Consider the following 50758-nt stretch of genomic DNA (forward strand, 5'->3'; position numbering starts at 1 on the left):
GCGGCTGCGGCTGGCCCGGGCGCGGGCCGCGGCGCAGCCGGGCGCGGGCGGCCGCGCTCCCCCCGCTGCCCGCGCGTCGCGCTCCCCCGCCGCCGTTACCGGTACTCGACACCGACGGGGCCTCCGGCTCTGGTCGGGATCGGCGGCGCCGGCTGGGGGCGGCTCACCGATGGTGACGAATAGTGCCGAAAAGTGACATACCCAGCACAACCCAGGCTATCCCGGCTTCCGCGTCGGCTTTTCCGATTGACCTACCCGGCGTATTGCGCGTCGCGGCCGCGACTGTTCCGCCTCCCGGGTCCGCGGTACGGACGGGCGGCGGAAGACGGCGGAGGGGCGCGCGCCAGGGAGCGGTGCGACGGTCACGGGCCAGGGGCCGGTGCGACGGTCAGGGGGCGGTGTGCGCCGCGTCGAGCAGCCGGGCGACGTCCGGGAGGACGGCCCGGTCGTGGTCCAGCCAGTCGACGTCGTCCAGCTCCTGCGGGCCGAGCCAGCGCAGCTCGTCGTGGTCCTCCAGCGGCCGGGGGTCGCCCGAGAGCAGCTCGGCCCCCCAGATGTGCAGCTCCAGGCCCGGCCGGACCAGCCACGCACCGGGCAGCCGCTCCACCGCCCGTGCCCGGACGCCCAGCTCCTCCAGCAGCTCCCGCTCCAGGGCCTGCTCCTCGGTCTCGCCGGGCTCGGCCTTGCCGCCCGGGAACTCCCAGCGCCCCGCCACCTCGGCCGGTGCGCTACGACGGGCGGCCAGCACCCGGCCACGGTGGACGAGGGCGCCGCCGACGACGATCCGGTTCTCCATGGCCCCGACCTTAGAACCCCCGGGCGCCCCGCCCTCCACCCAGTACAGCTGCTTGTGGCCGCGCGCCTCGAACTCGGCGGCCAGCCGCTCGGCCCCGGCCCGCTCCAGCCCGCCGGCGACCAGGAAGCGGTTGCCGTTGTCGTCCTGCCGCATCACCCGAAAGGTGTCCATGCCTGCGAGCGTAGGGGGTATCCGACGGGTGGCCGCGGGAACGCCCCCGGCCCGCGTGGGGGTCGGGCCGGGGGCGGCGTCCACCGGACGCTACGCCCGGCCCGCTACCGGCAGGTACGGGCCCTGTTAACGGCCGGTAAGACGTGACCGCCGGCGCCGGCCCCGCACCGGGGCCGGCGGGCCGGACAGGGCAGGCCCGGACAGGTGGTCAGGTCTGGATCTCGCCGACCTGCTCGCCGGTCGAGAGGCCGAGGCTGCGGCGGATCTCGACGGTCAGCTTGGCCGACCTGGTCACCAGCGTCTTCGCCCGCCGCACCTCGCGTTCGAGCGCGGTGTCGTCGGCCGACCTGGCCGCGGTGTCCCAGGCCGTGGCGGCCTCCCGCTGGGCGGCCGCCAGCTCGGCCACCTTGGCCTTGGCGCCCTCCGGCCAGAGTGTCGACCCCTTGGAGAGGTCCTCGGCCTCCTTGCGGGAGGCGTCCGCCATCTGCCGGGCCCACGCCGAGTACGCGGAGTGAGACTCGGCGATCTCGGTCTGCGGCTCGTTCCAGTACGCGTTGTTGAAGGCCCGGGCGGCCTCCAGGTAGGCGAGCTGGGCAGGGTTCAGGACGGCGCGGTCGGTCCGGACGCTGCCGCGGTGCTGGGCGTCGCGGTCCTCGTAGGTGCAGGTGACGTAGCGCTCGCCGGACTTCCAGTTGGCGCGGCTCGGGTAGAGGTAGACCTCGTCCATGCCGTCCGGCACGGCCCAGTAGTCGAGGGCGTACTCGTCGAGCACCGGGCCGCAGAGCGTGGCGGCGCGGTCGCGGACGTGGGTCTCGCCCGGGTAGGCCGGACCGTCGCTCTCCGGGATCCGGGCGGTGCCGGCCACCTCGCCGTGGTGCGGGAGCATGCACGGCACCTTCATCACCCAGAAGACCGTCTGGTCGACCTCCGAGGGGTCGGAGCCGGCCTGGTCCCCCGGCGGGTTGTAGCAGTCGCCGGACTTGAGCGAGGACCAGAGCACGGAGCCCGCCGGCGCCTTCGGGGTGCGGGCCGGCCGGTCGGCGGCGTCGTCGCGCGCCTCGACGCCGGCGACGAGCACGGCGATGACGCCGAACAGGACGGCGAGCGCCCCGAGCGAGCCGAGGACCAAGCCGGTCACGGCCATGCCGCGGCCGCGCTCGTTGCGCTTGTGGATCTGGACCAGCGCGACGATGCCGAAGGCGATGGCCAGCGGCCACATGCAGAACAGGCCGGTGACCAGCGAGGCGACGGCGAAGCCGTTGGTGGCCTCGGAGGCCGGCAGGTAGGGGTGTCCGGGCTGGAAACCGGACATCGAGCCGGGCGGGACGGCGGCCCAGCCCGTACCGGTGGGCGGAGGCCCGACGGGCGGCCCGAAGGCCGGGGGCACCGGGGGCACCGGGGCGCCGGCGGGCGCACCGGTCGCGATGGGGCCGGGGACGGCCCAGGGGTCGACGGGCTCGGCGAGCGGGACGGGCGGGGCGTCCGGGACCGGCGGGGCGTCCGCCGCGGGCGTGTCCCCGGCCGGGGCGGCGTCCGGGGCCGACGGGGCCGGGACCGGCGGCTCGGCGTCCGTTGCGGCCGGCTTGGTCAGCTCCACGCGGTCGGCCGGAGCAGCCTCCGGTGCGGGAGCGTCCGGTGCGGGGACGTCCGGTGCGGGGGCGTCCGCGGCCGGGACCCCCGTCACCGGAACGTCCGCCACCGGGCCACCGGCCGCGGGAACCTCCGTCACGGGAACGTCCAACGCGGGAACGTCCAACGCGGGAACGTCCAACGCGGGAACGTCCGACGCGGGACCATCCAACGCAGGAACGTCCGACGCGGGAACGGGCGGCGCGGGAACGGGCGCGTCGGGCTCGGGCTTGGACACGTGGACTCCCCCGCCCGCCGGTCACGGGCATCAGCTCTGCGGTTCGACTCGAACGTTCCGCAGGCGGAGCACACTGCTGCGATGGGAACGGACGCGCGACTTTACCCGATCTTGCCGAACACCCTCCCGTTCTTTTCCCTGCCCGCCGGCCCCTGCCTACCCGCGCGCCAGCACCTCCCCGTGCAGCATCGCGAACCAGCCGTCCTCCGCCTTCGCCCACTCCCGCCAGCCGCCCGCGATCCGCTCCAGCTCCGCCCGGTCCGCCAGCCCCTTCGCCACCGCCGTCCCGGCCGTGCTGGAGGCCACCGTCCGGTCGGCCCACATGCCGCCCCACCACTCCCGGCGCTCGGGCGTCGCGAACGTCCAAGTGCTGGACGAGGCGGTGACCTCGGTGAAGCCCGCTTCCCCGGCCCAGGACATCAGCCGCCGCCCGGCATCCGGCTCGCCGCCGTTGGCACGGGCGATCCGCCGGTACAGGTCCAGCCAGCGGTCCAGTTCGGGCACCTCCGGGTACCAGGTCATGCTCGCGTAGTCGACGTCCCGGGCCGCGACCACGCCACCCGGCGCCGTCACCCGGCGCATCTCCCGCAGCGCGGCCACCGGATCGCCCACGTGCTGCAGCACCTGGTGGGCGTGGACCACGTCGAACTCCCCGTCCGCGTAGGGCAGTCCGTGCACGTCGGCGACCTCGAAGACCACGTTGGACAGGCCCCGCGCGGCGGCGTGGCGGGCCGCCGCCTCCAGCACCTCGGCCGAGGTGTCCACGGCCACCACCCGCCCGGTGGGGCCGACCAGTTCGGCCAGGTCGGCGGTGATGGTGCCGGGGCCGCAGCCGACGTCCAGCACGGCCTGCCCGGGTCGCAGGTGGGGCACCAGGTAGGCGGCCGAGTCGGCGGCGGTGCGGGAGCGGTGCGAGCGCAGCACCGACTCCTGGTGGCCGTGCGTGTAGGCGGTGGCGGGCTGCGGTCCGGTCATGGCGTCCCCCTGAGGCGGTCTCGGTTCTCCGACGCCTCCGACGCTACTCCTCGTCCCGCATGACGAGAAGATTCGTCTCATATTTCGATCACTCCGAAATGCGCGGAAGCCCCCGGCCGGCCTGCGGTCGGGGACTTCCGCGCCGCTCCTGCGCCTAGTTGACGGTGAACCAGGTGGTGCGGGACTTCTTCCACTCCGGGTGGGTGAGGTCCTTGGCCGCGGTGCCGTCGCCGTACAGGTCGGCCGAGCCGTCGTCGGTGATCAGCTGCACCCGGGCGCCGGGGGCGGTGAGGTCCGGGACGTCCGGCACGGCCTCCCACCCGCCGGCGTCGCTGGTCGGCAGGTCCAGCACCTTGACCGGCTGCGAACCGGGCCGCCCGTCCCAGCGGTAGAGCGCGTACGGGTCGGAGTTGTCGTCCGCCGCCCAGGAGCCGGCCACGATCAGGTACTGGCCGAGCGCGTTGCGGCGCAGGTCGCGGACCGAGAGCCCGCCGAGGTCCAGCTCGATCGGGGCGCCGAACGCGGCGTGCACCGAACCGCCCGGCAGCGACGAGAAGTTGGTGACCGGCACGATCAGCGCCCGGCCGCCGGTGACCGCCGGGGCGAGCGGCGCGCGGAAGCCCACGTACGCGGTGGTGGAGCTGCCCGGCGCGAACTCCAGGCCCTCGACGTTGAACCCGTCGATCTGCTTGGGCACCTGGCCGTCCGCCGCGCCGGCCGCGAAGCCGTAGCGGTTGCCGTTGGCGCGGTCCCAGGCGATCAGGTCGTCGCGCAGGCCGGTGTACTTGCCGGCCGGCGTGAGCTGCGTGTCCGCGCCCGAGCCGCTGACGGTGGTGGCGAAGACGGTGTGCCGGTCGGGCTTGACCACGCCGTCCTTGCTGTTGCCCAGCGAACCGGTCCAGTAGACGGTGTTCCCGACCCGGGTGGCGCCCTCGATGTCGATCTCCTTGGAGACGCCGAGCGCCGAGCCGAAGTCCCAGGTGCGGACGGGCGCGCCCGAGGCGTTCCGGTCGTACAGCCGCAGCACGTTGGACTCGTCGTCGGCCACGAGGATGTGGCCGCCGCCCGCGTCCACCGCCGCCGAGGCATCGCTGGAGCCGGTCAGGTAGCGGCTCTCGGCCGCGAACCGGACGGCGGGCGAGGCCGCGTAGTGCAGCGTCTTCGTCGCGGTCCTGCCGCCCAGACCGGTGACCTTGACGGTGAGGTCGGTGTAGCCGACGCCCCGCGCGGCGACCGCGAGGGTGCGGGTGCCCGCGGTGCCCGTGACGGTGACGTCGCCGGTCCGGGCGACCGAGCTGCGGGTGGTCGCCGAGGCGGCCACCGTCAGCGCGGAGGCCGCCGCGCCGCTCTGCGAGACGGTGACGGTGACGGTCGGGTCACCGGTGGCGCCGACCGCGCCGGAGAGGTACCCGGCCGAGAGGGTGATCACGGGGGTTCCGTACGTCACGGCGGCGGCGGAGCCGGCGGGCAGCGCGAGGACCGGCAGTGCGGCGACGGCGACGGCGACGGCGACGGCCGGCGGCAGCAGACCGCGGGAGAGACGGGACACGGGGACGGCCCTTCGACGTGGGGGCGGTGCGAGGTCCGGACCAGGGTGGAGCCCCCCGGCGAACGCCGCCCCTCCGGGACCGGGCCACCGGACGAACAGCAGCCCTCGCGCGTCCGGCGCACACGGCCGGGCCGTACGGTGGACGGGCACCCGAGAGAACGGTTCCCACCATGCCCGGCCGCCGCCCCTTCGTCCTGTTGAGTGCCGCGATGTCACTCGACGGGCACCTCGACGACGCCTCCCCCGAGCGGCTGCTGCTCTCCAACCCGGCCGACTTCGACCGGGTGGACGAGGAGCGCGCCGCCAGCGACGCGATCCTGGTGGGCGGCAACACGCTGCGCGCGGACAACCCCCGGCTGCTGGTCAACGACCCCGCCCGGCGGGCCGCCCGGCTCGCCGCCGGCCGGCCCGAGTACCCGCTGAAGGTCACGCTCAGCGCGAGCGGCGCCCTCGACCGGTCGCTGCGCTTCTGGCACACCGGCGGCGACCGGCTCGCCTACTCCACGGACGCGGGCGCCGCCGCGCTGCGGCCCGCCCTGGACGGGCTGGCCGAGGTGGTGGCACTGGGTGCGGCGGTCGGGTTGGAGGCGGTGCTGGACGACCTCGGCGCCCGCGGGGTGCGCCGGCTGATGGTCGAGGGCGGCGGCAGCGTGCACACCCAGTTCCTCGCCCAGGGGCTGGCCGACGAACTCCAGCTGGCCGTCGCCCCGCTGCTGGTCGGTCAGGCGGACGCGCCCCGCTTCGTCCACCCGGCGGCCTTCCCCGGCGGCCCGGCCCGCCGGATGCGGCTGCTGGAGGCACGTACGGTGGGCGACGTCGTCCTGCTCAGGTACGCCCCGAAGGAGCCCGCCCCGTGACCACCGACCCGTCCGACCTCCGCTTCCTGCGGCGGGCCGTCGAGCTCTCCCGCCGCTGCCCGCCGTCCACGACCGCGTTCTCGGTCGGCGCGGTGATCGTCGGCGCGGACGGCGAGGTGCTCGCCGAGGGCTGGAGCCGGGAGACCGACCCGCACGACCACGCCGAGGAGGCGGCCCTGGCCAAGCTCCCGGCCGGCGACCCCCGGCTGCACGGCGCAACCGTCTACAGCTCGCTGGAGCCCTGCGGCCAGCGCGCCTCGCGGCCGCACCCCTGCGCCCGGCTGCTGGTCGCCGCGGGCGTCCCGCGCGTGGTGGTCGCCTGGAGCGAGCCGGCCACCTTCGTCGCCGAGACCCAGGGGACGGCGCTGCTGGAGGCGGCCGGGGTCGAGGTGGTGGAGCTGCCGGAGCTGGCCGCGCAGGCCCGCGCGGTCAACGCCCACCTGCTGGGCTGATCTTTTGTATCCTGACTGAACAATCGACTCGCACTCTCTGGGCCCCGCCCGCGAGGAGCCGCCCCATGCCCGCCGCCACCCCCGCGCTCGCCACCGCCTCCGGCCCCGCCACCCCCGGCCTGCCGATGACCACCCGCGCCCTCCTGCTGGACATGGACGGCACCCTGGTCAACTCCGACGCCGTCGTCGAACGCTGCTGGCGCCGCTGGGCCCGGGAGCACGGCCTCGACCCGGTCGAGGTGCTCCGCATCGCCCACGGCCGCCAGGGCCACACCACCATGGCCGTCCTGCTGCCCGGGCGCCCGGCCGACGTCAACCTCGCCGAGAACCGCCGCATGCTCGCCGAGGAGCGGGCCGACACCGAGGGCGTCGTACCCGTCCCCGGCGCCGCCGCGTTCCTCGCCGCGCTGGCCGGCCTCCCGCACGCCCTGGTCACCTCCGCCGACGAGCCGCTCGCCGAGGTCCGGATGGCCGCCGCCGGCCTCCCGCTCCCGCCGGTCCTGATCACCGCCGAATCGGTCGGCGCGGGCAAGCCCGACCCCGAGGGCTTCCTGAAGGGCGCGGCCGCCCTCGGCCTCTCCCCCGCCGACTGCCTCGCCTTCGAGGACTCCGAGGCCGGCATCGCCGCCGCCAAGGCCGCCGGCATCCCCGTCGTCGGCATCGGCCCCCGCGCCGCCGCCCACCACCCGACCGCACACGCCGCCACCCTGGAGGGCGTGACCGTCACGGCCGCCGGCGACGGCACCCTGACCGTCCGCATCGCCTGACGCCCGCCCGCGGGGCCGGCGCCCGGGCGCCGGCCCTGCGGAGCCCGGGTGCCGTCATCAGGCGCCCGGCATGCGGGAGTTCAAGCGCCCGGCCGACGGGAGCCCGGGGACGGGCCCCTAGCGACGGGTGCGGGTGGCGAGCCAGCCGGCCATCGCCCGGACACCGACGCCGATGGCCCGCTCGTCCGGGGCGAACGTCTCGTAGTGCGGGTAGCTCGTCTCGATCCCGCTGCCCGGCGTGCGGACCCCGAGGAAGGTGTAGGTCCCCGGGATGCGCTCCATGAACAGCGCGTAGTCCTCCCCGTTGAACGGGAAGGCGGCGTGGTTCACCGTCACCCCGCCGGAGCCGAGCGTCCGGCGCAGGTGCCGGGCCAGGGCGTTGGCGTCGTCCTCGGGGCAGACCAGGGCCGGGAACGGATCCCGCGGATACGTGACCACCGCCCCCGCGTACGACTGCGCCAGCTGGCGGATCCTCTCCCGGATCTCGACGTTGCGCTCCTGCGGCCAGCAGCGGAACTTCACGTCGAGCCTGACCCGGCCCTCGGCATCCGGGTCGTTGACCCTGCCCCCGGTCACCACGAACCGGGCCAGCGGCCCGTCCGGGGTCTGCACGTCCGCGACCATCTTCTCCAGGTCCGCGGGCCCCTGCGGCAGGGCGACCGTGCTGAGCCGGCCGATCTCGGCCTTCAGCCGGCCCGCCGCCGCGGTCGCGTCCGGCCCGGCCAGCGTGACGGCGGCCCAGTCCTGGCCCGGCAGCCCGCTGCCCGGCGTCACGGCGAACTGCCCCACCGGGTACGGCCCGCAGTGCAGGGCGTGGATCTCCTCGGCGCCGGTGGTCTCCAGCACCCCGTCGTCGATCATCGCCCGGGCGCCCACCAGGCCTTCCTCGCCCGGCTGGAAGAAGAACACGACCGTGCCGCTCAACCGGTGCCGCAGCTGCGCCAGCGTCTGGGCGACGCCGACGCCCACCGTGGTGTGGAGGTCGTGCCCGCAGGCGTGCGCCGGCGGCTGGTTCGGCGCCGGAGGACCCGGCACCTTGGGCACGATCCCGTCACCGGGCACCGCGTCCATGTCGGCCCGGTACGCCACCGTCCGCCCGGGGCGCGAGCCCCTCAGCACCGCGACCACCCCGGTGCCGGGCACCTCCTTGCCGTCCTTCACCGTGCGGCCCACCCCGGTGGTCACGTCGAGGCCCGCGGCGCGCAGCCGCGCGGCCACCGCGGCCGCGGTGTACGTCTCCGTCCCCGTCGTCTCCGGGTGCTGGTGGAGGTCGCGCCGCAGCGCGATCAGGTCGCCGTCGAGCCGGGCGGCGACGGCGTCGACCGCGGCCTGGTCGATCGGGTTGCGCCGACGCTCCGAGTCCGCCGCGGCGGCGGTGCCGGACGCCAGGACGGCGCCGACCCCGGCCGCCGCGGTGCCGCCCAGGAGTGTGCGGCGGCTCAGGGCAGGCCTGTTCGGACGAGTCATGAAATTCCCCCTGTGATCGCGCGGAGTACGCGCCCGCGCATCGCTGCGACGGGCGGCGGAGATACGGACGGCCACCGGCCGGGGTGACGACGCCGGCGTGGTCACGGCCGTGCGCCCGCCCCCGAGTCGATGATCGACAGCCAGCGACATGGTCACACGGATTGATCAACTCGCCTACGGTGCAGGAGAAGTAAGAGACGACATTCCGATTTCCACCCGCCACCGGGGCGGCCGGCGGCCGGCGACACCCGCGCCCCGGCCACCCGCTCCGGCCTGGATCATCAGGGCCACCCCTGACGGAACCATGACCCCGCATCAGGGGGAAACCAGGCCCGCGGCGCCCCCTTCCATGATCCTCGGGCGGCCCCCGGTGCCCTACGTTGGTGCCGTACCGACAACGACCACGGGGGGTCCCAGATGAACCGCAAGTCCGCGGCACTCGCAGCGCTCATAGCCGCCGCCGTCCTCGTCCCCGCCGCCGCACCGGCCGTCGCCGCGCCGCTCGGCGGCTCCGCCGTCGCGCAGGGCCGCCCCGCCGACCGGGCCGCCGACCGGGCCGAGCTCCAGCAGGCACTCGACGCGGCGGTGGCCGGCGGGGCTCCCGGCGCGATCGCCGAGGTCCGGGACGAGCGCGGCACCTGGCAGGGCGTCAGCGGCTACGCCGACCTGGCCGGCCGGCAGCGCCCGCAGGCCTCGGACAGGTTCCGCGCCGGCAGCGTGACCAAGAGCTTCACCTCCACCGTGGTGCTCCAGCTGGTGGCCGAGGGCCGGATCGGGCTGGACGACCCGATCGAGCGCCACCTTCCCGGCCTGCTGCCGAACGGCGACCACATCACCGTCCGCCAGCTGCTCAACCACACCGCCGGGCTCACCGACTTCATCGAGCTGCTGCTGGCCGATCCCGGCGCCGTGCAGGCCGCCCAGCACACCACCTACACCCCGGAGCAGCTGATCGGCCTGGCCGTGCAGCACGGCCCGAAGTTCGCGCCGGGCACTTCCTGGGGCTACTCCAACACCAACTACTTCGTCCTCGGCCTGCTGGTCGAGCACACCACCGGCCGCCCCCTGAGCCAGGAGATCACCCGGCGGATCCTGCACCCGCTGCACCTGAGGAACACGTCGCTGCCCGGCTCCGACCGGCTCCCCGGCCCGCAGCTGCACGGCTACGAGTGGCTCGCCGGACCGGGCGCCGCGCCGGTCGACCTCACCACCTTCAACCCCTCCGTCTACTGGGCGGCCGGCGGGATCGTCTCCACCGCCTCCGACCTGAACCGGTTCTACCGGGCCCTGTTCGGCGGCGAGCTGCTGCCGCCGGAGCAGCTGCGCGCGATGCAGGAGATGCAGCAGACCGACCGGGACGACCACCGCACCTACGGGCTCGGCCTGGAGGCCCGCCCCGCCTGCGCGGACGGCAGCCGCGTGGTCGGCCACACCGGCAGCGTCGCCGGCTACACGACCTTCAGCTTCACCTCGAAGGACGGACGCCGGCAGCTCACCCTGGCCGTCAACGCCAGCGTCACCCTTCCCGCGGCGGCCGGCGACGCGATGAACCGCCTCGTCACCACCGCCCTCTGCGACCGCTGAGCCGACCGCACCCTCCGCACCGCACCCTCCGCACGAGGCCGGCGGGCCGGGACGGCAGCACCTGCTCCGTCCCGGCCCGTCCGCCGTTCGTCCCGTGGGCGGGGAGTCCCCGTCAGCCCAGCCGGCCGAGCGCCGCCCGCAGGCGGCGGGCGTCCCGCAGCCGCTGCTCGTACGTCGCCCCCAGGGCGAGCAGCAGGAGTCCGACGGCGGCCAGCGGCACCCAGCGCGGCACCAGGCCGAGCACCTGGACGACCGTGGGCGCCAACTCGTGCACTCCGACGAGCAGCAGCACCGCACCGCCCAGCAGCAGCGGGCCCTGCAACCGGTGCCTGACCCCCAGCACGGTCACCAGGGCGGCCGCGCCGCCCAGCAGCAGCGGACGCAGCCAGTTCCCGTCGGCCCAGACCGCGACCAGGCTGGGCGCCAGTCCGAGCACCAGCCCCGGACCGTACGCCGCCCAGGAGTTGGCACCGGCATCACGCCGGCGCCGGAGCACGCCGAGCACCAGGGCCGCCGCCGACACCGTCAGACTGTAGGCCTCGGGCGTCCGCACGTCCCAGAGCGCCAGCCGCAGCCAGGAGGCGGCGATCAGCAGGACGACCGCCGTGACGGTGGCCGCCCGACGGCGGTCGGCACGCAGCGCGACCCCGAGCCCGGCCACCCCGGCCACGGTCAGCACGAGGGCGAGCCGCTCGGGGTGGCCGGCTGTCAGCGTGCAGGCGACGGCCGCCAGGAGGTAGCCGGTGCCCTCGACCGCCCGGGAGACCTGTCGCGGTGAGATCCGGGCCGCGACCGGGGCCGAGCCGACGGCGACCGCGAGCAGGGCGAGCACGATGTCGGGGAGCGCGAGCCCCGCCGTCGCCCCGGCGGCCACCGCCTCGCCGCCCAGCGCCAGCACGGCGCAGACCGCCGTGACGTCGGCCCGCAGCCCGCCTGCCGTAGTGGCGCGCGCCGCCCCCGCCGCCGGGGTGCGGGCCGTGATCCATGCCGAGATGCGGGCCGAGATCCTGGTCGATGCCAGGGTCACCGTCAGGGCCGTGGCGAGGACGGCGCCGAGGGCGAGCACGAGGATCGTGGCCGGGCGGTCGGCGAGCGCCCAGAGCAGGGCGAGGGCGGCGGCCACCACCAGCGCGGCCGGTCCGGCCGGCCTGGCCGGGCGGAGCACCGCACACCCGGCGGCGGCGACGGCCAGCGCGGCAGCGGTGCCGGCCGCCGCGCCGTACGGCAGCCCGAACGCCACCGGCAGCAGGGCCAGCCCGGGGACGGCGGCCACCGCGAGGACCGGGTCCGTCCAGGCCGGCGGCCCCTCCGGCCGGGCCGTGGCCCCGGGCGCCCCGGGCCGCTCGGACTTCGCGGGCTGCACGGGGTGCTCAGGCTTGACGGACCGCTCAGGGTGCTCGGGCCGCTCGGACTGCACGGACTGCTCGGGCCTCACGGGCCGGAGGACCTCGGCGTCGAGCGCCCGGAGGGCGGCGAGGGTCCCGATCAGCAGCCAGTAGCCGGTCAGCCCGGCCGCCGGGACCTTCCAGGCCCAGGCGGGTGCGGCCGGGGCCGGGGTTGCCCAGGCCCCGGCGAGGTGCGCGAGCGGCTCGAAGAGGGCGGGCACCAGCCGGGTGAGCGGCAGGAACGAGCCGGCCAGCAGGACCAGCCCCGCCGCCCGGAACAGTCCGGTCGGGACGACGCCCGGGGTGCCCGCTCCCGGCCCACCGGACGGACGCCCGCCCCGCGGGGAGAGCGCCGCGCCCGCGCCGACGGCGAGCAGCGCGGCCGGCACCATGTAGCCGACCGCACACCAGTCGGCCGGCAGGAGCGCGCCGAGCGGTCCCCCCGCGGCCGCCAGGACGGCCGCCCCGGCCACAGCGGCCGCCAGCCCCCGGGCGCCGACGGTCAGCCCGGCGATCCCGGGCCCCGGGTACGGCCGCGCCACGGCCAGCGCCACCAGCGCGAGTACGCCGAGCGGAAGCCAGGCCCAGACCGGCGCCATCGTCCCGCCGTCCACGGCGGCCGCCGTCCGGCGCACCACGGCCACCAGCGACGCCTCCACGGCGAGCGCGCCGCCCGCCAGGCCCCACAACGCGGCGATCGCGCCGGCCGGCGGCAACAGCCCGTCGAGACGGAGCCGGCCGCGCAGCCCGTCGCGGGCGGACGCCCAGCGGAGCACCCCGTAGTCCGCGGCCGTCGTGGCGGCCAGCGCGGTGGCGTTGCCGAGGAGACCGCCCAGCCCGACCGCGTGGACGGCGAGCAGCGCGGGCAGCCGGCCGAGCAGGAAGCCCGCCACCAGCGGCGCCCGCATCCGCGTCGCACCGCCGTACACCGCCGAACCGGCGGCGACCAGGGCGGTGCACGCCGCCCAGTAGCCGGGCGCCCCGACGGCGCCCGCGCCGGCCAGGCCCCCGGCGCGCATGGCGTAGCAGTCCAGCAGCACCAGGACGAGTCCGATGGTGGCGAAGGTCTCCGCGGTGGCCGCGAGTCCCCTGCGGCGCAGCGGGAGCGGCGCGGCGAGGGCGCATCCGGTCAGCGCGAACAGAACGGCGGCGCGGCCGCCGATCCCCAGGTGGCCCCAGCTGACGACGGTGAACACCAGCGCGGCGACCACCACGAGGGCGCCGCCGAGCACCAGCAGCGCAGTCTGCGCGGACCGCCCGGAGACCTCGGCCTGCCGCCCGCCCTGCGGGCCGGCCCACACCGACCCGGACCCCGGCACGGGCGCCGGGTCCGGGGCGTACCTGAGCGCGCGGAGTGCGACGAGCAGTTCCTCCCGCTGGGCCAGCAACTGCCCCCGACGCTCCTCGACCGCCGCCAGGCCCTGCTCGACCCGCCAGAGCCGCGCCGCGACGTCACCGCGCAGCGGCAACCGGCACGAGAGGCACCGCGCAGGCGGCCGCTCGCCGAGCTCGGCCCCGCAGTCGGGGCAGCGGGACGCCCCGCCGGGCTCCCAGGGGCGTGACGACCCGTCACCGGGCGGTGCGGGGCGGTCCGAAGGCTGGCTCTCCATGCCACGGAGTCTGCCGAGCGGCACCCGCCGCGCACATGAGTACACGTACTCATCTGCCCCGCCGCCCGGCCCGGGGGCGCTCCGAGTTCGGGCCCGCACGGAAAGAGGCCGGGGCCCGCCCCGGAAGGGGCGGGCCCCGGCCCACCTGCACACCTGACAGGTCGATCCGACCCGGCGCGGCCGGACGCTCACACGTTGAAGCGGAACTCCACCACGTCGCCGTCCTGCATGACGTACTCCTTGCCCTCGATGCGGGCCTTGCCCTTCGAGCGGGCCTCGGCGATGGAGCCGGTCTCGACCAGGTCGGCGAAGGAGATGACCTCGGCCTTGATGAAGCCCTTCTGGAAGTCGGTGTGGATCACACCGGCCGCCTCGGGGGCGGTGGCGCCCTTCTTGATGGTCCAGGCGCGGGTTTCCTTCGGACCGGCCGTGAGGTAGGTCTGCAGGCCGAGGGTGTTGAAGCCGACGCGGGCGAGGGTGGCGAGACCGGGCTCGTCCTGGCCCATCGACTGGAGCAGCTCCAGGGCCTCGGCGTCGTCCAGCTCGATCAGCTCGGACTCGATCTTGGCGTTGAGGAAGATCGCCTCGGCCGGGGCGACCAGCTCGCGCTGGGCGTTCTTGAAGTCCTCGTCGCCCAGCTCGTCCTCGTCCACGTTGAAGACGTAGAGGAAGGGCTTGGCGGTCAGCAGGTGCAGCTCGCGAATCGGGGCGGTGTCGAAGCCGGCCTCGAAGAGGGTCTTGCCGGTCTCCAGGACCGCCTGGGCGGCCTCGGCGGCGGCCAGGACGGGGGCGGTGTCCTTCTTCAGGCGCGCCTCCTTCTGGAGCCGGGGCAGCACCTTCTCGATGGTCTGGAGGTCGGCCAGGATCAGCTCGGTGTGGATGGTCTCGATGTCGTCCTTGGGCGACACCTTGCCGTCCACGTGCACCACGTCCGGGTCGGTGAAGGCGCGCACGACCTGGCAGATCGCGTCCGACTCGCGGATGTTGGCGAGGAACTTGTTGCCCAGGCCCTCGCCCTCGCTGGCGCCGCGCACGATGCCCGCGATGTCGACGAAGTCGACGGTGGCCGGGAGGATGCGCTGCGAGCCGAAGATCTCGGCCAGCTTGGCCAGCCGCTCGTCCGGGACGCCGACGACGCCGACGTTCGGCTCGATGGTGGCGAACGGGTAGTTGGCCGCCAGCACGTCGTTCTTGGTCAGGGCGTTGAACAGGGTCGACTTGCCGACGTTCGGCAGGCCGACGATTCCGATCGTGAGCGACATGAAGCGCAGTCCCGTGGGCTTGGAGGAGTTGGGTCGGCACCGTGCGGGCCGATCGCCCAGTCTACGGGCAGCCGGTCAGACGTCGGCGTCCGCCGGTAGCGGCTCCAGGAACTCCAGGCGGTTGCCGAGGCCGTCACTGGAGTGGAAGCGGCGGTGGCCGGGCAGGTTGTCGTCCCAGACGACCTCGTGACCACGGGCGGCCAGCCGCTCGGCGAGCGCGTCCAGCGCCTGCACCTGGATGCCCGGGTGCCCCTTGCGGGAGGGCCGGAACTCCGGCACCACGCCCAGGTGCACCTCGACCCCGCCGCCGCGGAACCAGCAGCCGCCGCGGGCGGCCAGCACCGGGGGCTTGGCCAGCTCCGTCATGCCGAGCACGCCGTGCCAGACAGCGCGGCAGTCGTCCTCCGCGCCGGCCGGGATGTCGAGCTGGACGTGGTGCAGCCGTTCGAAGGCGAATTCCCTGGTCACGCGTCCCCCTGAAGTGGTCGGGCAATGATCACACCAGTACTCCGTTCGAAGACACGGTTCAAGGCCCGGGGGGCCATTACACAGTGTGGCGATGATCGGACCGTACGTTGGGCGGGTGGAGCAGAGCATCCGAACCCAGCCGCCAGGGCCCAGACGCCGTCCGCCGAACGGCGCGGCCGGGGCCGCCGTCCCCGGGCCCGGGCGGGCCCCCGAGACCACCGGGGCGGCCGGAGACCCCGCGGCCCCCGCCTCCCGGCTACGCCCCGTGGCCGGCACGCCCGACCGCGCCCGCCCCGGCGGGGCCCGGTCCCGGCTGCGCCTGTCGTTCGGTCCGCACCCCGGCGACCGGACCGGGGAACGGGCGGGCGGGCGCACCGACGGACAGGGGGCCGAACGCACCGGCGCCCGCGGTGACGGCCGCCCGAACGGCCGCCTCTACGGGCGCCGGCGCACCGGACGGCCGACCCGGCTGACCGCGGTCGGCACCGGCGTGGCCGCCCTGGTCGCCACCGTCGCGGTGGCCGGCCTGGACCGGCTGGTCTTCGGCGGGCTCGGGGTGCTGTTCGGCATCGGCTACCTGGTGGTCTGCTTCCAGCTGGCCGTCCGGGTCCGCTTCGCCGACCTGCTGGCCGCGCCGATCAGCGGGCCCATCGCCTTCGCCGTCTCGCTGCTGATGCTCGGCCCGGTCGCCTCCTCGGGGGTGACCGCGCACGTGGTGGCGCTGGCGACGGGCCTGGCCCTGCGGGCGGGCTGGCTGTTCTCCGGCACCGGTCTGGCGGCCGTGATCGTCCTCGCCCGGTTCGTGGCCCAGCGCCGGATCCACCGGGCCCGCTGACGGGGGCGCCCGACCGCCACCCCCGTCAGCACGACCGGCCGGGCGGTGCGAAGGGTCAGGCGCAGGCGCGCGCCGCCGCCATGGCCGCCCCGACGATCCCCGCGTCGTTGCGCAGCTCCGCGGGGACGACCCTGGCCCCGCGCTCGCGCAGCAGCGGCATGAACTTCTCGTGCTTGCGGCTCACCCCTCCGCCGATCACGATCAGCTGCGGCGAGAACAGCATCTCCACCAGGTCGAGGTACTCGTCGACCCGGCCCGCCCACTGCTCCCAGTTCAGCCCGTGCCGCTCCTTGGCCGCCGAGGAGGCACGCCGCTCGGCGTCCTTGCCGCGCAGTTCCAGGTGGCCCAGTTCGGTGTTGGGCACCAGCACGCCGTCCACGAAGAGGGCGCTGCCGATCCCGGTGCCGAAGGTGAGGACCAGCACCACGCCCGCCTGGTCGCGCCCGGCGCCGTGGGTGAGCTCGGCGTAGCCGGCCGCGTCGGCGTCGTTGAGGACGGTGGCCGGCAGGTCGAGCGCCTCGCGGAACAGGCCGGCGGCGTCCAGGCCGATCCAGCCCTTGTCGACGTTGGCCGCGGTTCTGGTCTGCCCGTTCACCACCACACCGGGGAAGGTCAGCCCGACCGGGCCCCGGTGGCCGAACTGCCTGACCACCTCCCGGACCGCGGCGACCACGGCCTCCGGTGCGGACGGCCGCGGGGTGAGGACCTTGTGCCGCTCCTGGGCGAGCACGCCCCGGCCGAGGTCGACGGGGGCGCCCTTGATGCCCGAACCGCCGATGTCCACACCGAATACCGCCGTCATGACGACCGCCCTCCGCCGCAACCCGAAGCCGTTCGCGCACGGGCCGGGGTTTTCCACAGCCTGTGCACACCTGGGCACAAAACTACGAGAGCCCACCCGGCCGCGCACAGCGGAGAGCCCGGCACCCACAGGGCGCCGGGCTCTCCGGAGGGTCGGGTCTACAGCTTGCCGGCGGCCTCGGACCGCAGGTCGCGGCGGAGCTCCTTGGGCAGCGAGAAGGTCAGGTGTTCCTCGGCGGTCTTGACGGTCGACACGTCGCCGTAGCCGCGGGCGGCCAGCCAGTCCAGGACGCCCTCGACCAGGATCTCCGGCACCGAGGCGCCGCTGGTGAGGCCGACCGTGGTGACGCCCTCCAGCCAGGACTCCTGGATCTCCTCGGCGAAGTCCACCAGGTGGGCGGCCTTGGCGCCGTACTCCAGGCCGACCTCGACCAGGCGGACGGAGTTGGAGGAGTTCTTCGAGCCGACCACGATCAGCAGGTCCGTCTCGGGCGCCATCTGCTTGACGGCGACCTGGCGGTTCTGGGTGGCGTAGCAGATGTCGTCGCTGGGCGGGCTGACCAGCAGCGGGAAGCGCTTCTTCAGCTCGCCGACGGTGGCCATGGTCTCGTCCACCGAGAGCGTGGTCTGGGAGAGCCAGACGACCTTGGACTCGTCGCGGACCTCCACGTTGGCGACGTCCTCGGCGCCGTCCACCAGGTGGATCCGGTCCGGGGCCTCGCCCATGGTGCCGACGACCTCCTCGTGGCCCTCGTGGCCCACCAGCAGGATGTCGAAGCCCTCGTCGGCGAAGCGGACGGCCTCCTTGTGCACCTTGGTGACCAGCGGGCAGGTGGCGTCGATGGTGGCGAGCTTGCCGGCCTTGGCCTCGTCGTGGACGGACGGCGCGACGCCGTGCGCGGAGAACACCACGATCGAACCCTCCGGCACCTCCTCCGTCTCGTCGACGAAGATCGCGCCCTGCTTCTCCAGGGTCTGCACCACGTACTTGTTGTGGACGATCTGCTTGCGGACGTAGATCGGCGCCCCGTACTGCTCCAGGGCCTTCTCCACGGCGATCACGGCGCGGTCGACGCCCGCGCAGTAGCCCCGGGGGGCGGCGAGCAGGACACGGCGCTGCGCGGTGTTGGACATGGCTCCATCGTACGGGCGGAGGCGAGCCGCGCCGACGGGCGCCGCGTTCGGACCGGAAACGGCCGCCGATGCTCAAATGTGGAGGTTATGAGCGAGCGAGTCGAAACGGGCGGCCTGCGGCGCAGCCTGGGTGTCCGCGACCTGATGGTGTACGGGCTGCTGTTCATCGCCCCGATGGCACCGGTCGGCGTGTTCGGCGTGCTGGACGCCAAGAGCCACGGCGCGGTGGCCGCGGTCTACCTGGTGGCGACCGTCGCGATGGGCTTCACCGCCTTCTCGTACGCCCAGATGGTGCGGGCGGTGCCGCAGACCGGCTCGGTGTTCGCGTACGCGCGGGCCGGCCTGGGCGAGGCGCCCGGGTTCATCGCCGGCTGGATGGTGATGCTCGACTACCTGCTGATCCCGGCGGTGGCGTACCTGTTCTCCGGCATCGCGCTGCACTCGCTGGTGCCGGACGTGTCCCGCTGGGTGTGGACGGCGCTGGCCGTCGTGGTGACCACCGCGCTCAACCTGGCCGGGGTGCGGACGGCGGCGGTGGCCGGCCTCGCCGTGCTGGTGATGGAGGTCGCGGTGCTCGCGGTGTTCCTGGTGGCGGCCACGGTGGTGCTGGTCCGGGACGGCGCGCAGCGCGGCTGGGACACGCCGCTCACCGCGGTCGGCGGCTTCTCGCTGACCGCGGTGGTCTCCGCGGTCTCGGTGGCGGTGCTCTCCTACCTGGGCTTCGACGCGATCGCGACCTTCGTGGAGGAGGCGGTCGGCGCCTCGGCGGCGGTGGCCCGGGCCCTGCTCTGGTGCCTGGTGCTGGCCGGCGTCCTGTTCGTGGCGCAGACCTACCTGGCGGCGCTGCTGGAGCCGGCCACCCCGCAGCAGCTGGCCGCGGACCCGGCCGCCCAGGGCTCGGCCTTCTACGACACGGTGGAGAGCGGTGTCGGGCACTGGCTGCACGTCCTGGTCGCCACGAGCAAGGCGGTCGGCGCGGCGTTCGCGGCCCTGGCCGGGCAGGCGGCGGCCGGGCGGCTGGTCTACGCGATGGGCCGGGACGGGCGGCTGCCGCGGGCCCTCGGCACGGTGGACCCGGCCACCGCGGTGCCGCGCCGGGCGCTGCTGGTGGCGGCGGTGATCACGATGGGGGCGGCGGTCTGGGCGGCCAACCGGGACGACGGCCTGGACCAGCTGACCTCGGTGGTGAACGTCGGCGCGCTGACCGGCTTCGCCCTGCTGCAGGCCTCGGTCATCGGCTGGTACGCGGTGAAGCACGGCTCGCGGGACTGGCTGCGGCACGTGGTGGTGCCGGTGCTGGGCATCGCGGTGATCGGGGCGGTGGTCTACGAGGCCTCCCGGACGGCGCAGATCACGGGCGCCGTCTGGCTGGGCGTGGGGCTCCTCGTCCTCGTCGTGCAGGGCACCTCCGCCGTGGGAATCCGCCGGTAGGGCGACGGCGCCGGGGAGCGCGGCCGCGGGTCTGGCGGTGTCGGCGCGCGCCGCTAGCCTCGTACGCATGGCCAACACCAGCTCCCCCGAAGCCCCGCTCCCGGTCGGCAAGGTCTCCGCCCTGATCGGCGGCTGGATCGACCGGCTCGGCGCGGTCTGGGTGGAGGGGCAGATCACCCAGCTGAGCCGGCGTCCGGGCGCGGGCGTGGTGTTCCTGACGCTGCGCGACCCGCAGGCCGACGTCTCGCTGACGGTCACGTGCTTCCGCTCGGTCTTCGACCAGGTCGCGGACGTGGTGCAGGAGGGCTCGCGGGTCGTCGTGCACGCCAAGCCGGAGTGGTACGCGGCACGCGGCCAGCTCTCGCTGCGGGCGGCGGAGATCCGGCTGGTCGGGCTGGGCGAGCTGCTGGCCCGGCTGGAGCAGCTGAAGCGGCGGCTCGCCGGGGAGGGCCTGTTCGCGGCCGACCGGAAGCGGCCGCTGCCGTTCCTGCCGCAGTGCGTCGGGCTGGTCACCGGGCGCGGCTCGGCGGCCGAGCGGGACGTCCTGGAGAACGCCCGGCGGCGCTGGCCCGCCGTCCGCTTCGAGGTGCGCAACGTGCCCGTGCAGGGCGTCAGCGCGGTCGAGCGGGTGAGCGCGGCGGTGCGGGAGCTGGACGAGCACCCCGAGGTCGACGTGATCATCGTGGCCCGCGGCGGCGGCAGCGTCGAGGACCTGCTGCCGTTCTCGGACGAGGGGCTGGTGCGGCTGGTCGCGGCGGCCCGGACGCCGGTGGTCAGCGCGATCGGCCACGAGCCCGACCAGCCGCTGCTGGACTTCGTCGCCGACCTGCGCGCCTCCACCCCGACCGACGCCGCCAAACGGGTGGTCCCGGACGTCGGCGAGGAGCTGGCCAAGGTCCGGAACCTGCGGGACCGGGCCCGGCGGCACGTCCTCGGCCGGGTCGACCGGGAACAGCACGGGCTGGACGGCGTCCGCAGCCGCCCGGCGCTCGCCGTGCCGCACCGGATGCTGGACGGGCGCGGCCAGGAGGTGGCGGCCCTGCTGGAGCGGGCCCGGCGCACCCTCGGGCACCGGCTGGACCACGCGCAGAGCGACCTCGGGCACACCCTGGCCCGGGTGGTCGCGCTCTCCCCGTCGGCCACCCTGGAGCGCGGCTACGCGGTGCTCCAGCGGGCCGACGGCACCGTGGTGACCGACCCGGCACAGGTGGCGGCCGGCGACGCGCTGCACGCCCGGGTGGCGGGCGGCGGCTTCGGCGTGACGGTGGCCGGGGCTCAGGACCCGGACCGGTAGGAGCTCCGGCACGCGGTGGGAGCGCCGGCGGCCGAGCTTCCCGCCGCCCTTGCCGGGGTGCGGGGCGATCCGCCCGGCGGGCGGCCGGCTGTTGGTGCCAGCCCCTACGCTGGCTCCCGTGGCTCCTCCACCCCGTGGACGGGGCGGCTTCCCACCCGGCTCCGGAGAGCCTCGTGACGGCCGGGCCCTGACCGCGGCCCGAGGGCGGGGTCATGGCCTGACGCGCCGTTCCACGGCCCCGGGGGCGAACGATGCTTTTCCTCGCGACCTGAAGGCGCGGCCCACCGTAAGGAGAGAAATGGCAGATCAGCAGGAGGAACAGGCCGTTCCCGCAACGCCGGACGACGCGCTGGGGTACGAGCACGCCCGGGACGCGCTGCTGGAGGTGGTCCGGCAGCTGGAGAACGGCGGCACGTCGCTGGAGGAGTCGCTGGCGCTCTGGGAGCGCGGTGAGCAGCTGGCGAAGGTCTGCCAGCGCTGGCTGGACGGCGCCCGGGCCCGGCTGGACGCCGCGCTGGCGGCCGAGGAGGACGGGCCCGCCGGCGAGTAGAGCGGGCCGGCGGGCGCCGGACGGGCGGGTCGGGCGCCGGACGAGTGGTGCACATCACATTTCCGCAGGGAACAGTTGAATGTTCACACATGTTGGGAACCTGTGATCGGCCCCGGCCGGTCGTCCAGACGAACCCCGTCCCGAATGACGCATGAGGTGCAGACAAGCATGACCACCGACGCCCTGGTACTCGACGCCGCCGCTCAGGACCTGCTCTTCCGCGAGGCCCGCACCGCCAACACCTTCACCGACGAGCCGGTCTCCGACGAGCAGATCCAGGCCATCTACGACCTGGTCAAGTTCGGCCCGACCGCCTTCAACCAGCAGCCGCTGCGCGTCGTCCTGGTCCGCTCCGCCGAGGGCCGCGAGCGCCTCGTGCAGCACATGGCGGACGGCAACAAGGCCAAGACCGCCGCCGCCCCGCTGGTCGCCATCCTGGCCGTGGACAACGAGTTCCACGAGGAGCTGCCGACCCAGCTGCCGCACTTCCCGCAGGCCAAGGACATGTTCTTCACCGAGCGCCCGGTCCGCGAGGCCTCCGCGTCGATGAACGGCGCCCTCCAGGCCGGCTACTTCATCATCGGCGTGCGCGCCGCCGGCCTGGCCGCCGGCCCGATGACCGGCTACGACGCCGCCGCCATCAACAAGGAGTTCTTCGGCGACGGCGAGCACTCGGTGCTGGCCGTGGTCAACATCGGCAAGCCGGGCGAGGACGCCTGGTTCCCGCGTTCGCCGCGCCTGGCCTACGACGAGGTCGTCACCACCGTCTGATGCGGTGACGCGTGCAGAAGGGCCCCGCACCGGTTCCGTCCGGTGCGGGGCCCTTCTCGTACGTCCGGGGCTACTTGAGGGCCTGCGCCAGCTCGGCCAGCTCCTCGTAGGAGGCGGTGCCGGTGAGCACCGTGGTGGCGCCGCCGGACTGGATCGTGAGGGCGCGCTCCTTGGGGCCCCGGAGGCGCTCCCAGGACTGCCCGGCCACCTCGGAGGTGCCGTCCGGCTTGCCGCCGGCCACCGTCGCGTCGAGCAGGATGTCGCGGGCGACGTCACTCTGCTCGATGGCCGCGTACTGGCCGGCCGGGGTCACGAAGCCCAGGTGCCAGGCATTGCCCTTGCCCTTGCCCAGCGACGCCGGGTCGTAGGTCACCGAGGTGGCCCGCCACTTGTCGGAGAGGCCCTCCGGGACGAGCAGGGTGTACGGCGCGGCGCGCTTCGCCGAGGCCGCGGCCACCCGGTACTCCTTCGTGTGGACCCCGTCACCGCTCGCGTCGTGCGGCAGGAACAGGTACCCGATCCAGACCACGGCGCCGACCGCCAGCATCGACAGGACCATGTCCCGTACCGTCTGCCGGCCCCTCATGCCTCTGCTCTCTCCAGCCACCCCCACATGGTGACTCATCCGGTCCCGGCCACCGACACCCGGGGTGGCCACGTACGGGTGAACGGGGGCAAAGCCGATGTTTCCGGCAGGGGCGGCGACCCGCGCCACAGACAGTCATCTCGTGGGCAGATACGATCGCAGGACCCTCACCACGGCGTTCGACCTGGCAGTAGTCGGGCGCTCACTGGCCGTCGCGTACAGAGAGGTAACGACGATGACCACGCAGTACCCGCACAACCTCCCCAGCGCCCTGGAGGTCGCGCCCGAGGCTCCCGACCGGAACCTCGCGCTCGAACTCGTCCGGGTCACCGAGGCCGCCGCCATGGCGGCCGGCCGCTGGGTCGGCCGTGGCGACAAGAACGGCGCCGACGGCGCCGCCGTCAAGGCCATGCGCACGCTCGTCTCCACCGTCTCCATGAACGGTGTCGTCGTCATCGGCGAGGGCGAGAAGGACGAAGCCCCGATGCTCTACAACGGCGAGCGGGTCGGCGACGGCACGGGCGCCGAGTGCGACGTCGCGGTGGACCCGGTCGACGGGACCACCCTGACCGCCAAGGGCATGAACAACGCCGTCGCGGTGCTCGCCGTGGCCGACCGCGGCACCATGTTCGACCCCAGCGCGGTCTTCTACATGGACAAGCTCGTCGCCGGCCCGGAGGCCGCCGAGTTCGTCGACATCACCGCCCCGGCCGCCGTGAACATCCGCCGCGTCGCCAAGGCCAAGGGCAGCGCCGTGGAGGACGTCACCGTCGTCATCCTGGACCGCCCGCGCCACGAGGGCCTGGTCAAGGAGATCCGCGAGGCCGGCGCCCGGATCAAGTTCATCTCCGACGGCGACGTCGCCGGCGCCATCATGGCCGCCCGCGAGGGCACCGGCGTCGACCTGCTGATGGGCGTCGGCGGCACCCCCGAGGGCATCATCGCCGCCTGCGCGATGAAGTGCATGGGCGGCGTCATCCAGGGCCGCCTCTGGCCCAAGGACGAGGCCGAGCGCCAGAAGGCCCTCGACGCCGGCCACGACCTGGACCGCGTCCTCACCACCGACGACCTGGTCAGCGGCGAGAACGTGTTCTTCGTCGCCACCGGCATCACCGACGGCGAGCTGCTGCGCGGCGTCCACTACCGCCAGGAGACCGCCACCACCAGCTCGCTGGTCATGCGCTCCAAGAGCGGCACGATCCGGGAGATCCACTCCACCCACAAGCTGTCCAAGCTGCGGGCCTACAGCGCGATCGACTTCGACCGCGCCAACTGACCCCGGACGCACCCGCGACGGCCGCGCCCGCGGCCTCGGCGAAATCCCCCTTCGCCGAGGCCGCGGGCGTTCGTGCACGCGGACGTTGGCACACGCAGGTGCTGGTGCGGGTGGGTGCAGGCAGTGGCGGGTGCTGCTGCGGGCGGGTACCGGTACGGATATTGAGGTGCGGCGGGGGCCGACCCGTACCGGGGCAGAGCTGCGCGGGCGCCGGCATGCGGGGGCAGCGGCGCGCGCGGGCGCCGAGTGGCTGCGGGCGCCGAGGTGATTGCGGACCCCCGCTCAACGGCCGGTGCCCAGCGCCCCGCGCCCGGCCCGCCCGAACCTGCCCGACGTGCCCGGCCCGTTCAGCCCGCTCGGCCCGTTCAGCCCGCTATCCGGCGCGGGCGGGCCGCCTCCCGCAGCTCCGTCTCCCGGCGCCGCCTGCGGGCCAGCACCACCCGGCGCTCGGCCGCCGTCAGTCCGCCCCACACGCCGTACGGCTCCGGCTGCGCGAGCGCGTGCTCCCGGCACTCCAGCAGCACCGGGCAGCGCGCACAGACCTGCTTCGCCTGTTCCTCGCGCGAAAGCCGGGCCGCCGTGGGCTCCTTGGAAGGCGCGAAGAACAGCCCCACCTCGTCCCTCCGGCAGGCCGCGCCGGTGTGCCAGGGATCGTCGTCGCCCTGCGGCTGGGCGCCGGGCCGGCGCTCCAGCACCTGCGCGGCGGCAAGGGGCGATGTGGGGCGGGACTCGATCGGATGCAGCACGGCCGTACTCCTGACGAGGCTCTCGGACACGGGGAATTTCGCACCCCTGCCCGGCTGCGAGCCCCCGCTCTTCACCCCCCGAGCCGGCCTCAGGCCGCCTCCGGTGCACAGCCGTAACAAGAAGCGATGTGCGAGAGGAACTACCCCGCCGGACCGCGATTCATGCACACTGCACGCAATCGACTACAGAGTGCACCCGGCGCAACGACGAGTGCCCGGGCGGGAGTTGCTCCCACCCGGGCACACTTCCGGCCTCCGGGGCCGGCCCGGCCTACTCGGTGCCGAGCTGCTTGCGCACCCATTCCTTGAGCTTCTTGCCCTTGCGCGGCCGCGCCTCGCAACCGCCGAACACCGCCATGCCCTTGACCCGGACGACCGGCGCGTACGGGTCGGCGGCGATCCGCTCCTTGACGTCGAAACCGCCGAAGATGCCGACACCGCCGCCGATCAGGCTGACGTTCTCCGGCACCCTGATCTCGACCCCGCCGAAGATCGACACCACGTCGATGACCACCTCCGGCGACTCGAAGACGGCATCGGTCAGGTCGATCTCGATCCCGCCGAACGCCGCCACCGCCCGCAGCTGCGAGCCGACCCGCCAGCGGCCCTTGCGGGCGGCGGCCCCGAAGATCGCGACCATGGTCGGCGCCTCGTGCCGGGCCGGCAGCCGCACCGGACCGTCCGGGCGCCCGCCCGGCTCACCCAGCGGGGTCTTCTCGAAGGAGATCGACCGGTGCGCCGGCAGGTCCCTGGTCAGCGGCGCGAGGTCGCCCAGCGTCTTGGCCCCGTACGCGGCCCCGATCCGCTCGGAGTGCTCCTCCGCGTCCAGCCGGCCCTCGGCGTAGGCGTCGCGCAGCAGCTCCGCCACCCGCTCGCGGTCGGCGTCCGAGGCCCTCATCTCGGCCTCCGGCACCGGGGCGTGGTCGGCACGGGCGGGCCGCTTCGCCTCCGGCTTGGTCATCGGTACGGGCGGCTGCCCCTGGTCGTCCCTCGACGGCGTGTTGTCCACGGGGCCAAGCCTAGCCACCGGGGCGGCCCCCACACACGTGTCCGAGTGACGCCGGTCACGCAGGCCGACCTGTCCGCGTGCGACGTTTCGCCGGGTCCTACCCTTGAGGGTGCTTCGCCGACGCAGCCGGACACACTGGAAACCTAAGGACCGCCCCCATGGCTCCCACGCCAGACTTCGAGTACAGCGACCTCCTCCCCCTGGGCGCTGACCCGACCCCGTACCGCAAGCTGACCTCCGAGGGTGTCTCCACCTTCGAGGCCGGCGGTCGAACCTTCCTCCAGGTCGAGCCCGAGGCCCTGCGGCTGCTCACCGCCGAGGCGATGCACGACATCTCGCACTACCTCCGGCCCGCCCACCTCGCCCAGCTGCGCCGCATCCTGGACGACCCGGAGGCCAGCCCCAACGACCGCTTCGTCGCGCTGGACCTGCTGAAGAACGTCAACATCTCGGCCGGCGGCATCCTGCCGATGTGCCAGGACACCGGCACCGCGATCGTCATGGGCAAGCGCGGCCAGAACGTGCTGACGCAGGGCGGCGACGAGACCTCCATCGCGCACGGCGTGTACGACGCGTACACCAAGCTGAACCTGCGCTACTCGCAGATGGCCCCGGTCACCATGTGGGACGAGAAGAACACCGGCAACAACCTGCCGGCCCAGATCGAGCTGTACGCGACCGACGGCGACGCCTACAAGTTCCTCTTCATGGCCAAGGGCGGCGGCTCCGCCAACAAGTCGTACCTGTACCAGGAGACCAAGGCCATCCTGAACGAGGCGAGCATGCTCTCGTTCCTGGAGCAGAAGATCCGCTCGCTCGGCACCGCCGCCTGCCCGCCGTACCACCTGGCGATCGTGATCGGCGGCACCAGCGCCGAGTTCGCGCTGAAGACCGCCAAGTACGCCTCCGCGCACTACCTGGACCACCTGCCGACCGAGGGCAACGCCAAGACCGGGCACGGGTTCCGCGACCTGGAGCTGGAGGCCAAGGTCACCGAGCTCACCCAGAAGATCGGCATCGGCGCGCAGTTCGGCGGCAAGTACTTCTGCCACGACGTGCGCGTCGTCCGCCTGCCGCGCCACGGCGCATCGCTGCCGGTCGCGATGGCCGTCTCCTGCTCCGCCGACCGCCAGGCCCTGGGCAAGATCACTGCCGAGGGCGTCTTCCTGGAGCAGCTGGAGACCGACCCGGCGAAGTACCTGCCGGACACCACCGACGAGCACCTCGACGACGACGTGGTGCGCGTCGACCTCAACCAGCCGATGTCCTCGATCCGCGCCGAGCTGTCCAAGTACCCGGTCAAGACCCGGCTTTCGCTCACCGGCACCCTGGTCGTCGCCCGCGACATCGCGCACGCCAAGATCAAGGAGCGCCTGGACGCCGGCGAGGGCATGCCCAAGTACCTCCAGGACCACCCGGTCTACTACGCCGGCCCGGCCAAGACCCCCGAGGGCTACGCCTCCGGCTCCTTCGGCCCCACCACGGCCGGCCGGATGGACTCCTACGTCGACCAGTTCCAGGCGGCCGGGGGCTCGATGGTCATGCTGGCCAAGGGCAACCGCTCCAAGCAGGTGACCGACGCCTGCGCCGCGCACGGCGGCTTCTACCTCGGCTCCATCGGCGGCCCGGCGGCCCGGCTCGCCCAGGACTGCATCAAGAAGGTCGAGGTCCTGGAGTACGCCGAGCTGGGCATGGAGGCCGTCTGGCGCATCGAGGTCGAGGACTTCCCCGCGTTCATCGTGGTGGACGACAAGGGCAACGACTTCTTCCGCGAGACCACCGAGGGCCCGCTGATCACCAGCCTGCGGGTGCGCTCGAAGGAGTAGTCACCCCCGCCCCGTCGAACCGCCCCGGCCGCACCCCTGCGACCGGGGCGGTCCGGGTCCGGCCGACCGGCGGCCCGTCCGACGGCGCCGGGAGGCCCGTTCACGCGTCGAGCGCCGGGAGGCCCGTTCACGCGTCGAAGTCGTACTCCAGGACGTAGGACGCCGCGTCGAGCGTCATCTCGTTCAGCTCGACGACCTGGCCCTCGTCGGCGAAGGCCGTGCGGCAGATCAGGATCACCGGCGTGCCCGCCGAGAGCTCCAGCCGGGTGCTCTCCTCGGCGCTGGGCATGCGGGAGCGGACCTCCTCGCGGAAGTGCACCGGCTTCGCGCCGATCTCCGCCAGGCGCGCGTACGTCCCGCCCGGGCCGGTGTCCTCGCGGGTGATCGCCGTCCCCGCGACCAGGCCGGCCGGCAGGTAGGACGTCGACAGCAGCACCGGCTTGCCGTCCAGCACGAAGCGTCTGTGGCGCACGCACATCGGCGCGCCCGGGTCGGCCCCGAGCACCCGCGCCACGTGGTCCGGTGCCCCCTGCTCGGTGACCGAGACCTGGTCCACGACCAGCGTCCGACCGTCGATGTCCGCCGACCATATCGACCGGCCCGACCCCCACTGCCCCTGGGCGAGCCGCTGGATCCCGCGCCGGCGCAGCGGCCGGAAGTCGCGCACGAAGACCCCCGCGCCCCTGCGCGCCTCGGCGATGCCCTCGCTCTGCAGCACCCCGAGCGCCTGACGCGCGGTCATCCGGGCGACGCCGTACTCGTCCATGAGGTCGTTCTCGCCGGGGAGGCGGTCGCCGGCGCGGTACTCGCCGGCGTCGATGGCCGCCTTGAGCGTGTCGGCGATCCGCTGGTACTTGGGCTGTTTCTCGCCACTGCTGCCGACCATCGCGCTCTCCCTCTTCCTCGCCAGAAATCGTAGGCGCGACCACGCCCACCGGTAAGCCGATAGGACTGGTACGACCGTTGACATCTCTAGAGATATTAGCTTCTCTAGAGATGCTGGGTAGTCGCCGAGCAGAAACCGAGCCACGACAGCGACCAGGGCCGGCGCAGCCACCGCCACGCCCGTACCAGAGCAAGGGAGCACTGCGGTGAGCACCCGTAAGCGCGACTCCGCCCCGGCCTACCGGCCGCGCGTGGGCGAACTCGTCCTCGACACCAGGACCGGCCGCACCGGCGTCTACATGGACACCCTCGGCGGCGAGCACTACCTGCGCCCGACCGCCGGCGGCCGCGAGTGGACGGCCCGGCCCGACCAGGTCGGCCCGGCCCCGGACGACCCCGACCCCGACCCGGCCGACGACCCCCACGCCCGCCTGCACGCCCGGCTCGCCGCCCGCAACAGGAACTCCCGCCTCAACGAGAGCCAGGTGGCGTGAGGGGCGGGCGAACGAGTGGGACCCGTTCGGCTTCAACACGACCGCCCTGGTGGGCAGCCCCGGGTACCGTCGGCTCCGGGTCGGCGACCACCGGGTCGTCTACACGGTCGACAACGGGGTGCTGCTGATCCTCGTGATCCGGGTCGGACACCGCTCGACCGTCCATCGCAAATGAGCTCGGACAAATCCCGACGTACGGGTGAACCACTGCGAATCGCCGGACAGTTCGCCCTATGCAGCGGCTTCTCAGGTGATTCGACCGATCAGCGCCGTTTTCACATCAATGACGACGAATGCCCTGCGCCCCACGACTCGTGGGGCGCAGGGCACTGGTCCGGCGTGCGACTACGGGCGGCTGGCGATGATGCCCTGGGGCTCGTACGGCCCCTCCTGCGTGGTGGCCGGGGTGGCCGGCTCGACGATCCGGTCGGCCTCGCCACCGAAGAGGTCGTCCTCGAGGTCCGCCTTCTGGCCGGCGGTCGGCTCGGTGTACTCGGCCGGGTTCGAGGAGGCGGCCACCGCACCCTCGACAGCCTTGCCCGCCTCCACAGCGGCCTCCGTGGCCGGCGTGGTCGGCGCGGGGGTCTCGCTCTGGTTGTTGGCCATGGACGGCCGCCTTTCGGTCATCAAATGTCTTCAGCCCCACCGGCTTGGCGCGGGCGCGTCGCCAGTATCGTAGGGTTGATTAAATGTCCGATAAACATCGTGCGGCTTGCTGTGCCGTCCGGCAGAGTCGACCCTCCGCCTAAGCTGAGGCCACCACACGGCGGACCGCCGAGCGTCCTTCGCGAAATCGACACCACAGGCCATCGGGGGACTTCATGGAGTTTCGGGAGACGCCGCCCGCACCAGCGCTGCGCTTCCAGGTACTCGGTCCGGTCCAGGCATGGCTCGACGGCAAGTCGCTCGCGCTCGGCTCACCACAGCAACAGGCGGTCCTGACCGCGCTGCTCCTGCACTCCGGCCGGCCCGTCACCACTCAGGATCTTGTCGATGGGCTGTGGGGCGATCGCCCCCCGGCTCAGGCCATTGCCGCATTGCGGACATATATCTCCCGTCTGCGTGCAGTCATCGAGCCGCGGCGCGAAATTCGCCGACCGGCGGAACTGCTCATCTCGGTCAGTGACGGCTATGCACTTCGCATTCCGTCGGACGCCCTCGATGTGGCCGTCTTCGAGAACCGGACGTCGGAGGCCAGCGCGGCCCGCACGGCCGGGGACCTGCACGAGACGCACCGGCTTCTGGCGAGCGCGCTCGGCCTGTGGAGCGGCCGGGCTCTGACAGGTGTCCCGGGTCCGTACGCGGAGTCACAGCGGCTGCGCCTGGCCGAGCGCCACGTCACCGTCTCCGAGGAGCGGTGCGCGGCCGCCCTCGACATCGGCCTGCACGCCGAAATGGTCGGCGAACTCAGCTCGCTCACCGCCGAACACCCGCTCCGGGAGCGGCTGCGCGAGTTGCTGATGCTCGCGCTCTACCGCTGCGGCCGCCAGGCGGAGGCACTGGGCGTCTACACCGACACCCGGAAGCTCCTGATCGACGAGCTCGGTGTCGAGCCCGGCGCCGGCCTCTCCACCATGCACTCGCGCATCCTGGCCGCCGACCCGGCCCTGACGCTCCCCGCCGTCGCGGCGGTCAGCGGTCCGGCCCGGGAAGACCTCCCGGCCACGGTGACCCCGCCGGCCCAGCTGCCCGCCGACGTCTCGGACTTCAGCGGGCGCACCGATCTGGTGGCCGACCTCTCCTCCGTCCTGATGAACGCCACCGGCCAGGCCGTGGTCGTCACCTCGCTGGCGGGGATCGGCGGCGTGGGCAAGACCACCCTCGCCGTCCACGTCGCGCACCGGGTCCGCGCCGAGTTCCCGGACGGGCAGCTGTACGTCGACCTCCGCGGTGCCGGCGCCTCGCCCGCCGACCCTGCCGTGGTGCTCGGCGACTTCCTGCACGCGCTCGGCGTCACCGAGACCCCCGACTCGCTCGAACAGCGTGCGGCTCTCTACCGTTCGCTGCTCGCCAGCCGGCGGATGCTGATCCTCCTGGACAACGCCCAGGACGCACGGCAGATCCAGCCGCTCATCCCCGGGGTGTCCGGCTGCGCGGTGCTCGCGACCAGCCGGTCCCGGCTCGCCGGGATTCCCGGGGCCCACCTGGTGGACGTCGAGGAGCTGACCCCGGCGGAGGCGCTGGCGCTCTTCTCGGCCATCGTCGGCGAGCAGCGCGTGGCGGCCGAGCCCGAAGCGGCCATGGCCGTGGTCACGGCCTGCGGTTTCCTGCCGCTCGCGGTCCGGATCGCCGCCGCACGGCTGGCGAGCCGACCGCGCTGGAGCGTGTCCGACCTCGCCCGGCGGTTAGCCGATCAGCGGCGCCGTCTGGACGAGCTCCAGCTCGGCAACCTGGCGGTGGAGACCACCATCGGACTCGGCTACGGGCAGCTCTCCCCCGCCGAGGCCCGGGCCTTTCGACTGCTCTCCCTGATCGACTCCCCCGACCTCCCGCTCGCAGCCGTGACGGCCCTGCTGGGCGTCGACGAGGACTCCGCCGAGCAGCTGGCCGAGGCGCTCGTCGAGGCGAACATGCTGGAGTGCTTCGCACCGGGCCGCTACCGCTACCACGACCTGCTCCGGCTCTACGCACAGCGCCAGAACGAGCGGATCGGCGACGTCGAGGAACAGCACGCAGCCGTGCGGCGGCTGCTCGACCTGCTGCTGCCCACCGTGCGCAACGCGGCCCGGGCCATCGAGCCGGACGACCAGCTGCCCGAGCCCCTCAACGGCCTGAGCTCGCGCGGCCTGGACCTGTCGGCGAGCGAATCGGCGCGGGAGTGGCTCCGCAGCGAGATCGCGCTCCTGCTCAGCTCGGTCGAGGCCGCCGTCCACGGACCGAGCACGCTGCTGCGGCCCGCGGTCGACCTGCTGATCATCCTGGACAGCCTGGTCGAGGACCCGACCCACGGCCCGCGGGTGCGGTACATGCTGGAGATCGCCGACCGGAACGCCGAGGCGTACGGGGACTCCGCCGCGCTCGCCCGGGTGCACTTCGCCCTCGGAACCCTGCAGTCGATCACCAACGACTTCCAGAGTGCCGAGCGTTCGCTGCTGAAGAGCCTGCGCCTGCAGGACGCGGACGATGTGACCATCCTGCGTTCGGCCACCACCAACACCCTGGGCATCATCCTCAGCGTCGCCAACCGCTCCGCCGAGGCGCTCCCCTTCTTCGAACAGGCCCTCGCCATCAGCCGGGTGGTCGGCGCACCCATCGGTGAGGCGCGGTTGCTGGGCAACATCGCCCGGGCCCAGCTCGACGTCGGGGACGCGCAGTCCGCCGTGCGCTCCGCGACCGGCGCGGTCACCAGCGCACGAGCCTCGAAGAACGGTCCCTGCCTGGCCGACACCCTGTACCAGCTGGGCGTCGTCCTCTCCTCCGGCGGCTCACCCGGTACCGCCGTCGCGCACCTCCAGGAGGCGCACCGGCTCTACCGGTCCCAGCAGAACCGCCTCCGTGAGGGCTACACCTTGGCCCGGCTCGCCGTGAGTCTCCTCGCCGCCGGCCAGCACGCCGAGGCGGCCGAGGCGGCCGAGGAGTCCCTCGCCATCGGGCTGGAGATGGACTCCGCCTACTGCCAGGGCCTGGCCAATGCCGCGCTCGGCGAGGCGCTGCTCGGGCTCGCGCAGCCGGCGCGCGGGCTGGCGTGTCTCCAGGAGGCGCACGTCGTCTTCACGCGGCTCGGTGTGCCGGAGGCCTCCCCCGTGGCGGACCTCATCTCCCAACAGCACACCGAGCCCCTCTCTCCCCTCGCGCCTTGAGCCTCCGTCCCCCGACTGGAGGCTCCCCCCATTGAGCGTTGGATGCTCCCGCAGCCCCCCGGCTGCGGGAGCACCCTCAACGCTTCCCCGGCGCTGGACTCCACTGTGCACCGGACCGATTGACGTTCAATAAACGTCGGGTTGTCGGCCTGGCGCAGCGGAAAGTCCCAGGTCAGGACCGCAGTGCCAGCGAACCGTGCGGCGCGCGGCGCCCGGACGCACCACCCCGGCCCGCAACCCCGTGCTTCCGCAACCCGGGTCACAGCGCCCAACTGTCACGAGTTGGCCGGAAACGGACCCCATGACGGAGTGATCACGCATATTCTCAGATGCCAGTACACACATGAGTGCACTTATCCGGCAGAGCATCCGGAAACGGCGGCGCGGCGGCGTCCCCACGGTGCAGAGTGTCCCTGTGCACGGAGCCGTATCCGCGCACGGAACGTCTCTGCGCAGAGTGTCTGAGTGCAGTCGGGTGTCAGAGTGCAGTCAGTGTGACGCGGGGAGCGTGACGTACCGCCACCGGCAGCGGGCCGGCGAGGCAGCACGGGCGCCGGGACGAACGCGGCCCGGCCTCGTACGCCGAGTACAGCCGACCGGAGGCCCGGGTGGAAAGGTGCCTCTCAATCGTGACGACCGGACAGATATCCGACCCGTTCCCCCTCGACGAGGACGCGGACGGCGGCGACGAGCCCGACGTACTGCACCGGCGTGCCGAGCGCGCCCTGCAGGCGGTCGCCTTCGACACCATCGGCGCGGGCTACGCCGAGGCCTTCCCCGCCAAGGACGGCCAGCTCGCCTGCGGGCGCCGGCTGCTGGCACAGCTCGAACCGGGCGCCGCCGTGCTGGACGTCGGCTGCGGCACCGGCGACCCGACCGTCCGACAGCTGGCCGCCGCCGGAATGCGCGTCACCGGCGTGGACCTCTCGGACGTGATGCTCACGCTGGCACGCGGCACCGGGCAGCACGGCCCGTACCCGTACCCGCCCGAGTTCCACCGCATCGACATGTACGACCTGGCCACCGACCGGGCCGGCCACGCCTGGAACGTCCCGGCGCTCGGCCCAGCCGGGCACGGCGGGTTCGCCGCCGTCACCGCGTTCTTCTCCCTCATCCTGCTCCCCCAGGACGAGATCCCCGTCGTGCTCGCCCGGCTGCGCGAGCTCCTGCGGCCCGGCGGGCTGCTGGCGCTCGGTATGGTCGAGGCGGACCTGGATCACGTTCCACTCCCGTTCCTCGGACGGGAGCTGCGGATCAGCGGGTATCTGCGCGAGGATCTGGAACGGGTTCTGGTGGAGGCCGGGTTCGCCGTCGAGGATCGGTCGGGGTATTCGTACGCGCCGGCCAGCACCTCGCTGCCGCCGGAGGAGCAACTGTTCCTGCGCTGTCGACGCGTCGGCTGAGACCAGCGCACCCCGGAAACACCAGCACCCGACACCACTCCCAGGACAGGCAGCCGTGCGCGACCAGCTCAAACCCGAGGCCGGACAGCCGCCTGCCCTTCCGGGCCAACGCCGCCCGCCACCTCGCGAAACCGGTTCCGGTGAGGTCGCCGAGCGCCTCGCCCTCCTCGACCACGCCACCCGGCGGGTCAACAGCGCCCTCGACCTGGCGGCGACGCTGCGCAACATCTGCCGGGTGCTGGTGCCGACCCTCGCCGACGCCGCCATCGTCCACCTGCGCGACCCGCTGCCCAACGTCGAGCGCGAGCCCGGGTTCCCCGACGAGCTGCGGATCCACCACAGCCTGGGCACCCGGCTGGGCCGCCGCGGTCGGCCCACCGCCGGGGGCGACCACCGGGGGTCCCGGCACGGCAGCCGGTACGGCTCGCGCTCGACCGCCGACACCGGACCCGCCACGCCGGTCACCCGGGGCGGTGCGCTCGCCCACACCCTGCTCAGCCGCCGCCCCGCCGAGGCCGCCGTCCTCGGCACGGCGGGGCGGGCCGACGGGACGACCGACCGCGCCACCGAGCGGACCACCGAGCTGCTGCGCGAGCTGTACGGCGCCCGCGGGCTGGCCCGGCTCGGCGCCGGCAGCTCCGTGCTCGCCCTGCCGCTGCGCGGGCGCAAGGCCGTCCTGGGCCTGCTGGTGCTGATCCGCCGGCCGCCCGAGAAGACCGGCCGCCCCGGCTTCGACGCCGCCGACACCGCGACCGCCACCCACCTCACCACCCAGGCCGGCCTGGCCGTCGACACCGCGCTGCGGTACGCCCGCGAGTGGGAGATAGCCAACGAACTCCAGCGCAGCATGCTGCCGTTGCGCCTCCCCCAGCCGCACGGCGTCCGGCTCTCCCAGCGCTACCTGCCCGGCGAGCGCGGTGCCCAGGTCGGCGGCGACTGGTACGACGCCGTCCCGCTGCCCGGGAACCGGGTGGCGCTGATCGTCGGCGACGTGATGGGCCACTCGCTCACCTCTGCTGCCATCATGGGCCAACTCCGCACCAGCGCACAGACCCTGGCCGCACTCGACCTGCCGCCGCACGAGGTGCTGTACCACCTCGACGAGCAGGCCCAACGGCTCGGCCGCGAACAGCACCTGGCCACCTGCGTGTACGCGGTCTACGACCCGATCGCCAACCGGGTGGTGCTCGCCAACGCCGGACACGTGCCACCGGTGCTGGTCCGGCCGGACGGCACGGCCGAGTTGCTGGAGCTGGACTCGGGCGCGCCGATCGGCGTCGGTGGCGTCGACTTCTCCTCCGTCGAGCTGCCCGCCCCGCCCGGCTCCGCACTGCTGCTCTTCACCGACGGCCTGGTGGAGACCCGCAACCGTCCGATCAGCGACGGGCTGGAGCTGCTCCGGGCCCGGCTCGCCACCGTGCAGCCGCAGGCCCCCGAGCAGCTCTGCCAGGAGGCCCTGCGGATCCTGCCACCGGGCGACCGCGGCGACGACATCGCGCTGCTCGCCGCCTGCTTCGACGGCATCCCGGCCGGCGACGTCGCGCACTGGTACCTCCAGCCGCGCAACGAGACCCCGGGGCGGGCACGCCGGCTGGCCGCCCACACGCTGCGCCGCTGGGGGCTCGAAGGGCTCAGCGAGGCGACCGAGTTGATGGTCAGCGAGCTGGTCACCAACGCCGTCCAGCACGCCACCCGGCCGGTCACCCTGAGCCTGGTCCGCACCACCCGGCTGCGGTGCGAGGTCGGGGACGACAGCCCGCTGCTGCCGCGTCCGCGCCGCACCGGGCCGGAGGACGAACGCGGGCGCGGGCTGCAGATAGTGGCCCGCTGCGCCGAGCGCTGGGGCGCCACCCGGCTGGGCACCGGCAAGGTGGTCTGGTTCGAGCAACGGCTGCCGTGACGGGACGCGGCCCCCGGCGAGACCGCCGGGAGCCGCGCGAGTACCGCGAGTACCGCGGTGATGCGGTGATGCCGTGGTGCGGTGATGCGGTGATGGTGCGGCGGGCGGTGGGCGGTGGGCTCAGACCCGCTCGGGGGTCTTCACGGGCTCGGCGGAGGGCCGCTCCAGCCTGGCCATCAGCTGCTCGCCCTCCATGTCCACCCGCGGCACCACCTTCTCCAGGCTCTTCGGGAACCACCAGGCCGCCCGGCCGAACAGCGCCATCGCGGCCGGCACCAGCGCCATCCGCACCACGAAGGCGTCCACCAGCACGCCCACCGCCAGCGCGAAGCCGATCGGCTGGACGATCGGGTCGTGGCCGAAGACGAAGCTGCCGAACACCGACACCATGATCAGCGCCGCCGCCGTGACCACCCGCGCGCCGTTCTTCACCCCCGCGACCACCGCGTCCCGCGGCGCCATGCCGTGCACGTGGTGCTCCTTCATCCCGGAGACCAGGAACAGCTCGTAGTCCATCGCCAGCCCGAAGAGCACCCCGATCAGCAGGATCGGCACGAAGCTCACCACCGGGCCGACCTTGGGCACGTCGATCACCCCGTCCAGCCAGCCCCACTGGTAGACGGCGACGACGGCGCCGAGCGAGGCGGTGATGCTGAGCAGGAAGCCGGCCACCGCCTTCAGCGGCACCAGGATCGAGCGGAAGGCCAGGGCCAGCAGCACCACCGCGATGCCGACGATCACCGCGACGAACGGCGGCAGCGCGTCGCCGAGCTTGGCGGAGACGTCGATGTTGGCGGCGGTGGTGCCGGTGACGTCGATCCGCGCGCCCGTCGCGGCCCGGAGCCCGTCGCGCTGGTCCCTGATCTCGTTGACCAGCTGCCTGGTGTCGGCGTGGTCCGGACCGGTGCGCGGGATGACGGTCAGCAGCGTCGTCCGGCTGGGTCCGTCGACGGCCGGCGGCAGCAGCGTCTGCACGCCCTTCAGCGAGCCCAGCTTCGCCGCCACGCCCTGCACCGCCTGCTCCGGCTGCGCCGCGCCCTTGGCGTCGACGACCACCACCAGCGGCGCGTTGAAGCCTGGGCCGAAGCCGTCGCTGATCAGGTCGTACGCCTTGCGGGCATCGGTGCCGGCGGCCTGCGAGCCACCGCCGGGCAGGCCCAGGCTGAGGCTGGCCGCGGGCACGGCGAGGGCGGTCAGCGCGGTCAGCCCGGCGAGCAGGACGGCCAGCGGCCGGCGCACCACGAACGTCGCCCAGCGCTCGCCGAGGGTCGTCTTCCCCGACGGCCTCACCGCGCGCCGCCAGACCGGCAGCCGGTCGATGCCGCGGCCGGCGAAGCCGAGCAGCGCGGGCAGCAGGGTGATCGCGACGAGTACCGCCACCACCACGGCTCCGGAGGCGGCCAGGCCCATGACGGTCAGGAACGGCACGCCCGCGACGGCCAGCCCGGCGAGGGCGACGACCACGGTCAGGCCGGCGAAGACCACCGCGCTGCCGGCCGTCGCGTTGGCGCGGGCGGCGGCCTCGTCCGGCTCCAGCCCCTCGGCGAGGTGGCGGCGGTGCCGGGAGAGGATGAACAGCGCGTAGTCGATGCCGACGGCCAGGCCGACCATCAGCGCGAGCACCGGCGCGGTGCTGATGATCTCGAACGAGCCGGAGAGCGCGAGCAGCCCGGCCATCGCCACGCCGATGCCGACCAGGGCGGTCAGCAGCGGCAGCCCGGCGGCGACCAGTGACCCGAGGGTGATCACCAGCACCACCCCGGCCACCGCGAGCCCGACCGCCTCGCCCCCGTCGACCTGCGCCATCTTGTTGTACGCGTCGCCGCCGTAGGCCACGGTCAGCCCGGCCGCGCGGGCCGGCTCGGCGGCCGCCTTCACCGCGTCGCGCTGCTGCTCGGTGATATCGCCGAGCTTGTGGTCGAAGGAGACCAGGGCGATCGCGACCCGGCCGTCCGGCGAGACCGCGCCGGCGGCGTACGGGTCGGGCGCGGCGGAGACGCCCGGGGCGGTGGCGATCCGGCCGACCGCCTCGGTGACGGCCTTGGCGGCCTCCGGTGCGGTGATCCCGCCGGGGCCGCCGGCGGCGAAGACCACCTGCGCCGAGCCGTGGCCCTGCTCGGGGAAGGTGCCCTTGATCCGGTCCAGGGTGCTCTGCGCCTCGGTGCCGGGGACCTTGAACTCCTCGCTGGTCTTGCCGGCGAAGGCCCCGGCGGCGCCGCCGACCGCGATCAGCACCGCGATCCAGACGGCCAGCACGGCCCGCCTTCGCCGGAAGCAGTAGCGGCCCAGTCGGTAGAGGTATGTGGCCATGGGTGACCCCTCGGTCTGATCGGTCGGGCAGGCAGGTGCCTGAACAGGTCCCGGCCCACGGTACGCGCAAGTTGTTCAAGTGACAAAGTCGAGCGACAGGAGTGGGTGACCAATTCACTCGACCACGTTGCTTGACCATGGCGATACCCTGAGTCAATGGCCCACGTCCCCGCCTCCGAACGACGCCCGCAGCTGATCCGGGCCGCGATCGACCTCATGAGCCGCGAGGGCGTCGCCGCCGGCAGCACCCGTGCGATCGCGGCCGAGCTGGGCGTGGCACAGGCGACGGTGCACTACACCTTCGGCACCAAGAAGGACCTCTACCGGGCCGTGACCGAGCAGCTGATGGCCGACTTCATCGAGCAGGTGCACGCCGCCTCCCCCGGCGACGGGCCGTTCGGGGAGCAGGTTCGGACGCTGGTGCACGCGCTCTGGACCAGCACCGTCGCCGAACCGGGCCGGTGCATCCTGCTGGCCGAGGTCGAGACGCTGGCGATGCGCGACCCCGAGCTGCAGGAGATCATCCGCGAACTCCAGGGCGAGACCGAGCGGATCGCGGCAGCCATGCTCACCGCGCTCGCCGACGCGCACGGCCTGACGCTGGCCCAGCCCGCGCGCGAGGTCGCCATCCAGTTCCTGGCGGGCTTCGACGGCCTGTGCGGCCGTCATCTGGTACTCCGGGCCGACCACGCGGAGCCCGACGAGGAGGCACTGCGGGCCCTGGACCTGCTGGTCGCCACCACCGTCGGACTCTGCCTGGGCACGCCGGCCCAGGCGGCCTGAGCCCGGGCGGGCGGCACGCGCCCACCTCTGGACGGCCGCCCGCGCCCCGAACCGGGGCGGCCACGCGGGGGGCAGGCGCCGCTACGACCCGACGATCCGGACCGGCAGCTCCGCCAGCACCTCGCGCAGCGAAGCGGCGAAGCGGTCGTACTCGGCACTGCGGGCCGAACCCGGCCGGGTGGCGAGCCCGATCCGGCGGCCCGGCGCGGGGGCGGCGAAGCGGACGGCGGCCAGCCGGTCGGTGCGGCCCGCCTCGACGTCCAGCGCGGTGGCGGGCAGCAGGGTGACGCCGAGGCCCCCGGCGACCAGCTGGACCAGGGTGGAGAGGCCGGCCGCCCGGGTGGTGGAGCCGCCGGCCTGATCGGCGCCGACCTCGCGGCAGATGTCGAGGGCCTGGTCGCGCAGACAGTGCCCCTCCTCCAGCAGCAGCACGTCCAGGTCGAGCAGCACGTCCCGGGGGACGTCGACCCGCCCGGCGAGCGGGTGGTCGGGCGGGGTGACCAGGACGAAGTCCTCGTCGAACAGCGGGATGTCCCGGGTCGGCGAGCCGCCGCCGGCCGGCAGTGCGAGCAGCAGGACGTCGAGCCGTCCGCCGGCCAGCCCCTCCAGCAGCGAGGGCGTGCGCTCCTCGTGGACGTGCAGCTCCAGCTCGGGGTAGCGGTCGCGGACCAGGCGCAGCACGTCCGGCAGCAGGTACGGGGCGACGGTCGGGATGACGCCGAGGTGCAGCGGGCCGGTGAACGGCCGGCGGGCGGCCTCGACCTCCTCGGTGAGCGACTGCAGGGAAGCCAGCACCCGGCGCGCATGGTCGAGCACGCGCTCCCCCAATGGAGTGACGATCACCTTGCGCGTCGTACGCTCGACCAACTGCGCGCCGAGCGACTCCTCCAGCGCCGCGACCGCCCCCGACAGCGCCGGCTGACTGGTCCCGGTGGCCGCCGCCGCCTCCCGGAAGTGCCGGTGCTCGGCCACCGCGACGAAGGCCCTGAGCTGCGCGACCGTCGGCGTGCGCGGCCCGCGGACTGTGGCGCTTGCCACAGGGGTCTCGGGTTTGGACGCGACGGCCCTGCGGGGCCTGGGGCGGGAGGGGGGCGTGGGGATATTGATAGCTCTCTCCGATCAGACACATCGAGTCTAGCTATTTCCCTGATCAGTCCACGATGTGGAATCGTGGGACGTGTCCGCAATCCGGACAAACTCCCCTCAGTCTCACTTCAGGAGAAGCGAACGTGCTCACGATCGGTGACAAGTTCCCCGAGTTCGAACTCAACGCCTGCGTCGACCTGGACGCCGCGAACGCCTTCGCCGAGATCAACCACAAGTCCTACGAGGGCAAGTGGAAGATCGTCTTCTTCTGGCCGATGGACTTCACCTTCGTCTGCCCGACCGAGATCGCCGCGTTCGGCAAGCTGAACGAGGAGTTCGCCGACCGTGACGCCCAGATCCTCGGCGTCTCCGGCGACTCCGAGTTCGTGCACCACGCCTGGCGCAAGGACCACAAGGACCTGCGCGACCTGCCGTTCCCGATGCTGGCCGACGTCAAGCACGACCTGATGCGCGCCTGCGGCGTCGAGGCCGCCGACGGCACCGCCCAGCGCGCGGTGTTCATCGTCGACCCGAACAACGAGATCCAGTTCGTCATGGTGACCGCCGGCTCCGTCGGCCGTAACCCCAAGGAGGTCCTGCGGGTGCTCGACGCCCTGCAGACCGACGAGCTGTGCCCGTGCAACTGGACCAAGGGCGAGGACACCCTCGACGCCCAGGCCCTGCTGGCGGGCTGACCACCATGGCCCTCGACGACCTGAAGTCCGCCCTCCCGGACTACGCCAAGGACCTCAAGCTCAACCTGAGCGCGGTCATCGGCAACTCCGACCTCCCCGCCCAGCAGCTCTGGGGCACCGTGCTCTCCTGCGCGATGGCCACCCGCAGCGCCGCGGTGCTGCGTGAGCTGGAGCCCGAGGCCAAGGCCAACCTCTCCCCGGAGGCGTACAACGCCGCCAAGGGCGCGGCCGCGATCATGGGGATGAACAACGTCTACTACCGGACCACGCACCTGCTCTCCGACAAGGAGTACAGCAGCATGCGGGCCGGCCTGCGGATGAACATCATCGGCACTCCGGGCGTCGAGAAGATCGACTTCGAGCTCTGGTGCTTCGCGGTCTCCGCCATCAACGGCTGCGGCCAGTGCCTCGACTCGCACGAGGCCGTGCTCCGCAAGGCCGGCGTCGAGCGCGAGGTCATCCAGACCTCGATCAAGATCGCCGCCGTGCTCCAGGCCGTCGCCGGCGTCCTCGACTCCGAGGCCGCCCTGGCCACCGTCACCGTCTGACGGGCCCGGACCACACCCAGCGGGCCCCGGCCCGGACCCAACGGTCCGGACCGGGGCCCGTCGGCGTTTTGCGCCGGAACCGTGCCGGCCCGGTGCGGCGTCCTGGGAGAGGAAGATCAACTCTGGGGGGACGACGCATGGCCGATCTCAGGCAACCGCCACCGCACTCGGTCTGGCCGACCGTTGCGCTGATCACCTGGGGCCTGGTCACGATCACGGTCGCCGGGTGGCTGGCGATCACCATCGCGGTGGCCGGCTTCGGCGACGGCGGATACTCCGTCGCGTTGGCGCTGTCCCCGCTGGCCGGCCCGCTGCTCGCCGGGCTCTGCGCATGGGCGGTGATGGCCCTCACCCCCGCCCGCGACTGGGCCCGGGTGGTGCGGATCGCCCTGACCGGTCAGGCGGCCCTGTTGGGCGCCGTGGCCGCGCCGGTGCTCCCCTACCTCGGCATCGCCGCTCTCGCCTAGCTAGTCGACGGCCGGCGCCGGGGCCGGGGCCTCGGCGTGCCCCGCCCGCGCCACGGCGGCCTCACGAGCCGCTTCGAGGGCGGTGAAGACGGCCTGGCCGGCCTCGTTGCGGCGGCGCAGGTGGGTGACCACGGTGTTGGTGACCGCGATCAGCGGGACGGCGACGATGGCGCCGCCGATGCCGCCGATGATGGAGCCGGCGGCCACACCGAGGACCACGCCCAGCGGGTGGACGCGGACGGCCCGACCGAGGATCAGCGGCTGCAGGATGTGGCCCTCCAGCTGCTGGACGGCGACCAGCACCACCAGCACCATCAGCGCGGTCCACGGGGTCGTGGTGACCAGCGCGATCAGGACCGCGACCGTCCCGGTGACCAGCGCGCCGACCAGCGGGACGAAGGCGCCCAGGAAGATGATCACCGCGAGCGGCAGCGCCATCGGCACGCCGAGCAGCTGGATGCCTATGCCGATGCAGACCGCGTCGATGAAGGCCACGCAGACGGTGCCGCGGACGTACGCGGTGAGGGTCGCCCAGGCCTTGGGTCCGGCCCCGGCCATCGCGTAGCGGGAGTGCCGGGGCAGGCCGCGCAGCGCCCAGTTCCAGATCCGCTCGCCGTCGTAGAGGAAGAAGAAGGTGGTGAAGAAAGCGAGCAGCACGGCGGTGAGCACCTCGACGGCGATCTGCGCGCCGGTGAGGCTGGCCGAGGTGATCTGCTCGGTGTTGGTGCTGATCGCCTTGGTGATCTGGTTGGCGAAGTCGGTGATCTGCTGCTGGGTCAGGTGCAGCGGGCCGGTGATCAGCCAGTCCCGGAGCTGGTCGACACCCGCCTGGACCTTGGTGGTGACGGTGGACAGGTTGGTGGTCACCTGCCAGACGACGAACCAGCCGACCAGGCCGATCCCGGCCAGGCCGCTCATGAACACCCCGCCGGCGGCCAGCGAGCGCGGTACGCCGTGCCGGCGCAGCCAGGAGACGCTGGGCTCCAGCAGCGCGGAGATCAGGAGCGAGGCCAGGACGGCGAACGCCACCAGCCGCAGCATGTCGACGACCGTGAAGACGACGTAGAGCGCGGCGCCGAGCAGCAGCAGCCGCCAGGTCGACTCGGCGGCCACCCGCAGGCCCCACGGCACGGCCTCGGCCGGGGTGGCGGGCCGTCCGGGGTGGAGTTCGCGGCCGAACGCCCCGTGGGTGGGCAGCGCCGCCGGAGCCGGCGCTGCGTGCGCCGCGGAGGCGGCCCGTGCCGGAGTGGCGGCCTCCTCGCGGGGCGACGGCAGTGCGGCCGGTACGGCCGCCGGCGCGGGCATCGGCGGCACCTCGATCGGCGGCTCGTGGAAGTCGGCCGCGATCGCGGCGCGCCGACGCCGTTCGATCACGGCGACCGCACTTGCCACCACGGCCGCCCCCTTGGCCATGGCCTTGAAGGCCTTCCCGCCCCGTGCCATCGTCACTACCACCGCTCACCGCTGGGCCGCCGTGCCCGGCGGTACGCCGTGTCCCGCCACGGCCGTCAGGAATGAAACTACCCGCCCGGTGCGCGGCGAGTTCGGCGGGCGGCCCGGTTGGCCGCGGCCGGTACCGGTGCGAACGACCGAAGCGGCCCCGCAGTACGGCCCCGTACCGGGACAAAGCGGCCTGATCCGGTGGGTTTCAGGCGTCGGACAGCGGGGAGGAGTCCGGACGAGAACCGGAGCCATCTGTCGGCGGACCGGCCGGTGCAGGAAGCAACCAGGACCCCTTCCCGCGCCCCGCGTCCGCACCCAGGACCGCACCGCCCGCGAGCGCACTGGTCAGCGCAGCCCGGGCGGCGCGGCCCGCCCGCGCCGGAGCACGGGAACGCGACGCAGCCCCCGGCCGCGGATCGAGCGGTCGGGGGCTGCGTCGGACAGCGGTCGCGGTAGCGGATCTCCGCTACCGGCTACCGGCGTTCTAGTACCACTGGTGCGACTGCCAGAACGACCAGGCGCCACAGGGGCTGCCGTAGCGGCTGTTCATGTAGTTCAGGCCCCACTGGATCTGCGTCGCCGGGTTGGTGCGCCAGTCGGCGCCCACCGAGGACATCTTGGAGCCGGGCAGCGCCTGGACCAGGCCGTAGGCGCCGGAGCTCTTGTTGGTGGCGGTGTAGTCCCAACCGCTCTCGCGCTTCACGATCTGACTGAAGCACTGGAACTGGGCGTCGTTGCCGACGATCTGCTGGGCGAGCGCCTGGACCGAGCCCGGGCTGACCGAGACCGGCGGGGCCGACGTGTCGGTGGCGGCCATCGCCGAGCGGGCCTTGGAGCGGTTGGCAGCGGCCTCGTCGGCCTTGCGCTTCTCCTCGGCGGCCTTGGCGGCCTTCTCCGCATCGGCCTTCGCCTGCGCGTCGGCCTTGGCCTGTGCGTCGGCGGCGGCCTTCTGGCGCGCGGCCTCCTCGGCAGCCTTCTGCTCTGCCGCGGCCTTGGCGGCGGCGTCGGCGGCGGCCTGCTGGGCGGAGGCCTGGGTGCCGATGTTGTCGCTGATGGTCTGCGCCTGGGCGCCAGAGGGGACTTCGGCAAGCAGGGTCGCGCCGGCGACATCGACCGTCTGCGTCGTCTTGCCCTCGCTGCCCGAGGCCATACCAACGACGGCACCGACAGCGGTGACGGCGGTGGCGGAGGCCACAGCAACTCCCCGGACCGAGATCCGAGTCACATGGATTCCTTCCAGCATCGCCCACGCGTGACCGTGCGGACGCAACATGCCCCTTGGCACTGCCCTCCGTACGGTGCTGGTCACGGGAGGTACTGACCCGGCGCCGGCCGAGGTGAGGCGACCAGGCGTTTAAATCGGGCGGCGTACGGCTCATCGGTGTTCAATTGTGCGTCCACCTACCGGAGTTGGCGGACCATCCGGACCTGACCACCGGTTGCCCGGAAGCCCTGTCGCGCCGTACGCGGGGCCTGACAGAACCCTCACCATGCCGCACCGGGCACTGTCGACGCAATTCCCAGTTGCGTGGCGCATCTCACATTCACCGCACCGGAGTTCTCCGGACAGAAAGCACTCGATGTGATGAAAGGGACGGGGGCCCGCCCCGTCAGGAGCGGGCCCCACGCCCGGAATTGACCGTATTGTCCGACTATGTCCCGGTCGGACGGATCACGGCTGGATGTCCTCCAGCATCTCCGTGACCAGCGCCGCGATCGGCGAACGCTCGGACCGGGTGAGCGTGATGTGCGCGAACAGCGGATGCCCCTTCAGCTTCTCCACCACCGCCACCACGCCGTCGTACCGGCCGACCCGGAGGTTGTCCCGCTGTGCCACGTCGTGGGTGAGCACCACCCGCGAGCCCTGGCCGATCCGGGACAGCACCGTCAGCAGGACGTTGCGCTCCAGCGACTGCGCCTCGTCCACGATCACGAAGGCGTCGTGCAGCGAGCGCCCGCGGATGTGGGTCAGCGGCAGGACCTCCAGCATCCCCCGCGAGATGACCTCCTCGATCACGTCCGGCGTGGTGACGGCGGAGAGGGTGTCGAAGACCGCCTGCGCCCAGGGGCTCATCTTCTCCGTCTCGGAGCCCGGCAGGTAGCCGAGCTCCTGGCCGCCGACCGCGTACAGCGGCCGGAAGACCATCACCTTGCGGTGCTGCCCCCGCTCCAGCACCGCCTCCAGCCCGGCACAGAGGGCCAGCGCGGACTTCCCGGTACCGGCCCGCCCGCCCATCGAGACGATGCCCACCTCCGGGTCGAGCAGCAGGTCCAGCGCGACCCGCTGCTCGGCGCTGCGCCCGCGCAGGCCGAACGCCTCGCGCTCACCGCGCACCAGCCGGACCCTGCCGTCACCGGTGACGCGGCCGAGCGCACGGCCCCGCTCGGAGCTGAGCACCAGTCCGGTGTGGACGGGCAGCTCGGCGGCCCCCTCGATGTCCACCGCTGCGTCGTGGCCGGCCGCGAACAACGCGTCCACGTCGTCGGCCGGGACGTGCAGTTCGGACATGCCCGTCCAGCCCGAGGTGACCGCCAGCTCGGCCCGGTACTCCTCGGCGAGCAGGCCGACCGAGCTGGCCTTGATCCGCAGCGGGAGGTCCTTGGAGACGACGGTGACGTCGTACCCCTCGGCCTGAAGGTTGCGGGCGACCGCCAGGATCCGGGTGTCCGCCTCGCCGCCGCCGGCCCGGTAGCCGACCGGCAGTATCGACAGGTCGGAGTGGTTGAGCTCGACCCGGATGGTGCCGCCGAGTTCGCCGACCGGGATCGGCTCGTCGAGCCGGCCGAACCGGATGCGGTAGTCGTCGAGCAGTCGCAGCGCCTGCCGGGCGAAGTAGCCCAGCTCCGGATGGTGCCGCTTGGCCTCCAGCTCGGTGACCACGACCACCGGCAGGACGACCTCGTGCTCCTCGAAGCGGGTCATGGCGAGCGGGTCCGCCAGGAGCACGCTGGTGTCGAGAACGTACGTGCGCCGGTCTGGTGTCCGGCGGCTCTTGGAACTGACCACTAGGCCTCCAGGGCGGATGACCCTGCGTCATCCGCGGCAAGCCGGCCCCCGCTGCCCCGGTGGCCTCGGGGCCGGTCTGACCGGAGTATTCCCAGGCGAGGGGCGGTGCATTCGCGTCCTCGGCGAACTGACGGATCATTGCCGGTGAACGTTTGGCCTCGCCCCGGGCCCGGGTAGGCCAGCTCCTACGGGGCAGTCGCGCGGCGGCCCGGCGAATCGGCGCCCGGCCCGACGGCGCGGTGCCCCGGCCCGACGGCACGGCGACCGGCCGGCGGCTCCCGCGAAGGCCCGGAGGACGGGGCACGTCCAGAGCGCGGTCGGGCCAGGGTCACGCCGGAGCCGAGCCGGGGTCACGCCAGGGCCGGGCCAGGGTCACACCGGAGCCGAGCCGGGGTCACGCCAGGGCCGCGGCAGGGTCAGAGCCCCATCCGCCGGTGCCGCTCCTCGTACGCGCGCAGCGCCCGCAGGAAGTCGACCTTGCGGAAGGCCGGCCAGTACGCCTCGCAGAAGTAGAACTCGCTGTGCGCGCTCTGCCAGAGCAGGAAGCCGGAGAGCCGCTGCTCGCCCGAGGTGCGGATGACCAGGTCCGGATCGGGCTGGCCCTTGGTGTAGAGGTGCTCGGCGATGTGCTCGACGTCGAGGATCTCGGCCAGCTCCTCGATCGAGGTGCCGCGCCCGGCGTGCTCCTGGAGCAGCGAGCGGACGGCGTCGGCGATCTCGTGCCGGCCGCCGTAGCCGACCGCCACGTTGACGGTGATGCCCTCGATCCCGGCGGTCTCCTCGGCGGCCCGCTTGAGCACGTCCGCGGTGTGCTGCGGCAGGAGGTCGAGCGCGCCGACCGGGTTGACCTTCCAGCGGCGGGCGGCGGCCAGGCCGGTGACGGCGTCCTCGATGATGCCGAGCAGCGGGACCAGCTCGTCCGCCGGCCGGGAGAGGTTGTCGGTGGAGAGCATCCAGAGCGTGACGACCTTGACGTGCGTCTCGTCGCACCAGCCCAGGAACTCGCTGATCTTGTCGGCGCCGCGCTGGTGGCCGTAGGCGGTGGAACCGCCGGTCGCCTTGGCCCAACGGCGGTTGCCGTCGAGGATCACGCCGATGTGGTGCGGGGTGCGGGCGAGGTGGACCTCGACCCGGCGCCCGTAGAGGCCGTACATACCGTCCAGCAGGGTGCGCAGACCCGGCGTGCGTTCGACGACATCGCGCAGACCCATGGTTTTCGGCCCCTCCGTAACTCTTCACCGGGGTGCGTCACAACCCCCGGCGCAGCCTACTCCCGCGCGGACGCGCTGGGTAAAGCCGCAGGTAGCGGTCCGGTCACGGTCCTGTGCTGAGCCTGTTGCGACCGGCGCGGCGAGGGTGGCCGGAAGGCGCCCGCCGGAACGCCGGGCGGCCGCCGGGTCGACGGCTACGGAACGGTATCCGATTCCTTAAGGAATCCGTAAGCCGACGATCGATGCTTGACGACCGCCAATGGTCTAGTCCAGCTTTTGACCCAGGGCGGAACAAGCACCGAACCGCCGCCCCACCCGAGGCAGTACTGCGGACCTCCCCTCCCCCACACGCGGCCGCCGCGCCCCCCACCGCGGCGGCCGCTCCTCCCCCCAGGAGCGCACCTCCATGGCCCGTACGCTGAACCAGCCCGCGCACAAGCGCCGGCGCAGCACCCTTCCGGCCCTCGCCGCCGGCGCCACCGCCCTCGCCCTCGCCGGCAGCGGTCTGGCCCTCTTCGCCGGCGGCGCCAACGCGGCCGCCGGGAACCTGGTCGCCAACGGCGGCTTCGACTCCGGCTCACTCGCCGGCTGGTCGTGCACCGGAGCCGCCACCACCGTCTCCACCCCGGTCCACTCCGGCAGCGGCGCGCTCCAGGCCACCCCGGGCGCCGGGGACACCGCCGAGTGCACCCAGACCGTCAGCGTGCTGCCCAACACCAGCTACAGCCTGAGCGCCTGGGTCCAGGGCCCGTACGTCTACCTCGGCGCGCGCGGCACCGGCGGCACCGACCCGAGCTCGTGGTCCAACCAGAGCAGCTGGAACCAGCTCTCCTCCACCTTCACCACCGGCGCCAACGTCACCAGCATCACGCTGTACCTGCACGGCTGGTACGGCCAGAGCGCCTACCTCGCGGACGACGTCGTGCTGAGCGGCCCGGGCGGCACATCCACCCCGAGCCCGACCGCGACGCCCACCCCCACCGCGACCGCCACGGCCACCGCCTCGCCGACCGCGACCGCCTCCCCCACGGCCACCGCGACCCCGACGGCGACCGCCACCCCGACCCAGACCGCGACGCCGACCCCCACGGCCACCGCGACCAGCACCCAGCCGCCCGTCACCGGCCTGCCCAAGCACGTGGTGACCGGCTACTGGCACAACTTCGACAACGGCGCGACCGTCCAGAAGCTCGGCGACGTCCAGAGCGCGTACGACATCATCGCGGTCTCCTTCGCCGACGCCGTGCCGACCAGGACCGGCGCGATCAGCTTCACGCTCGACCCGGCGCTCTCCAAGGCCCTCGGCGGCTACACCGACGCGCAGTTCCGCGCCGACCTGAACGCGAAGCGCGCGGCCGGCAAGAAGGTCATCCTCTCCATCGGCGGCCAGAACGGCGCGATCAGCGTCAACGACGCCGCCGCCGCACAGGCCTTCGTCGACACGGCCTACGCGATCATCAAGGACTACGGCTTCGACGGCATCGACGTCGACCTGGAGAACGGCGTCAACGCGACGTACCTCGGCAACGCGCTGCACAGCCTCCAGGCCAAGGTCGGCCCGAACTTCATCCTGACGATGGCCCCGGAGACCATCGGGATGTACAGCACCGCCGGTGCCTACTTCCAGCTGGCGCTGAACACCAAGGACATCCTGACCGTCGTCAACACCCAGTTCTACAACTCGGGCGGCATGAACGGCTGCGACGGCAAGGTCTACAACCAGGGCACCATCGACTTCATCACCTCGCAGGTCTGCACCCACATCCAGGGCGGCCTGCGGCCCGACCAGGTCGGCATCGGCGTCCCGGCGTCCAGCAAGGCGGCCGGCGGCGGCTACGTCTCGCCGACCGTGGTGAACAACGCGCTCGACTGCCTGGCCACCGGCAAGAACTGCGGCAGCTTCGTCCCGCCGGCCAAGTGGCCCACCATCCGCGGCGCGATGACCTGGTCCACCAACTGGGACGCCAACAACGGGAACGCGTTCTCCAACGCGGTCGGCCCGTTCGTCCACCAGATGCCGTAACTCCCCCGGCCCGTCGCCGGACTCCCGCCGTCCGCCCCGGGGGCGGGCCGGAGTCCCGTGACGGGCCACGGCGCGGCGCCCCTTGAGGGTGGGGCCTGCGCGCCGTGGACGGGCCCGTCGTACCCGACCGGTACGACGGGCCCGTTCGCGTTCTCCGCGCCCACACCGTTGCTCGCACCCGCACCCGGCCTACTGCAGCAGCACCGTGGCCAGCGTGCCGAGCAGCAGGAACGGGCCCATCGGCAGTTCCAGCCCGCGCACCGGGCGCCGCCGGACCAGGGCCGCGACGGCCCTGACCACCCCCCAGAGCCCGGCGAGCGCCATGGCCACGAACAGCCCGGTGAAGGCGGCGGCCCAGCCGTACCGGCCGAGCAACGCGCCGAGGCCGAGCGCCAGTACGGTGTCCCCCTCGCCCATCAGGCCGAACCAGGAGGGCAGTTCGAAGAGCGCGGCGGCGGCCAGCGCCACCAGCAGGCAGCGCAGCAGCGCGCCCGGGCGGCCGTCCGCCAGCTCCAGCACCACCAGCAGCAGCGCCAGACCGGCCGTCAGCGTCCAGCTCAGCGGGTACGGCAGCCGGTGCACCCGGGCGTCGGTGAAGCCGAGCACCACGCCGGGCCCGGCCGCCCAGAGCAGGAGCAGGGCGTCACCCGGGTGGGCCGCACTCAGTGCGGCCGCGGCCGCGGCGGCGGTGACCGCCTCCACCAGCCAGGCCCGCGGGCCGCCCAGCCGTTCCCGGCAGCCCGGGCAGCGCCCGGTCGGCGGCAGTCCGCGCAACTCCCTTGCGCAGGACGGACATGCGGTGCACCACGGCTCTCCCTCGGGCACCGCGTACCGCAGCACCAGCCCGCGCAGCGCCGGCGCCACCAGCAGGCCCGCCAGCACCGCTCCGAGTACGGCGACGACCACGGCAACCCCTCCCGCCCCACCCGGCTTTCCCCGCCCCGGGAACCGACCCGCTATTGTCCTCGTCCGAGCCAGAGGCGGCGCCCGGACCTGATCCGGAGCGCCGCATCGACGACATCATCCAACGGGGAACACATCTTGACGAACACCCAGAAGGTCCTGCGCGCCGGTCTCCCGGTCGCGGCGCTCGCGATGCTGCTGACGGCCTGTGGGCCGGACAACGCCGATCCGGCCGACCCGGCCGCGGCGGGCGCCGGCGGCGCGGGCACCACCGCCACGGCGGCGGCCAGCTCCGCGGCGGCGGCGACCGGCGGCACGGCCGGCACCGGCG

Annotated in this window: 40 protein-coding genes and 3 pseudogenes; 21 read left to right on the top strand and 22 right to left on the bottom strand. The window is 73.7% G+C overall.

The genetic code is table 11. The annotated features are described in order from the left end of the window. Nucleotides 1-388 precede the first annotated feature (388 nt). From J5Y04_RS38315 to J5Y04_RS38330, 4 genes are all read right to left on the bottom strand, one after another. Nucleotides 389-796 (bottom strand): NUDIX domain-containing protein, encoded by a 408-nt coding sequence (locus tag J5Y04_RS38315; RefSeq protein WP_209417192.1) that lies wholly within the window; start codon nt 794-796, stop codon nt 389-391. 379 nt (nt 797-1175) lie between these two features. Next, entirely contained in the window at nt 1176-2696 is a 1521-nt protein-coding gene (locus J5Y04_RS38320) for a DUF4190 domain-containing protein (RefSeq protein WP_209417163.1), read from the bottom strand. 294 nt (nt 2697-2990) lie between these two features. Beyond that, nucleotides 2991-3809, bottom strand: a complete 819-nt coding sequence (locus J5Y04_RS38325; RefSeq protein WP_209417164.1) for a methyltransferase domain-containing protein — start codon at nt 3807-3809, stop codon at nt 2991-2993. Between the two features lie 154 nt (nt 3810-3963). Then, nucleotides 3964-5358, bottom strand: coding sequence for a hypothetical protein (locus J5Y04_RS38330; protein WP_374106208.1), 1395 nt, complete (start codon nt 5356-5358; stop codon nt 3964-3966). A gap of 170 nt (nt 5359-5528) precedes the next feature. Here J5Y04_RS38330 and J5Y04_RS42590 point away from each other — a divergent pair. Both J5Y04_RS42590 and J5Y04_RS38345 read left to right on the top strand, forming a co-directional pair. Continuing rightward, nucleotides 5529-6667 (top strand): annotated as a pseudogene (locus J5Y04_RS42590) (dihydrofolate reductase family protein). Between the two features lie 125 nt (nt 6668-6792). Then, entirely contained in the window at nt 6793-7434 is a 642-nt protein-coding gene (locus tag J5Y04_RS38345) for an HAD-IA family hydrolase (RefSeq protein ID WP_209417194.1), read from the top strand. A gap of 117 nt (nt 7435-7551) precedes the next feature. On the opposite strand, the gene J5Y04_RS38350 is transcribed toward J5Y04_RS38345, so the two are convergent. Next, nucleotides 7552-8901 carry a M20 family metallopeptidase gene (locus tag J5Y04_RS38350; RefSeq protein ID WP_209417167.1) on the bottom strand — a complete coding sequence of 450 codons (1350 nt, stop codon included), beginning with the start codon at nt 8899-8901 and terminating at the stop codon, nt 7552-7554. Nucleotides 8902-9318: 417 nt separating this feature from the next. On the opposite strand from J5Y04_RS38350, the gene J5Y04_RS38355 reads away from it, so the two are divergent. Beyond that, entirely contained in the window at nt 9319-10485 is a 1167-nt protein-coding gene (locus J5Y04_RS38355) for a serine hydrolase (protein ID WP_209417168.1), read from the top strand. A 112-nt stretch (nt 10486-10597) separates the two neighbouring features. Here J5Y04_RS38355 and J5Y04_RS38360 read toward each other — a convergent pair whose 3' ends face one another. The 3 genes from J5Y04_RS38360 to J5Y04_RS38370 all read right to left on the bottom strand — a co-directional run bounded on the left by J5Y04_RS38360 (nt 10598) and on the right by J5Y04_RS38370 (nt 15210). Beyond that, a complete protein-coding gene (locus J5Y04_RS38360; protein WP_209417169.1) occupies nt 10598-13480 on the bottom strand; it encodes an SCO7613 C-terminal domain-containing membrane protein in 2883 nt (960 codons plus the stop codon). A 188-nt stretch (nt 13481-13668) separates the two neighbouring features. After that, a complete protein-coding gene (gene ychF, locus J5Y04_RS38365; protein ID WP_209417170.1) occupies nt 13669-14742 on the bottom strand; it encodes a redox-regulated ATPase YchF in 1074 nt (357 codons plus the stop codon). Between the two features lie 75 nt (nt 14743-14817). Next, nucleotides 14818-15210: a glyoxalase gene (locus tag J5Y04_RS38370; RefSeq protein WP_307853521.1), complete on the bottom strand. Its 393-nt coding sequence runs from the start codon at nt 15208-15210 to the stop codon at nt 14818-14820. A 265-nt stretch (nt 15211-15475) separates the two neighbouring features. On the opposite strand from J5Y04_RS38370, the gene J5Y04_RS38375 reads away from it, so the two are divergent. Next, nucleotides 15476-16045: a DUF6542 domain-containing protein gene (locus J5Y04_RS38375; protein ID WP_209417171.1), complete on the top strand. Its 570-nt coding sequence runs from the start codon at nt 15476-15478 to the stop codon at nt 16043-16045. Nucleotides 16046-16100: 55 nt separating this feature from the next. Here J5Y04_RS38375 and ppgK read toward each other — a convergent pair whose 3' ends face one another. Both ppgK and J5Y04_RS38385 read right to left on the bottom strand, forming a co-directional pair. Then, entirely contained in the window at nt 16101-16847 is a 747-nt protein-coding gene (gene ppgK / locus J5Y04_RS38380) for a polyphosphate--glucose phosphotransferase (RefSeq protein ID WP_209417172.1), read from the bottom strand. Nucleotides 16848-17005: 158 nt separating this feature from the next. Beyond that, nucleotides 17006-17980, bottom strand: coding sequence for a 4-hydroxy-3-methylbut-2-enyl diphosphate reductase (locus tag J5Y04_RS38385; RefSeq protein ID WP_148643097.1), 975 nt, complete (start codon nt 17978-17980; stop codon nt 17006-17008). An 87-nt stretch (nt 17981-18067) separates the two neighbouring features. On the opposite strand from J5Y04_RS38385, the gene J5Y04_RS38390 reads away from it, so the two are divergent. From J5Y04_RS38390 to J5Y04_RS38405, 4 genes are all read left to right on the top strand, one after another. Beyond that, nucleotides 18068-19411 carry an APC family permease gene (locus J5Y04_RS38390; RefSeq protein ID WP_209417173.1) on the top strand — a complete coding sequence of 448 codons (1344 nt, stop codon included), beginning with the start codon at nt 18068-18070 and terminating at the stop codon, nt 19409-19411. 67 nt (nt 19412-19478) lie between these two features. Further along, entirely contained in the window at nt 19479-20705 is a 1227-nt protein-coding gene (gene xseA, locus J5Y04_RS38395) for an exodeoxyribonuclease VII large subunit (RefSeq protein ID WP_209417174.1), read from the top strand. A 298-nt stretch (nt 20706-21003) separates the two neighbouring features. After that, complete coding sequence (locus J5Y04_RS38400) at nt 21004-21255, top strand: exodeoxyribonuclease VII small subunit (RefSeq protein WP_148643100.1); 252 nt, start codon at nt 21004-21006, stop codon at nt 21253-21255. A gap of 168 nt (nt 21256-21423) precedes the next feature. After that, nucleotides 21424-22026: a malonic semialdehyde reductase gene (locus tag J5Y04_RS38405; RefSeq protein ID WP_209417175.1), complete on the top strand. Its 603-nt coding sequence runs from the start codon at nt 21424-21426 to the stop codon at nt 22024-22026. 70 nt (nt 22027-22096) lie between these two features. On the opposite strand, the gene J5Y04_RS38410 is transcribed toward J5Y04_RS38405, so the two are convergent. Continuing rightward, entirely contained in the window at nt 22097-22651 is a 555-nt protein-coding gene (locus tag J5Y04_RS38410) for a DUF4245 domain-containing protein (RefSeq protein ID WP_307853522.1), read from the bottom strand. Between the two features lie 196 nt (nt 22652-22847). Between J5Y04_RS38410 and glpX the strand changes: the two genes are divergently transcribed. Next, on the top strand, nt 22848-23888 hold the full coding sequence (gene glpX / locus J5Y04_RS38415) for a class II fructose-bisphosphatase (RefSeq protein ID WP_148643103.1): 1041 nt from the start codon (nt 22848-22850) through the stop codon (nt 23886-23888). Nucleotides 23889-24253: 365 nt separating this feature from the next. On the opposite strand, the gene J5Y04_RS38420 is transcribed toward glpX, so the two are convergent. Both J5Y04_RS38420 and J5Y04_RS38425 read right to left on the bottom strand, forming a co-directional pair. Further along, nucleotides 24254-24634, bottom strand: coding sequence for a WhiB family transcriptional regulator (locus J5Y04_RS38420; protein WP_374106209.1), 381 nt, complete (start codon nt 24632-24634; stop codon nt 24254-24256). A 271-nt stretch (nt 24635-24905) separates the two neighbouring features. After that, nucleotides 24906-25643, bottom strand: a complete 738-nt coding sequence (locus J5Y04_RS38425; protein ID WP_307853523.1) for a DUF1707 domain-containing protein — start codon at nt 25641-25643, stop codon at nt 24906-24908. 158 nt (nt 25644-25801) lie between these two features. Here J5Y04_RS38425 and J5Y04_RS38430 point away from each other — a divergent pair, with 158 nt between their 5' ends. Next, nucleotides 25802-27469, top strand: a complete 1668-nt coding sequence (locus J5Y04_RS38430) for a fumarate hydratase (RefSeq protein WP_209417177.1) — start codon at nt 25802-25804, stop codon at nt 27467-27469. 127 nt (nt 27470-27596) lie between these two features. On the opposite strand, the gene J5Y04_RS38435 is transcribed toward J5Y04_RS38430, so the two are convergent. After that, nucleotides 27597-28355, bottom strand: coding sequence for a GntR family transcriptional regulator (locus tag J5Y04_RS38435; RefSeq protein WP_209417178.1), 759 nt, complete (start codon nt 28353-28355; stop codon nt 27597-27599). 205 nt (nt 28356-28560) lie between these two features. Here J5Y04_RS38435 and J5Y04_RS38440 point away from each other — a divergent pair, with 205 nt between their 5' ends. Together J5Y04_RS38440 and J5Y04_RS38445 are read left to right on the top strand one after the other, a co-directional pair. Then, the gene (locus J5Y04_RS38440) at nt 28561-28848 is read left to right on the top strand and encodes a hypothetical protein (RefSeq protein WP_209417179.1); all 288 of its coding nucleotides are present in this window, start codon (nt 28561-28563) and stop codon (nt 28846-28848) included. Nucleotides 28849-28861: 13 nt separating this feature from the next. Continuing rightward, a pseudogene (locus tag J5Y04_RS38445) lies at nt 28862-29023 on the top strand (type II toxin-antitoxin system RelE/ParE family toxin); the annotation flags it as partial. 170 nt (nt 29024-29193) lie between these two features. On the opposite strand, the gene J5Y04_RS38450 reads toward J5Y04_RS38445, so the two are convergent. After that, entirely contained in the window at nt 29194-29454 is a 261-nt protein-coding gene (locus tag J5Y04_RS38450; protein ID WP_209417180.1) for a hypothetical protein, read from the bottom strand. A 215-nt stretch (nt 29455-29669) separates the two neighbouring features. Here J5Y04_RS38450 and J5Y04_RS38455 point away from each other — a divergent pair, with 215 nt between their 5' ends. The 3 genes from J5Y04_RS38455 to J5Y04_RS38465 all read left to right on the top strand — a co-directional run bounded on the left by J5Y04_RS38455 (nt 29670) and on the right by J5Y04_RS38465 (nt 35951). Next, complete coding sequence (locus J5Y04_RS38455; RefSeq protein WP_209417181.1) at nt 29670-32648, top strand: AfsR/SARP family transcriptional regulator; 2979 nt, start codon at nt 29670-29672, stop codon at nt 32646-32648. 701 nt (nt 32649-33349) lie between these two features. After that, entirely contained in the window at nt 33350-34051 is a 702-nt protein-coding gene (locus tag J5Y04_RS38460) for a class I SAM-dependent methyltransferase (RefSeq protein ID WP_209417199.1), read from the top strand. A 55-nt stretch (nt 34052-34106) separates the two neighbouring features. Then, complete coding sequence (locus tag J5Y04_RS38465; protein WP_209417182.1) at nt 34107-35951, top strand: SpoIIE family protein phosphatase; 1845 nt, start codon at nt 34107-34109, stop codon at nt 35949-35951. Between the two features lie 120 nt (nt 35952-36071). On the opposite strand, the gene J5Y04_RS38470 is transcribed toward J5Y04_RS38465, so the two are convergent. Then, nucleotides 36072-38261 (bottom strand): MMPL family transporter, encoded by a 2190-nt coding sequence (locus J5Y04_RS38470; RefSeq protein WP_209417183.1) that lies wholly within the window; start codon nt 38259-38261, stop codon nt 36072-36074. A gap of 156 nt (nt 38262-38417) precedes the next feature. On the opposite strand from J5Y04_RS38470, the gene J5Y04_RS38475 reads away from it, so the two are divergent. Beyond that, nucleotides 38418-39044, top strand: coding sequence for a TetR/AcrR family transcriptional regulator (locus J5Y04_RS38475; protein WP_209417184.1), 627 nt, complete (start codon nt 38418-38420; stop codon nt 39042-39044). Nucleotides 39045-39125: 81 nt separating this feature from the next. Here the strand turns inward: J5Y04_RS38475 and J5Y04_RS38480 are convergent, their stop codons facing one another. Further along, on the bottom strand, nt 39126-40082 hold the full coding sequence (locus tag J5Y04_RS38480) for a LysR substrate-binding domain-containing protein (RefSeq protein ID WP_307853524.1): 957 nt from the start codon (nt 40080-40082) through the stop codon (nt 39126-39128). A 191-nt stretch (nt 40083-40273) separates the two neighbouring features. Here J5Y04_RS38480 and J5Y04_RS38485 point away from each other — a divergent pair, with 191 nt between their 5' ends. From J5Y04_RS38485 to J5Y04_RS38495, 3 genes are all read left to right on the top strand, one after another. Beyond that, nucleotides 40274-40825, top strand: coding sequence for a peroxiredoxin (locus J5Y04_RS38485; RefSeq protein ID WP_148643114.1), 552 nt, complete (start codon nt 40274-40276; stop codon nt 40823-40825). Nucleotides 40826-40830: 5 nt separating this feature from the next. Beyond that, a complete protein-coding gene (locus J5Y04_RS38490) occupies nt 40831-41373 on the top strand; it encodes an alkyl hydroperoxide reductase (RefSeq protein ID WP_148643115.1) in 543 nt (180 codons plus the stop codon). A 137-nt stretch (nt 41374-41510) separates the two neighbouring features. Further along, nucleotides 41511-41840 carry a hypothetical protein gene (locus tag J5Y04_RS38495; protein ID WP_209417185.1) on the top strand — a complete coding sequence of 110 codons (330 nt, stop codon included), beginning with the start codon at nt 41511-41513 and terminating at the stop codon, nt 41838-41840. On the opposite strand, the gene J5Y04_RS38500 is transcribed toward J5Y04_RS38495, so the two are convergent. The 4 genes from J5Y04_RS38500 to J5Y04_RS38515 all read right to left on the bottom strand — a co-directional run bounded on the left by J5Y04_RS38500 (nt 41841) and on the right by J5Y04_RS38515 (nt 47501). After that, entirely contained in the window at nt 41841-43283 is a 1443-nt protein-coding gene (locus J5Y04_RS38500) for an AI-2E family transporter (protein WP_209417186.1), read from the bottom strand. 484 nt (nt 43284-43767) lie between these two features. Then, nucleotides 43768-44508 (bottom strand): transglycosylase SLT domain-containing protein, encoded by a 741-nt coding sequence (locus tag J5Y04_RS38505; RefSeq protein ID WP_307853525.1) that lies wholly within the window; start codon nt 44506-44508, stop codon nt 43768-43770. 447 nt (nt 44509-44955) lie between these two features. Beyond that, nucleotides 44956-46290 carry a PhoH family protein gene (locus J5Y04_RS38510; protein ID WP_209417188.1) on the bottom strand — a complete coding sequence of 445 codons (1335 nt, stop codon included), beginning with the start codon at nt 46288-46290 and terminating at the stop codon, nt 44956-44958. Between the two features lie 416 nt (nt 46291-46706). Next, on the bottom strand, nt 46707-47501 hold the full coding sequence (locus J5Y04_RS38515) for an isoprenyl transferase (protein WP_209417189.1): 795 nt from the start codon (nt 47499-47501) through the stop codon (nt 46707-46709). A 406-nt stretch (nt 47502-47907) separates the two neighbouring features. On the opposite strand from J5Y04_RS38515, the gene J5Y04_RS38520 reads away from it, so the two are divergent. Then, nucleotides 47908-49524, top strand: a complete 1617-nt coding sequence (locus J5Y04_RS38520; RefSeq protein ID WP_209417190.1) for a chitinase — start codon at nt 47908-47910, stop codon at nt 49522-49524. A gap of 189 nt (nt 49525-49713) precedes the next feature. Here the strand turns inward: J5Y04_RS38520 and J5Y04_RS38525 are convergent, their stop codons facing one another. Further along, on the bottom strand, nt 49714-50430 hold the full coding sequence (locus tag J5Y04_RS38525; protein WP_209417191.1) for a prepilin peptidase: 717 nt from the start codon (nt 50428-50430) through the stop codon (nt 49714-49716). Between the two features lie 135 nt (nt 50431-50565). Between J5Y04_RS38525 and J5Y04_RS38530 the strand changes: the two are divergent. Further along, nucleotides 50566-50758 (top strand): annotated as a pseudogene (locus J5Y04_RS38530) (hypothetical protein); the annotation flags it as partial.

It is taken from the genome of Kitasatospora sp. RG8 (assembly GCF_017813315.1).
Taxonomy (GTDB): domain Bacteria; phylum Actinomycetota; class Actinomycetes; order Streptomycetales; family Streptomycetaceae; genus Kitasatospora.

What these genes read in the sequence shown, in the direction of transcription:
- J5Y04_RS38515 (WP_209417189.1), bottom strand. Translation starts at nt 47,501, where the DNA reads ATGGGTCTGCGCGATGTCGTCGAACGCACGCCGGGTCTGCGCACCCTG.
- glpX (WP_148643103.1), top strand. Translation starts at nt 22,848, where the DNA reads ATGACCACGCAGTACCCGCACAACCTCCCCAGCGCCCTGGAGGTCGCG.
- J5Y04_RS38390 (WP_209417173.1), top strand. Translation starts at nt 18,068, where the DNA reads ATGAGCGAGCGAGTCGAAACGGGCGGCCTGCGGCGCAGCCTGGGTGTC.
- ychF (WP_209417170.1), bottom strand. Translation starts at nt 14,742, where the DNA reads ATGTCGCTCACGATCGGAATCGTCGGCCTGCCGAACGTCGGCAAGTCG.
- J5Y04_RS38410 (WP_307853522.1), bottom strand. Translation starts at nt 22,651, where the DNA reads ATGAGTCACCATGTGGGGGTGGCTGGAGAGAGCAGAGGCATGAGGGGC.
- J5Y04_RS38405 (WP_209417175.1), top strand. Translation starts at nt 21,424, where the DNA reads ATGACCACCGACGCCCTGGTACTCGACGCCGCCGCTCAGGACCTGCTC.
- J5Y04_RS38500 (WP_209417186.1), bottom strand. Translation starts at nt 43,283, where the DNA reads ATGGCACGGGGCGGGAAGGCCTTCAAGGCCATGGCCAAGGGGGCGGCC.
- J5Y04_RS38475 (WP_209417184.1), top strand. Translation starts at nt 38,418, where the DNA reads ATGGCCCACGTCCCCGCCTCCGAACGACGCCCGCAGCTGATCCGGGCC.
- J5Y04_RS38520 (WP_209417190.1), top strand. Translation starts at nt 47,908, where the DNA reads ATGGCCCGTACGCTGAACCAGCCCGCGCACAAGCGCCGGCGCAGCACC.
- J5Y04_RS38455 (WP_209417181.1), top strand. Translation starts at nt 29,670, where the DNA reads ATGGAGTTTCGGGAGACGCCGCCCGCACCAGCGCTGCGCTTCCAGGTA.
- J5Y04_RS38430 (WP_209417177.1), top strand. Translation starts at nt 25,802, where the DNA reads ATGGCTCCCACGCCAGACTTCGAGTACAGCGACCTCCTCCCCCTGGGC.
- J5Y04_RS38345 (WP_209417194.1), top strand. Translation starts at nt 6,793, where the DNA reads ATGACCACCCGCGCCCTCCTGCTGGACATGGACGGCACCCTGGTCAAC.
- J5Y04_RS38360 (WP_209417169.1), bottom strand. Translation starts at nt 13,480, where the DNA reads ATGGAGAGCCAGCCTTCGGACCGCCCCGCACCGCCCGGTGACGGGTCG.
- ppgK (WP_209417172.1), bottom strand. Translation starts at nt 16,847, where the DNA reads ATGACGGCGGTATTCGGTGTGGACATCGGCGGTTCGGGCATCAAGGGC.
- J5Y04_RS38435 (WP_209417178.1), bottom strand. Translation starts at nt 28,355, where the DNA reads ATGGTCGGCAGCAGTGGCGAGAAACAGCCCAAGTACCAGCGGATCGCC.
- J5Y04_RS38490 (WP_148643115.1), top strand. Translation starts at nt 40,831, where the DNA reads ATGGCCCTCGACGACCTGAAGTCCGCCCTCCCGGACTACGCCAAGGAC.
- J5Y04_RS38400 (WP_148643100.1), top strand. Translation starts at nt 21,004, where the DNA reads ATGGCAGATCAGCAGGAGGAACAGGCCGTTCCCGCAACGCCGGACGAC.
- J5Y04_RS38385 (WP_148643097.1), bottom strand. Translation starts at nt 17,980, where the DNA reads ATGTCCAACACCGCGCAGCGCCGTGTCCTGCTCGCCGCCCCCCGGGGC.
- J5Y04_RS38495 (WP_209417185.1), top strand. Translation starts at nt 41,511, where the DNA reads ATGGCCGATCTCAGGCAACCGCCACCGCACTCGGTCTGGCCGACCGTT.
- J5Y04_RS38350 (WP_209417167.1), bottom strand. Translation starts at nt 8,901, where the DNA reads ATGACTCGTCCGAACAGGCCTGCCCTGAGCCGCCGCACACTCCTGGGC.
- J5Y04_RS38315 (WP_209417192.1), bottom strand. Translation starts at nt 796, where the DNA reads ATGGAGAACCGGATCGTCGTCGGCGGCGCCCTCGTCCACCGTGGCCGG.
- J5Y04_RS38450 (WP_209417180.1), bottom strand. Translation starts at nt 29,454, where the DNA reads ATGGCCAACAACCAGAGCGAGACCCCCGCGCCGACCACGCCGGCCACG.
- J5Y04_RS38470 (WP_209417183.1), bottom strand. Translation starts at nt 38,261, where the DNA reads ATGGCCACATACCTCTACCGACTGGGCCGCTACTGCTTCCGGCGAAGG.
- xseA (WP_209417174.1), top strand. Translation starts at nt 19,479, where the DNA reads ATGGCCAACACCAGCTCCCCCGAAGCCCCGCTCCCGGTCGGCAAGGTC.
- J5Y04_RS38325 (WP_209417164.1), bottom strand. Translation starts at nt 3,809, where the DNA reads ATGACCGGACCGCAGCCCGCCACCGCCTACACGCACGGCCACCAGGAG.
- J5Y04_RS38355 (WP_209417168.1), top strand. Translation starts at nt 9,319, where the DNA reads ATGAACCGCAAGTCCGCGGCACTCGCAGCGCTCATAGCCGCCGCCGTC.